We start from the raw sequence: 51,086 nt of genomic DNA on the forward strand, positions 1-51,086 counted from the left end.
TTGCGATCCGCGAAGGCGGCCGCACCGTCGGCGCTGGCGTCGTTTCCAAAATCACCGAGTAAGACGCGCTCGCGCGTCTGGTGGTGACAGGTGATCTTCCCCACCGGGGAAAATCACCGAGAACCACACAGGTGAGAATATAAAAAGGGCGCCCAAAGGGGCGCCCTTTTTCTGTTTCAGTGACCCTCTAACAGGTCTGTCCGGGAGAAATGGTTCGCTCAGTTGGGTTCTAACAGCCAAAATGAGGAAGTAAGGTCTCTCTGATGGAGTGTTCTGTGAGGGCCGGGCTTTGAAATTTACGCTGGATACCAATTGTATTATTGACTTAGATCTTTGCCGTCCAAGCGCGACGAATGTCCAGAGTTTGATATCGGCTCACAGAGCTGGAAAAGCGGAGGTCGCTTTTGTGGCGGTTTCTGCATCTGAACGTCAACCAGGAGACAGATATCTGGATAGTTTTCGCGAATTTGAAGCGCGCTTGAAGGAATTGGACATAGATGACATTCCCTTGCTTCTGGGAATGGCCTACATCGACATCAGTTACTTGGATCACGCAGTGTTTGCGGACGAAGAGTGTGACCTCGAAGAGCGCATTCACAATGTTTTGTTTCCAAGCGTAGCTTTCAGTTACTCGGACTTCAAAAGGCTGGCCCCCGAAGCTACCGGTGATATTTTGACTGACAAAAAATGGCGGAACCGTTGGTGCGACCGGCAGATGATGTGGGCCCACGTTTCCAATAGTAGGGATGTCTTTGTAACCAGCGACAATAACTTCAAAAAAATTGAGCGCACGGAAAGTTTTGAGGGGGTCAAAGTTCGAACGCCGGAAGAAGCTGTGGCGCTACTCTAACCCTGTTTCCTCCTCGGGTCGGAAGGCCACACAAACCCCAAACCCGCCGCACGCCCCAAAGGCAACTGTTTCGCGCGCGAAACGTCTTGCCACGTTGGCGTATCAGGCGTATAGGGCGCAGGTTCCCTAGTGGAACAGCTAGGCGGGGTGATTCCCGCCTTTTGGGTTCGACGAGGGTAAGCGATGGTCGCTGCCCCTCCTCTCAACCTTCACGCCTAGATAAAGGCTGACTAATGCAAAGCCAAAATATCCGTATTCGGCTGAAGGCATTTGACTATCGTGTACTGGACGCCAGCACACAAGAGATCGTCAACACTGCCAAGCGGACCGGCGCGACTGTTCGCGGCCCGATCCCACTGCCAAACAAGATCGAGAAATTCACCGTTCTGCGTGGTCCCCACGTTGACAAGAAATCTCGTGACCAGTTCGAGATCCGTACGCACAAGCGTATGCTCGACATCGTTGATCCGACCCCCCAGACCGTGGACGCGCTGATGAAGCTCGACCTCGCCGCTGGTGTGGACGTCGAGATCAAACTGCAATCTTAAGAACGGAGGGTATAAATAATGCGCTCTGGTATTATTGCAAAAAAAGTTGGCATGACCCGTCTGTTCCTTGAAGATGGTCAGCAGATCCCTGTGACCGTTCTTCACCTGGATGGCCTGCAGGTTGTGTCTCAGCGTACCGAAGACAAAGACGGCTACACAGCTGTTCAGCTCGGTGCAGGTTCCGCCAAGGTAAAGCGCGTCTCCAAGGCCATGCGTGGTCACTTTGCTGCTGCGAAAGTCGAGCCCAAGCGTAAGATCGTGGAATTCCGCGTTCCTGCCGAAGCTCTGATCGAAGTTGGTGCTGAAATCTCTGCCGAACACTTCCTGCAAGGTCAGAAAGTGGACGTCACTGGTACATCGATCGGTAAAGGTTTTGCCGGTGCGATGAAGCGTCACAACTTTGGTGGTCTGCGTGCCTCGCACGGTGTTTCGATCTCTCACCGTTCGCATGGCTCCACTGGCCAGTGTCAGGATCCCGGCAAGGTTTTCAAAGGCAAGAAGATGGCTGGTCACATGGGTGCTGCCCGCGTAACCACACAGAACCTGGAAGTCGTCAAAACTGACGCCGACCGTGGTCTGGTCTTCATCAAAGGCGCCGTTCCCGGTTCCAAAGGTGGCTGGGTCACTGTCAAGGATGCCGTGAAGAAGAAAGCTCCTGAAGGTCTTCCGTTCCCAGCTGGTGTCAAAGCCGCTGCAACCGAAGCCCCTGCAGAAGGTGGTGAAGCATGAAACTTGATGTGATGAATCTCGACGGCAGCAAAGCTGGCGACATCGAGCTGAACGCCGACCTCTTTGGTCTGGAGCCACGTGCGGACATTCTGCACCGTGTGGTTCGCTGGCAGCGTAACAACGCGCAGGCCGGTACCCACAAGGTAAAGACCCGTTCGGAAGTCAAATACTCGACCAAGAAGATCTATCGCCAAAAAGGCACCGGTGGCGCACGCCACGGCGCTCGCTCGGCACCGATCTTCCGCGGTGGTGGTATCTACAAAGGCCCCGTTGTGCGTTCGCACGGCCACGAGCTGACCAAAAAGTTCCGCAAGCTGGGTCTGCGTCACGCACTCTCCGCGAAGGCAAAAGCCGGCGAACTGGTTGTGATCTCTGACGCCGCTGCCGAAGGCAAGACCGGTGCTCTGGCCAAACAGGTTGCAAACCTGGGTTGGAAGCGCGCGCTGGTCATCGATGGTGCCTCGGTAAACGAAGGCTTCCTGAAAGCGTCGCGCAACATTGAAGGTCTGGATATCCTGCCAACAATGGGTGCGAACGTCTATGACATCCTGAAGCGTGACACCCTGGTGATCACCAAAGCAGGTCTCGAAGCACTGGAGGCTCGCCTGAAATGAACGCTAAAGCAGAACACTACGATGTGATCCGCAAGCCGATCATCACCGAGAAAACCACCATGGCATCCGAAAACGGTGCGGTTGTTTTTGAAGTTGCGATCGACAGCAACAAACCCCAGATCAAAGAAGCTGTTGAAAGCCTCTTTGGTGTGAAAGTGAAGGCGGTCAACACCACCATCACCAAGGGTAAGCAAAAGCGGTTCCGCGGCCAGATCGGCCGTCGCAAAGACGTGAAAAAAGCCTATGTGACGCTCGAAGAGGGCAACACAATCGACGTGTCCACCGGACTCTGAGATTTTGGTTTTGACCTGATTGGAAAGGCCCTCGCTGCGAAGCGGGGGCCTTTTTGCTATTGGCCTAAGTTGAAGGGTTAACTCCCTATAAACTTGACAAAATAGGTGGGTGGGTATAGGTTGCTACTTGGCTCCCGGTTGTCGAATACGTTGGTAGAGATCAGCCGTTTCCGTTATTCGGAATAGACTTCGGGAGCCAAATACCTGTCTTCCTTTCATTTCTTCCAGTGCCAAACTGTAAAGTTGGCATCCCGACTAGTTGTTTCGCTCCAGTCGGCTAGAGGCGATCTTTCAAGAATGTAGTTTCCTAATTCGTTTTTGTTCTTGTTTAGCTTCCGGTTCTCGCGCAGTGCGGCTATGCCACCTAGTATTACGTCGGGAAGCTGAAGAGGTAGCATCTTTGATGAGGGGTAGGGTTGTATTCTCATTAGGCTTCCGAAGTTTGCGCCATGGCTGAAATACGCCGCCTTGCAAACGTTTTCTCGAAAGCTGACAATTTCTGCCGAGTCGTTCCCATGGTCGGGGTACATGGCGATTTTGCCTTTCTTCCCGTACCTACGACAAATCTGATGTACAAGAAGCTGATAGTAGAGTTTGTTGACGCTTCGGAACATGTTTTTCGAACCATTGAGTTCGTCGTGTTTGTGATCAAAATCATTGAAGTCGCATATCAAGCAGTGAAAGTGCAGATGGTTCTTTTCGATCATGCTATAGAATAAATCGACGAGCTCAAAATATGCCTTTTTCCTTTGGCCGTTCTTGTATCCCGACCACTTGAACTCGCTTGCGGGGCCCATCTTGGCTTGATCCTTTAAGGCCAGCATTGCGGAGTTGAGCTCCCTTGCACGATTTGGGGTGAGGAGAATTCCACCAACTACCATAAACTGGTGTCCCCGATGGCTGCTACTGTCGCTAAAAAATTGAAAGTCTTCTTTTGCCAAACGTTGACTACCTCAGTTTATTTGGGGGTTAGAAACTCTTTGGTTGGTGATTTAAACTCCCCAGAGGAGAAAGTACAGCATAGCACTCTCCTAAAGAGGTGATCCACCAACTCGACTTTCTCATATGGACGTCTGATGTATAGTCAGTGCGGGGTTGTGATGAAGGTACGATCCTGAAAGAGGGCCATTGCCACCCCCCCCCATCCCTGCTACATCCGCCCAATCCTGCTGGCCTCAGATTCGTTCTGGGGCCGTTATCTTTGTGGGATATATTGAGCTGGGGACCTTTGGGGCCCTAAAGACTGGCCACCTTAGTAGCGCGCTCCACATGGGGCAAACGGACGGGGGGCTTACACATAGCGGATCTACTGGGGCACGCCCCCGATGATCTGCAACGGCGGGGCAACCCGTCGTAGCTAAACGGAAGACAGAAAGCATGGCACTCAAGTCGTATAAGCCGACGACGCCGGGCCAGCGTGGGCTGGTTCTGATCGACCGTTCGGAGCTTTGGAAAGGACGTCCCGTCAAGTCTCTCACTGAGGGTTTGACGAAATCGGGCGGCCGGAACAACACCGGACGAATTACTTCTCGCCGTCGCGGCGGTGGCGCAAAGCGTCTTTACCGTATCGTTGACTTCAAGCGGAACAAACTGGATGTTGCGGCAACCGTTGAACGGATCGAATATGACCCGAACCGGACCGCATTCATCGCCCTGATCAAATACGAAGACGGTGAGCAGGCCTATATCCTGGCAGCACAGCGTCTGGCGGTTGGTGATAAAGTTGTTGCTTCGGCAAAAGCTGACATCAAGCCCGGTAACGCAATGCCCTTCTCCGGCATGCCGATCGGTACCATCATCCACAACATCGAGATGAAGCCAGGCAAAGGCGGCCAGATCGCCCGTGCTGCTGGTACTTATGCTCAGTTTGTTGGTCGTGATGGTGGCTACGCTCAGATTCGCCTGTCGTCGGGTGAACTGCGTATGGTTCGTCAGGAATGCATGGCCACCGTTGGTGCCGTGTCGAACCCTGACAACTCGAACCAGAACTACGGTAAAGCCGGCCGCATGCGCCACAAAGGCAAGCGTCCTTCGGTTCGTGGTGTTGTCATGAACCCGATCGATCACCCACACGGTGGTGGTGAAGGTCGTACCTCTGGTGGTCGTCACCCGGTAACCCCATGGGGCAAGCCGACCAAAGGTAAGCGCACCCGCAACAAAAACAAAGCGTCGCAAAAGCTGATCATCCGCTCGCGTCACGCCAAGAAGAAGGGGCGTTAATTTATGTCTCGCTCTGTATGGAAAGGCCCATTTGTCGACAGCTACGTGCTTAAGAAAGCCGAAGCTGCGCGCGAATCCGGCCGCAACGAAGTCATCAAAATCTGGTCGCGTCGTTCCACCATTCTGCCCCAGTTCGTGGGTCTGACATTTGGTGTGTACAACGGCCAGAAGCACATCCCAGTCAACGTCTCGGAAGACATGATCGGTCAGAAGTTCGGTGAGTATTCGCCAACTCGTACCTATTATGGTCACGCCGCTGACAAAAAAGCGAAGCGGAAGTAAGTCATGGGTAAGGTACAAAATCCCCGCCGCGTGGCAGACAACGAAGCAATGGCGAAAACCCGCATGCTCCGTACTTCCCCGCAGAAGCTGAACCTGGTTGCGCAGATGATCCGTGGCAAGAAAGTTGACAAGGCTCTGACCGACCTGACTTTCTCGAACAAGCGTGTCGCGCAGGACGTGAAGAAATGCCTTCAGTCTGCCATCGCCAATGCTGAAAACAACCATAACCTGGACGTTGACGAGCTGATCGTTGCCGAAGCCTGGGTTGGTAAGAACATGACCCTGAAGCGTGGCCGTCCTCGTGCCCGTGGTCGTTTCGGCAAGATCTTGAAACCGTTCGCTGAGATCACCATCAAGGTGCGTCAAGTTGAGGAGCAAGCCTAATGGGACATAAAGTCAATCCGGTTGGCATGCGCCTGCAGATCAACCGTACCTGGGACAGCCGTTGGTACGCCGACACCAAAGATTTTGGTGATCTGCTGCTCGAAGACCTGAAACTGCGCGAATTCATCAAGGATGAGTGCAAACAGGCCGGTATCGCCCGTGTGATCATCGAACGTCCACACAAGAAGTGCCGCGTGACCATTCACACCGCACGTCCTGGTGTGATCATCGGTAAAAAAGGCGCTGACATCGAAGTGCTTCGCAAGAAGCTCGCCTCGATGACTGCTTCGGAACTGCACCTCAACATCGTTGAAGTTCGCAAGCCCGAGCTCGACGCAGCCCTGGTTGGTGAGTCCATCGCTCAGCAGCTGGAACGTCGTGTGTCTTTCCGTCGTGCGATGAAGCGCGCCGTACAGAACGCCATGCGTATGGGCGCCCTGGGTATCCGGGTGAACGTTGCTGGTCGTCTGGGTGGCGCTGAAATCGCCCGTACCGAATGGTACCGCGAAGGTCGTGTGCCTCTGCACACACTGCGCGCCGACATCGATTACGCACATGCCGAAGCGATGACTCCCTATGGGATCATCGGGATCAAAACCTGGATCTTCAAAGGTGAGATCATGGAACACGATCCACAGGCACGTGACCGTAAAGCACAGGAACTCCAGGACGGCCCTGCACCTCGTGGTGCTGGTGGCGGTCGTCGCTAAGGAGAGAACGAAATGCTTCAGCCAAAGCGTACTAAATTCCGCAAGATGCACAAAGGCCGGATCAAGGGCGACGCCAAAGGTGGCTCCGATCTGAACTTTGGCACCTACGGCCTCAAGGCAACCACTCCTGAGCGCGTCACTGCGCGTCAGATCGAGGCTGCCCGTCGTGCCATGACCCGTCACATGAAGCGTCAGGGCCGTGTCTGGATCCGTATCTTCCCGGACACTCCTGTGACCTCCAAGCCCGTCGAAGTTCGTATGGGTAAAGGTAAAGGTTCCGTGGATTATTGGGCATGCAAGGTCAAACCTGGCCGCGTGATGTTTGAAATCGACGGCGTCAACGACGACATCGCCCGTGAGGCCCTGCGTCTGGCCGCGATGAAACTGCCGGTGAAAACCCGCGTCGTGGTTCGCGAAGACTGGTAAGATCTGCCGGTTCTGATAATCAAAAAAGCCCCCGCTGAGAATTCAGCGGGGGCTTTTTCATTTCTGTGGCCCGCATTCACGCGATGTGGGGCGCCAAGAAAAGGGGCGGCAAAAGAAAAACCGCCGAACAAAGCGCGGCGGTTTTCGATGACGCGACTTATTCGTGGGGTTTGCGCCACCAGACACCTGTCCAGTCGATGCCGAAGATCTGCGCGGTAATGTTGTTGGCCGCGCGATAGTCCTCGATGGCTTGTTTGCAGCCGGGGACGGCACCATAGTCATCCACAATCAGGAAACCGCCCGGGCTGAGCCGCGGATAGAGCGCTTCGATGGCCTGGATGGTGGATTCATACATATCGCCATCAAGGCGCACTACGGCAAAGGTGCGATCCAGACCGGGCAGGGTGTCCTTGAACCAGCCTTTCAGGAATTTCACCTGATCATCCAGCAAGCCATAAGAGGCAAAGTTGGCGCTGACCTGCTCCTGTGACACCGCGAGCTCTTCGTAGGTGTCGTGGACATCGCCGGTGTCGGCGGGGAAATTGGTCGGGTCAGCAGGTGGTAGACCTTCAAAACTGTCGGCAACATAGACTTGGCGGCTGGTGTCGCCATAGGCTTTGCAGACCGCGCGCATCATGATGCTTGCGCCACCGCGCCAGACGCCGGTTTCGATGAAGTCGCCGGGAATGCCTTCTTTGATCGCGGCCTCGGCCATCTCGCGAGTGTTGCGCAGCCGTTTTGCGCCAATCATCGTATGGGCCTTGCTCGGCCAGTCCTTGCCGTTCTCACGCAAAGCTACGTGATATTTTTTGCCGGTCCATGGATCGGTTGGATCGTCACCATAGATGGTATTGGCAAGGCATTTCTCCATCAGGTCCAGATAGAGGCTGTTCGCCTGAGGCGAGGTATCTAGCATCACTTTAATTCCTTCAAAGCCATTTGGAGAAAAATTAGCGCGAAGGCACTTAAAATACGGTTTAGACCGAGCCAAAATTTCTGCGGCGGCGGTTCTGAGAGGGAAATGAGGCTTGCGGGGCCGCATTGCCGCATTGCCGCAGATCCCTTATTGGGGAGGCAACTGGTTTATGGAGTCTGCCATGTCACAGATTGAATCGCTGTTTGCGACCCGCCTCTATCGCGCTGCCCTGTCGGAGTTTGATCCGAAGATCAATGCCGAAGAGCTGGAAAAGTCTTGCCTGGTCATCGCCGAGGATGACGAGGCGGGGCAGGACTGGTGCGAGGAAAACGGCTATCCCGGCTATACCTCCTATGCATCGCTGACGGATCTGCCCTGGCGGTTCCCGATCTTTGCCGATCTGGTCAAGGTTCTGGATGCCCATGTCGCTAGTTTCGCCAAGGATCTTGAGTTTGATCTGGATGGCCGTGCGCTGAAGCTCGAGGATCTTTGGATCAACATCCTGCCCGAAGGCGGCATGCATGCCTCGCATATCCATCCACATTCGGTGATTTCTGGCACCACCTATGTGGCAATGCCCGAAGACACCAGCGCGCTGAAGCTGGAAGATCCGCGCTCCGCCATGATGATGGCCGCGCCGGTCCGGGTGAAAGACGCGCGTCGCGAGCTGAAGCCCTTTATCTACATGAAGCCCGATGTGGGCGATGTGCTGCTCTGGGAAAGCTGGCTGCGCCACGAGGTACCGATGAACATGTCCGAAGACGACCGGATTTCAGTCAGTTTTAACTATCGGTGGGAGTAAGATCCGACCCGCGCAGCGGCAATCGTTCCGGGGGAACGATTGGGGGCCGACCGGTCGGAGGCCTCGCGCGGTACGGCGATTAACGTAGGCATTTTTAGTGCGACCGAGCCGAGCGGCAAAGTTTAGGGTGAAGCGCGTGGGGAGCGTCTGAACATAGTCAATCGCTTCCAAGGTTATTCTCCTACTGGGAATTCTGGATTGTCGCGTTTTAGTTGTGCTAGTGTCTCTACATGCACAAGATATTTTCCGAAATCCCTGAGCGCATCATTTGGAATGCCAAGGCTGCAGTTAGCCAGGCCAATACGCACGCAGTATATCTTGATCCAGGCAGAGAGTACTGGGGAAACACTTCTGTCTTAAACGCGGCACATGCTGGCGAACTCGTCCTGAAGGCATTGATAGCCCGCTCGCACCCACTCCTAATTTTCAAAAACATCTCTGATTTGTATGAGGGCTCAACTAACGAACTCCAGTTGAAAAGGATGCTTGAAAAGGGGAGGACGCATGACTTCCAGCACCTTCCTAATATCCTTTGGGCGGTAACCGGTATATCGTTACCTGACCGCGACAGCTTTGATCGGATACTCAAACTGCGAAACGCAGTTCAACATTTTTACCATCCTGATGGCATTGAGAACTTTGGTGTAGTAGCGAGCGAGACAAGCTTGGAGTTCTTATACAAAAATGTGGACCCTCTTCTGAAGAAGTACTTTCATTGTTGTGCTATCGAATTCCACGAAGACCCAAGTGTAGGTTACGATTATGTTGTTGAACGGTTAGTTCGCCTAGAGCAGAAGTTTTCAATGCCAGACGACTTTGATCTAAGTGAAATTGGTTTGGATGAGGCGTCGGCAGAAGTGTCTCTTGAGTATCGAACGTGGCTAAGAAGCAGCTTGTCTTCAATCGATCGTCTTGACTTATTGGAGTAGAGTGACTGCTGCCAACCTTTCCCTTGCCCCCCCCGCCCATCTCCCCTATAGGAGCACATCGCTTGGCTTAAATCTGTCACGGATCTGGGCCTGGTGATTCTTTTTCCATGCCTTCGGGTATGGGGTTTTACATAACCCACCAGATAACAAGGTGACCCTCACGGGGCCTTCTGGTGCTTAGGACAAGGAACAAAGGCGATGAACGCCAATGATCTGCGCGATAAGACCGTGGACGAGCTCCGCGATCTGCTTGCATCCATGAAAAAAGAGAGCTTCAATCTCCGTTTTCAACAAGCTACCGGTCAAATGGAAAACACTTCGGGTATCAAAACGGCTCGCCGTAACGCTGCCCGCGTGAAGACCATTCTGAACGAAAAAGCTGCAGCCGCAGCTGCAGAATAAGGAGCCTGACAGATGCCCAAACGTATTCTCACAGGCACCGTGACCAGCGACGCCAACGCCCAGACCGTAACTGTCTCGGTTGAACGCCGCTTCACGCATCCTGTTCTGAAGAAAACCATTCGTAAGTCCAAAAAGTATCGGGCGCACGATGAACAGAACGCTTTCAAGGTCGGCGATCAAGTTCGCATCATCGAATGCGCGCCGAAATCGAAAACGAAACGCTGGGAAGTTCTGACCGCTTAAGAGACCGTAAGGTCCCATAAGCGGCAGACTGACCAGTTTGTCGAAACCCTGGGGGCATAATTTGGCACGCATCGCCAGTCCCCACAGGTCGGGAGAAACCACATGATCCAGATGCAAACAAACCTGGATGTTGCTGACAACTCCGGCGCTCGCCGAGTTCAGTGCATCAAGGTTCTGGGTGGTTCCAAGCGTAAGTACGCATCCGTAGGCGACGTCATTGTTGTCTCGGTTAAGGAAGCCATCCCCCGCGGTCGCGTTAAGAAAGGTGATGTCCGTAAGGCCGTCGTCGTTCGCACCGCCAAAGAAGTCCGTCGTGCCGATGGTACCGCGATCCGTTTCGATCGCAACGCCGCCGTCATCCTCAACAACAACAATGAGCCCGTAGGTACACGTATCTTTGGCCCAGTTGTTCGCGAGCTGCGCGCCAAAAACTTCATGAAAATCATCTCGCTTGCTCCGGAGGTGCTGTAACAATGGCTGCTAAACTCCGCAAAGGCGATAAGGTTATCGTGCTGGCCGGTAAGGATAAGGGCAAAGAAGGCACCATCGCCTCTGTTGACCCCCAAGCCGGTAAAGCGATTGTTGACGGCGTGAACATGGCGATCCGCCACACACGTCAGACACAAAGCGACCAGGGCGGCCGCCTGCCCAAAGCACTGCCAATCGAGCTTTCGAACCTGGCACTGCTGGACTCCAATGGTAAAGCAACTCGCGTTGGCTTCCGCATGGAAGACGACAAGAAAGTGCGCTTCGCCAAAACGACCGGGGAGACTGTCTGATGCTTGATAACGCAACCTACACCCCGCGTCTGAAGACTCTGTACAAGGAAACCATCACTGGTGCCCTGACCGAAGAGTTCGGCTACAAGAACGTTATGCAGCTGCCTAAGCTGGAAAAAATCGTTCTGAACATCGGGTGCGGCCGCGCTGCTGTCAAAGACAGCAAGAAAGCCAAATCCGCCCAGGCTGATCTCTCCACCATCGCTGGCCAGAATGCTCTGACCACTGTGGCGAAGAACTCCATCGCTGGCTTCCGGGTTCGTGAAGGCATGCCGATGGGCGCAAAGGTAACTCTGCGCGGCGACCGGATGTTTGAATTCCTGGATCGTCTGATCACCGTTGCGATGCCTCGTATCCGCGATTTTCGCGGCGTATCGGGTACCTCTTTTGACGGTCGTGGCAACTATGCCATGGGCCTGAAAGAGCATCTCGTGTTCCCAGAAATCGATTTTGATAAAATCGACGAAAACTGGGGCATGGATATCGTGATTGCCACCACCGCGAAAACCGACGCGGAAGCAAAGGCGCTGTTGAAAGCTTTCAACATGCCCTTCAATAGCTGAGCGCGGGAAGGACAGAGACATGGCTAAGAAAAGCATGATCGAACGCGAGAAAAAGCGCGAGCGTCTGGTGGCAAAATATGCCGCGAAACGCGCCGAGCTTAAAGAAATCGCGAATGACGAATCCAAGCCAATGGAAGAGCGTTTCAAAGCGCGTCTGACACTGGCAAAACTGCCGCGGAATTCTTCGGCAACTCGTCTTCACAACCGTTGTCAGCTGACCGGTCGTCCTCACGCTTACTATCGTAAGCTGAAGGTCAGCCGGATCGCGCTGCGGGAACTGGGCTCGAATGGCCAGATCCCCGGTATGGTGAAATCGAGCTGGTAAGGGAGAGACAGATATGAACGATCCTATCGGCGATATGCTCACCCGTATTCGTAACTCTCAGATGCGCGGCAAATCCACCGTATCATCCCCTGCGTCGAAGTTGCGCGCTTGGGTGTTGGATGTGCTGGCTGACGAAGGTTACATCCGCGGCTATGAGAAAACGACTGACGAACGCGGCCATCCGGCGCTGGAAATCAGCCTCAAGTACTACGATGGCGATCCTGTCATTCGCGAAGTGAAGCGGGTTTCCAAACCTGGCCGTCGCGTTTACATGGGCGTCAATGACATCCCGTCGGTCCGTCAGGGCCTGGGTGTGTCGATTGTCTCCACCCCCAAGGGTGTGATGTCGGATGCAAGCGCACGGGCAGCCAATGTTGGCGGCGAAGTGCTCTGCACCGTATTCTAAGGAGGTCTATCGATGTCCCGTATTGGTAAAAAAGCAGTCGCACTGCCCAGCGGTGTCACCGCTAGCGTGTCCGGCCAGAGCATCGAAGTTAAGGGCCCCAAAGGGACCCGCAGCTTCACAGCTACCGACGACGTCACTCTCCTGGTTGAAGAGAACGCAGTAAAGGTCGAGCCTCGCGGCAAGTCCAAGCGCGCTCGTCAGCAGTGGGGCATGTCCCGCACCATGGTTGCAAACCTGGTTGCTGGCGTGACCACCGGCTTTAAGAAAGAGCTGGAGATCCAGGGTGTTGGTTACCGGGCTCAGATGCAGGGAAATACCCTGAAGCTGAACCTGGGCTATAGCCATGATGTCGATTTTGTTGCTCCGGAAGGTGTTACCATCACCGCGCCGAAGCAGACCGAAATCGTTGTGGAAGGTATCGACCAGCAGCAGGTGGGCGAAGTCGCGGCTAAGATCCGTGAATGGCGCCGTCCCGAGCCCTATAAGGGCAAAGGCATCCGCTACAAGGGCGAGTTCATCTTCCGCAAAGAAGGCAAGAAGAAGTAAGGACCAGCACAATGGCAAACAGCAAACGTACCCTGTTTCTGAAGCGTCGCCTGCGCGTCCGGAACAAACTTCGCAAGGTCAACGCCGGCCGTCTGCGTCTTTCAGTTCATCGTTCCAACAAGAACCTCTCGGTTCAGTTGATCGACGATCTGGCAGGCAAGACACTGGCGTCAGCCTCGACACTGGAAAAAGATCTCGGCTTTGTTGGCAAGAACAACATCGAAGCGGCGACCAAAGTGGGTTCGGTTATCGCCGAGCGCGCCAAGGCGGCTGGTGTTTCCGAGGCCTATTTCGATCGTGGCGGCTTCCTGTTCCACGGCAAAGTGAAGGCCCTGGCCGACGCTGCGCGTGAAGGCGGTCTGAAGATCTAAGACTTGCGGGTGGCAGTTCTGCCACCCCGATGATCCGGGAGGCGCTCCGCAAGGGGCGCCTCACCTGGATTGGAATAAAAGGCGCCAAGCGCCATCCTGAAAGGAATGCCTAATGGCAGAACGTGAAAATCGCCGTGGCCGTGGCCGTCGCGAAGAAGAAACACCTGAATTCGCAGATCGCCTGGTCGCGATCAACCGTGTCTCCAAAACTGTAAAAGGCGGTAAGCGCTTTGGTTTTGCAGCCCTGGTTGTTGTTGGTGACCAAAAAGGCCGCGTTGGCTTTGGCAAAGGTAAAGCGAAAGAAGTACCCGAGGCCATCCGCAAGGCGACTGAGCAAGCCAAGCGCCAGATGGTTCGTGTACCTCTGAAAGAGGGTCGTACCCTGCACCACGACATCGACGGTCGCCACGGCGCCGGCAAGGTTGTGATGCGTACCGCACCTGAAGGTACCGGTATCATCGCCGGTGGTCCCATGCGTGCAGTATTCGAGATGCTCGGCGTCAAAGACGTTGTCTCGAAGTCGATCGGCTCGCAGAACCCCTACAACATGATCCGCGCAACCCTGAACGGTCTGACCAAAGAGCAGAGCCCCCGTTCGGTTGCACAGCGTCGTGGTAAAAAGGTCGCCGACATCCTGCCCAAGCGGGACGAAGCACCTGTTGCCGAAACCGCTGAAGCGTAAGGAGACGGACACATGGCTAAAACTATCGTTGTTAAGCAGATTGGTTCTCCAATCCGCCGTCCCGCCGACCAGCGCGCAACGCTGATCGGTCTGGGTCTGAACAAGATGCACAAAACCCGTGAACTCGAAGATACGCCTTCGGTTCGTGGCATGGTTCGCAAGATCTCTCACATGGTAGAGATCATCGAAGAGCGCGATTAAGCCTCTTTCGTGAGACCTGATGAAAGCGCCTCCGGGAAACCGGGGGCGTTTTTTCTTTGGTACGCTGTCCGGTACGGATGGCTTGCTGATGTCAGACCCTGTTGCACGCGGTGCGATGCGGTTTGGCCTATGCATTCAGCGCATGACGGGTAGACCTGCCCATCTGTTGTTTGCCGTAAAATAAATCCTTTATTTCAAAGGTACCTAAAAAGGCACCGAACAAGAGCTGGGGAATACGCTCCGGCTATGAATGAAGGACACTCCTATGGCACACGCCTATACACACACATCTGATTTTGGCCTCATCGCGCGCCTGCGCGCTTTTGCGGCCCAGGCGACAGCCAACTGGGCCATGAGCCGGGAATACAAACGCACCTATGCGCAGCTGTCGCGCCTCACCAACCGAGAGTTGGCTGACATTGGTGTGCGTCGCTGCGATATCGCCGATATCGCCCGTAAGCATGTCTACCATCTGTGATCTGATGAGTTAACCAGCCAGAGCCCTCCTCCCTCGGTTTTGGTTCTGAAAGCGCCTCTGCACTCTGCGGGGGCGTTTTTTGTCTTGCGGGGGCGATTAGGTTTGGCCGGGCTTGGCTTGGCTTGGTCGGGCTTGGCTTGGGTTTGAGTGGGTGGCACGTCAATGTGAGGGGCGCAGTCCTGCTAGGGCTTGATCCGGTTCGGCTGGGGGGCTATACGCCAGCGGTGGCTCCTTTGGGGCCATGGAATCATTTGTACACAAGCCGTGGTTGACCCTCTCTACGCTTCAGGGGTCACATCCGGCACAGGAGAAGCGACATGAAACTTCACGAACTCAGCGACAATCCAGGCGCAACCAAAAAACGCATGCGCGTTGCCCGTGGTCCCGGCTCCGGCAAGGGTAAAATGGGTGGCCGTGGTATCAAAGGTCAGAAATCCCGTTCGGGTGTTTCGATCAACGGCTATGAGGGCGGTCAGATGCCTTTGTACCAACGTCTGCCTAAGCGCGGCTTCAACAAGCCAAACCGCAAGGCATTCGCCGTTGTGAACCTGGGCCTGATCCAGAAATTCATCGACCTGGGTCGTTTGGACGCCGCGTCGATCACCGAAGATACTCTGGTGTCTTCCGGCCTGATCCGTCGCAAAAAGGACGGTATCCGCGTCCTGGCCAAAGGCGAATTCACTGCAAAAGCGACCATCTCGGTTACTGGCGCATCTGCCGCAGCTGTTGAAGCAGTTGCAAAGGCCGGTGGCGCATTGACCGTGGCAACTGCAGCCGCCGCCGAGTAACGGCTTGTGAGCGGCCTTGATGCCGCTTACATAGGTCACAGTTTTCCAATACGCCGTCCGAGCCGGAAAACGGTTCCGGGCGGCGTTTTCGCAAGAAGAGACCCATTTCATGGTATCAGCAGCAGAACAAATGGCAGCGAACACCAGCTGGTCCGCACTTGGCAAAGCCACGGATCTGCGCAATCGCATCCTGTTTACGCTTGGCCTTCTGATCGTATATCGCCTCGGCACCTTTATTCCGGTTCCAGGCATCGATTCAGGCGCCCTGCGAGAGTTTATGGAAGCGGCGGGGCAGGGCATCGGCGGCATGGTGTCGATGTTCACCGGTGGCGCGCTTGGCCGTATGGGCATCTTTGCCCTGGGCATCATGCCCTATATTTCGGCCTCGATCATTGTCCAGTTGCTGACCTCGATGGTTCCGGCACTTGAACAGCTCAAAAAAGAGGGCGATCAGGGCCGCAAGAAAATCAACCAATACACCCGTTACGGCACCGTCGCGCTAGCGACCGCGCAGGCCTATGGTCTGGCCGTGTCACTGGAGGCCGGTGATCTGGCCACCGATCCGGGCATGTATTTCCGCATGGCTTGCATGATCACGCTGGTGGGCGGCACCATGTTCCTGATGTGGCTGGGCGAGCAGATCACCCAGCGTGGCATCGGCAACGGTATTTCGCTGATCATCTTCGTTGGCATCATCGCCGAGGTTCCTGCTTCGATCGCGCAGTTCTTTGCTTCTGGCCGCTCCGGCGCCATCAGCCCTGCTGTGATCATCGGTGTTATCCTGATGGTCATCGCCGTAATCATGTTCGTGGTCTTCATGGAACGTGCGCTGCGCAAGATCCACATCCAGTACCCACGTCGTCAGGTTGGCATGAAAGTCTATGACGGTGGCTCCAGCCACTTGCCGGTCAAGGTGAACCCAGCAGGCGTAATCCCGGCGATCTTTGCCAGCTCGCTTTTGCTGCTGCCGACAACCATTTCGACCTTTTCATCTGGTGCCACCAGCGGTCCGGTGATGTCTTGGCTTTTGGCCAACTTTGGCCCCGGCCAACCGCTGTATCTGCTGTTCTTCGTGTCGATGATCGTGTTCTTTGCTTATTTCTACACCTTCAACGTGGCCTTCAAGCCCGAGGAAGTTGCAAATAACCTGAAGAACCAGAACGGTTTTGTACCGGGTATTCGCCCCGGTAAGAAAACCGCTGAATATATTGAATATGTTGTGAACCGTGTCTTGGTTCTGGGCTCGTTCTATCTGGCTTTGGTCTGTGTCCTGCCTGAAGTTTTGCGCGGTCAGTTTGCCTTCCCGGTTTACTTTGGTGGCACCTCGGTCCTGATCGTCGTGTCGGTGACCATGGATACCATTCAGCAGGCCCAGAGCCATCTGCTTGCGCATCAGTATGAAGGCCTCATCGAGAAGAGCCAGCTGCGCGGGCGTAACAAAAAACGTGCAAAACGGGGGCCATCTCGCCGATGACCAATATCATTCTCTTGGGCCCGCCCGGTGCGGGCAAGGGGACGCAGGCGCGTCACCTGGTTGAAAATCGCGGCATGGTGCAGCTGTCTACCGGTGACATGCTGCGCGAAGCCCAGGCGAATGGCTCTGAAATGGGCAAAAAGGTCGCGGACGTCATCGCCCGTGGTGAGCTGGTCACGGATGAGATCGTCATTGGTTTGATCCGTGAAAAAATCGCCGAAGGTGCTGAGGGTGGTTTCATCTTTGATGGCTTCCCGCGCACGTTGGGACAGGCCGATGCACTCGGTGACTTGCTGGCCGAAATGGGGCTTAAGCTGGATGCAGTGATCGAGATGGCTGTCGATGACAGCGCCTTGGTCGCGCGCATCACCGGTCGCTCCACCTGCGGTGGCTGCGGAGAGGTCTATCACGACCAGACCAAACCCTGGCCCGCCGATGGCAAATGCAGCAATTGTGGCAGTACAGATGTGAAGCGCCGTGCAGACGACAATGAGGACAGCCTCAAGACTCGTCTGATGGAGTATTACAAAAAGACGTCACCATTGCTGGGATACTATTACGCCAAGGGTCAGCTGCAGTCCGTTGACGGCCTGCAATCGATGGAAGCGGTCGCGGCAGACATTGCGGCTGCACTGGACTAAAACGCTCTGCCTGATAGTCAGAAATTAAGAAGGGGAGCCTTGTGGCTTCCCTTTTTTGTTTGTGCGGATTTTAGTTTTTGCAAGCCGCAGAAGGCTTCCCATGGGCGAAGGTATTTGTGCAGTATAGGAGAGTATTCTGCCTGATTGGGAAAGTGATTTATGAAAACTCTACTTGGTTCAATTTGCGCCGGTTCGCTGGCTCTGGTTCTGACGGGGCCGGTTGCGGCACAGGGTCTGTTTGTCGACAGCCCCGAAGGGTGTGATATTGTGTTGGGTAGCCCTGATGGCGATCTGGACTACGCCGGCGAAGGCGGGCTGCTTCTGGGCGCAGATGGCTATAGCTCGTTGGAATATTTTTGTTCTTTCAGCCCCAATATTGATTTCCAATGGAACAGCTATCAGGTGCGCACGCATGTGGGCCAATGCGAAATGCCGGGACCAGAGTATCAGCCGCAACTGTTTACGGTCGTTACGGATCCAGATCAGCCTGATCTTGTCTCGATCTTTACCGGGGATGCGGATCCGCTGCGTTTCTACCGCTGCCGATCTTAAATGAGGCATCCAGGCGGTTCCTGCCGGGCAATCCGTGACGAAACTCTGTCGCCGAGCTGGAAAAGCTCCGCGTTAACCAGATCACGGGTTGACGCTTCCCGGAAATCCTCATACGCAAGCCCATCCCTTCACGGGATGATTCCACGTGGGCAAGTTCTTTGCCTGCATGATCACCTCAAAATGCTGGGCTTACGGCGACACTGCCAAGGTCAAGCGTTGTGAAAAAAGGTTCTGGTACTACGGAACCGCAACGAAAAGGAAAGTGAAACGTGGCACGTATTGCCGGCGTAAACATCCCCACTGCAAAGCGGGTACCTATCGCCCTCACCTATATCACCGGAATCGGTAACACCTCGGCGGCCGCAATCTGCGAAGCCGTTGGCATTGATGCGTCGCGTCGCGTCAATGAGCTGTCTGATGCCGAAGTTCTGGCCATCCGCGAGCACATCGATGCTACCTTCACCGTCGAAGGTGACCTGCGTCGTGAAACCCAGATGAACATCAAACGCCTGATGGATCTTGGTTGCTATCGCGGCCTGCGCCATCGTCGTAACCTGCCCGTTCGCGGTCAGCGTACCCACACCAACGCTCGCACCCGCAAAGGCCCCGCAAAGGCCATTGCTGGCAAGAAGAAGTAAGGGAGGGTTTGATCAATGGCACGCGATAAGACTCGTACTAAGCGTAAAGAGCGCAAGAACATCGCCACCGGCGTTGCTCACGTGAACTCTTCGTTCAACAACACCAAAATCCTGATCTCCGACGTTCAGGGTAATGCTATTTCCTGGTCCTCCGCAGGTTCCATGGGCTTCAAAGGGTCGCGTAAATCGACTCCTTATGCGGCTCAGATGGCTGCAGAAGACGCAGGCAAAAAAGCGCAGGAACACGGTGTTAAAACCCTTGAAGTTGAAGTCCAGGGTCCTGGCGGCGGTCGTGAATCGGCTCTGCGCGCTCTGGCTGCGGCTGGGTTCAACATCACCTCGATCCGTGACGTGACACCGATCGCGCACAACGGCTGCCGTCCGCCAAAGCGCCGTCGCGTCTAATATTCGAGACTTACGCTGGGGCCCCGCTTGATTCGCCGGGCCCCAGTCCGTCATTTTAACCTCGGGCGTCTGCACCTTCGGACATGAGGTACAGACAGGAATGGAGGGACTGCATGATCCATAAAAATTGGGCAGAGCTGATCAAGCCAACACAGCTTGAAGCAAAGCCGGGCAACGATCCCGCACGTCAGGCAACCATTATTGCCGAACCACTAGAGCGTGGCTTTGGTCTGACACTGGGTAACGCACTGCGTCGCGTGCTGATGAGCTCGCTGCAGGGTGCTGCGATCACCAGCGTACAGATCGACAACGTTCTGCACGAATTTTCCAGCGTTGCCGGTGTGCGTGAAGACGTCACCGATATCATCCTGAACCTCAAGGGCGTCAGCCTGCGCATGGAAGTCGAAGGCCCCAAGCGCCTGTCGATCAATGCCAAGGGTCCAGCTGTTGTTACCGCTGGTGACATCTCTGAAAGCGCAGGTATCGAGGTTCTGAACCGCGATCACGTCATCTGCCACCTGGATGATGGCGCTGACCTGTTCATGGAACTCACCGTGAATACCGGCAAGGGCTATGTCTCTGCCGAGAAGAACAAGCCGGAAGACGCGCCTATCGGTCTGATCCCGATCGATGCGATCTACTCGCCGGTCAAAAAGGTTTCTTATGACGTTCAGCCCACCCGTGAGGGCCAGGTGCTGGATTATGATAAGCTGACCCTGAAGATCGAAACCGATGGGTCCGTGACTCCTGATGACGCGCTGGCCTATGCCGCACGCATCCTGCAGGATCAGCTGTCGATCTTCGTCAACTTTGAAGAGCCCGAGTCGGCGAACCGTCAGGACGAAGACGATGGTCTCGAGTTCAACCCGCTTCTGCTGAAGAAGGTGGACGAGCTGGAACTGTCTGTGCGTTCGGCAAACTGCCTGAAGAACGACAACATTGTCTACATCGGCGATCTGATCCAGAAAACCGAAGCAGAAATGCTGCGCACGCCAAACTTTGGCCGCAAGTCGCTCAACGAGATCAAAGAAGTGCTTTCGGGCATGGGTCTGCACCTCGGCATGGATGTCGAGGACTGGCCACCGGACAACATCGAAGATCTGGCCAAGAAGTTCGAAGACACGTTCTAAGAACCACTGGGCTACACGATTTTAAGGGCAGGCTGCGGTCTGCCCTTAAGCAATGCCCGCGCTGGCGGGGAAAAGATGGGCACATGCCCCAAGGAGAGCAGCTGACACGCATCGGCTGACAGACAAAGCAAAAACGCGAAAGAAGGAATTTAACAATGCGTCACGCACGTGGTTACCGCCGCCTGAACCGTACTCATGAGCACCGTAAAGCCCTGTTTGCTAACATGGCTGGCTCGCTGATCGAGCACGAGCAGATCAAAACGACTCTGCCAAAGGCCAAAGAATTGCGCCCCATCATCGAAAAGATGATCACCCTGGCAAAACGTGGCGATCTGCACGCCCGTCGTCAGGCCAACGCGCGCCTGAAAGAAGACCAGTATGTCGCCAAACTCTTTGACATCCTGGGCCCCCGTTACAAAGACCGTCAGGGCGGCTATGTTCGCATCCTGAAAGCTGGTTTCCGGTATGGCGACATGGCGCCTATGGCGATCATCGAATTCGTCGACCGTGACGTTTCCGCCAAAGGCGCCGCCGACAAGGCACGTCTGGCTGCTGAAGTCGCAGCTGACGAAGAATAAGACCATAAGCCCAACCGGGTTTTGCAGTTTGCCCCCGCTTGTTTTTCAAGCGGGGGTTTTCTTTTGCCTAGAAGGTCGAATTCGAGGTGCTTTGAACGGTGGCCGCTGACACCGGCGGCGTGGCAGCACGGGCCGAACGCTTGCAATCTGTGACTTGCCTCCGCATATCCTGTCGGTACCCATACTTGCGGCATCCATCCTTCGGAGTTCCAATGATACGCGCAGTTCTTTTTGCCCCACTGGCTTTGGCTCTGGCCATCAATCTTGTTTTGCCCTCCAAAGGCCAGGCCGAAACACGCATTCCACAGTCGCAGGCCGAAATTTCGCTCGGCTTTGCGCCTTTGGTCAAACAGGCAGCGCCAGCGGTGGTGAATATCTATGCCAAGATCGTGCGCCAGACGCAGCAGCGGTCTTCCTTTATGAATGACCCCTTCTTTGATGACTTCTTTCGCAGCTTTGCAGCGCCGCGCCCGCGGGTTGAAAGCTCGCTCGGCTCCGGGGTGATCCTTTCGGAGGATGGCATTGTCGTGTCCAATTACCATGTGGTGGGCATGGCGACCGAGATCCGTGTGGTGACCACCGACAAGCGCGAATATGACGCGCAGGTTGTTTTGGCCGACAAGGCGAGCGATCTGGCTATCCTCCAGCTGGAAGAGGCAGCGGATCTGCCCTATCTCGATCTGCGCGATAGCGATAAGGTCGAAGTCGGTGAGCTTACTCTGGCCATCGGCAATCCCTTTGGCGTCGGCCAGACGGTCAGCAGTGGTATCGTTTCTGGTCTGGCGCGAAGCGGCACGGCCCGCGGCGAGGGATTTGGCTACTATATTCAGACAGACGCGCCGATCAATCCAGGGAACTCGGGTGGTGCTTTGATCGATGTGAATGGCCACTTGATTGGCATCAACACCCGTATCCTCAGCCGGTCCGGGGGCTCCAACGGGATTGGGTTTGCCATCCCGGCCAATCTTGTTCGGGAATTTGTCAAACAGGCGCAGGCAGGGGCCGAGGGGTTCCAGCGGCCCTGGGCCGGGATGAGCGGACAGCCCGTGGATGCGGATCTGGCGGCCTCACTTGGTATGGGGTTGCCCGAAGGCATGGTGATTTCCGAGCTGCACGACAAAAGCCCCTTTGCCATGGCTGGCTTTGAGGTGGGGGACGTTATCACCGAAGTCGACGGTCAGGTGGTGAATTCCCCTTCTGAGATGGTGTTTCGCATATCTGTTGTTGGCCCCGGCGGCACCTCTGAGGTGACCCGCCTGCGCGGCGAGGAGCGCAAAACCTTGACGGTCGCGATGTTTACGGCGCCGAATGATCCACCAGCGCAATCACTTGTGCTGAATGAAAATAGTGCTTTGCCGGGTCTGACGGTTGGCCTGATCAATCCGGTTGCCATCGTGCGGTTGCAATTGCCGCTGTCTGCTACCGGAGTTGCGGTGCTTGATCCCGGCCCACATGCAGGGCGTGCTGGCGTCAAGCCCGGTGACATCCTGCTGGCGATCAATGGAGAAGAGGTGGCCGAGGCCGAAGATGTGCCGCGATTGCTGCAAGAGGCGGGGCGGCGCCTGCAATTGGATCTGAGCCGACGTGGACAGCGGGTCAGCCTGCGGATGCGGCGCTGACCGATGGCGGATCTATTCGACAGTGGCGAGATATCAGAGGTCGCGAAAGGCAAGGATGTAAACCGCCCGTTGGCGGACCGCTTGCGGCCGCAGCTCTTGTCAGAAGTCATCGGTCAGCAACAGGTCCTGGGACCGGATGCGCCTTTGGGAGTCATGCTGGCGTCGGGGTCTTTGTCCTCGCTGGTGTTCTGGGGGCCGCCCGGCGTTGGCAAAACCACTATTGCGCGGCTTTTGGCGCGGGAAACCGATCTGCATTTTGTTCAGATCTCGGCGATCTTCACGGGCGTCCCTGATCTGCGCAAGGTGTTTGAGGCCGCCAAGATTCGACGTCAGAACGGGCAGGGCACATTGCTGTTCGTCGATGAGATCCATCGCTTCAACAAAGCACAGCAGGATGGGTTTCTGCCCTATATGGAGGATGGAACCATCCTTTTGGTGGGGGCGACCACAGAAAACCCCTCGTTTGAGCTGAATGCCGCTGTGCTGTCACGCGCGCAGGTTCTGGTGCTGGAGCGCCTGTCGCTGGCCGATCTTGAACACCTGACGCAACGCGCCGAGCAAGAGTTGGGGCGTGCGCTGCCGCTGACGGCAGAGGCGCGTGATGCGCTGCAGGAAATGGCTGATGGTGATGGTCGGGCACTGCTTAACCTGATCGAACAGGTTGCGGCCTGGAAAGTCAGCGCGCCGCTGGGGCGCGAGGCGCTGGCGACACGTTTGATGCGCCGCGCCACGAAATACGACAAATCCGGTGACGAACACTACAACCTGATTTCGGCCCTGCACAAATCCATCCGGGGCTCTGATCCGGATGCCGCACTGTACTGGTTGGGACGGATGTTGGAGGGCGGCGAGGATCCGCGCTATCTGGCGCGACGTCTGACCATGATGGCGACCGAAGACATCGGTCTGGCGGACCCTCAGGCCAACACTGTCTGTCTGAATGCCTGGCAGACCTTTGAACGTCTTGGCAGCCCCGAAGGTGAGCTGGCGCTGGCCAATGCCGCCGTCTATCTGGCGCTGGCGCCAAAATCGAATGCGGTCTACGTCGGCATCAAGGCGGCCCGCCGTCTGGCCAAGGAAACCGGTTCTGCACCGCCGCCCAAGCATATCATGAATGCACCGACCAAACTGATGGCCGAGCAGGGATACGGCGACGGCTATGCCTATGATCATGACGCCGAAGACGGCTTTTCCGGCCAGAACTATTTCCCGGATGGGGTCAAACGGCCGATGCTGTATCAGCCGGTTGAACGCGGTTTTGAGCGGGAGTTGAAACGGCGCAGTGAATATTTCGCCAAGCTCCGCCTGCAGCGCAACAGCTGACGCCTGCCTGCCCCAAGGCGGGAGGGCAAGATGCATGGGCAAGGCGCGTGGGACTGTAGCTCTGCAATCGAGCCGGGTCGGCTCTGCGCTGCGCGCAACGGGGAAAACTTGACATCCCAGCTCACTCACGCCAGAGACCCTTGATGATTTCGACGGTATCTCTGGTCGCCCTGGGCGGCGCGTGCGGGGCAGCGCTCCGCTATCTGACGGGCCTGGGTGTTTTGCGCCTCATAGGCCATCAGGAGTTCCCGCTGGCCATCATCACTGTGAACGTGATCGGCTCCTTTCTGATGGGGGCTTTTGTGGTGGCGGCGGCACACAAGGGGCTGACGCATCTCAGCCCGCTGGTGATGACCGGGGTGCTTGGTGGGTTCACCACCTTTTCGGCCTTCTCGCTGGAGACGGCCAATCTGATCGAGCGCGGTGCCCTGGGGCAGGCCGCGCTATATGTTTTTCTGTCTGTTGGCCTGTCGGTTGGTGGATTGTTTCTGGGCCTGATGGCCGCAAGAGGAGTGTTCGCATGAGCGGCGTACAGATGATCACCGTTACCGACGAGGATGATGACCAGCGGATCGACCGCTGGCTGCGCCGTCTGTTCCCGCATGTAAATCAGGGCCGCATCGAAAAGATGTGCCGCAAAGGCGAGTTGCGACTGGATGGCGGCCGGGTCAAGGCCAGCTCGCGGGTCGCTGCCGGTCAGGTGGTGCGGGTGCCGCCGCTGGCGGATTCGGATCTTAAACCAGCCGCACCGCGTCTGGCGCGGATATCGGAAGCGGATGCCAAGATGATCCGCAGCTGCGTGATCTACAAGGACGACGATGTCATCGTGCTGAACAAACCGGCGGGTCTGGCGGTTCAGGGCGGTAGCGGCACGACAAAACACGTGGATGGCCTGTCAGATGCGCTGCGCTTTGATGCCGAAGAAAAGCCCCGGCTGGTGCACCGTCTGGACAAAGATACATCCGGTGTTTTGGTGCTGGCGCGAAACCGTCTGGCAGCCAAGGCGCTGACAGCGGCCTTCCGCCATCGCAACACCCGCAAGATCTACTGGGCTCTGGTCGCCGGTGTGCCGACGCCCTATCTCGGTGAGATCAAGGCCGGGCTGGTCAAAGCTGGTGGTCATGGTGCGAGCGGTGAAGGCGAAAAGATGATTGCCGTGCACCCGTCTGAAATCGACCGCACGCCGGGTGCGAAGCGGGCGCATACCTATTATGCCACGCTATACCGGGTTGCCGGGCGGGCCTCCTGGGTGGCGATGGAGCCCGTCACCGGGCGGACCCACCAGCTGCGTGCACATATGGCCGAAATTGGCCATCCGATCATTGGCGATGGCAAATACGGTGGCTCGGGTCAGGAAAACCTCGGTGATGGCTGGGGCGCACAGCTTGGTGGTGTGATCAGTAAAAAGCTGCATCTGCATGCGCGGCGCATGGTGTTTGAACACCCGACCACCAAAAAGGACATCGTGGTGACGGCGGAGCTGCCGGACCACATGAAAGACAGCTGGGACACCTTTGGCTGGACCGAAGATCTGGCAGCAGATGATCCTTTTGAGGGGCTGCTGTGAGCGCACCGCTGCGACTGATCCTGTTTGATGTCGATGGCACGCTTGCGGATAGTCAAAGCGCCATTGCTTCAGCAATGACGCTGGCCTTTGACGGGGTTGGCCTGCCGGTTCCGGCGCACCAGCAGATCCTGTCGATTGTTGGCCTTTCGTTGCCACTGGCGATGGCCGAACTGGCACCTGAGGCAGACCATGCAACACAGGCGGCCTTGGTCGAAGGTTACAAACAGGCCTATATGTCTGAACGTCTGGCTGCGGGAGCAGGGCATTCGCCGCTGTTTGCTGGCGCGCGGGAAACCTTGGCGGCGCTGCATGCGGTGCCGGAGTACCTGTTGGGTGTGGCCACCGGCAAATCACAGCGCGGCTTGGATGCACTGATCGCAGCGCATGGGTTGGATTGTTTTGTGACCCGGCAGGTGGCGGATCATCACCCGTCAAAACCGCATCCGTCAATGGTGCTGACGGCGCTGGCAGAAACCGGCGTCGAGCCCGCGCATGCGGTGATGATTGGCGACACAAGTTTCGACATTGATATGGGGCGTGCAGCGGGGGTTGTGACCATTGCCGTGGACTGGGGGTATCACCCGGCCGCTGAGCTGGGCGCTGACTATATCATCAGCAGTTTTGCCGAACTGGCACCGCTGCTCGGACAGATCTGGAAGGCATAGACGATGAGTGACTGGAAGCAGAAACGGTTCTGGAAAGAGGCCAAGGCCTGTGAAGCTGAGGCTGGGTTCACGGTGGAGCTGGACGGGCGGCGCGTTAAAACGCCGGCCAAAGCCGCATTGGTTGTACCCAGTGCCGCCATGGCCGAGGCTATTGCGGCGGAATGGGATGCCCAGATCGAAGGCATCAATCCAGAGACCATGCCGTTCACGAAATCCGCCAACGCCGCCATCGATAAAGTCGCGAATCAGCACGAGGAAGTCGCGGACATGCTGGCGGACTACGGGGATTCGGATCTTTTGTGCTACCGCGCCGACTCTCCTCAAGAATTGGTGATGCGTCAGGAACAGGGTTGGAATCCGGCCCTGGATTGGGCGGATCAGACACTGGGTGTGCGGCTTGATACACGGACTGGCCTGCTACATCAGAGACAGGATGAGAGAGCGCTCGCGATCCTGCGCCAGAGCGTTCATGCGCTGAACAACTTTCAGCTGGCAGCCTTCCATGACCTGGTTTCGATGTCCGGATCGCTGGTTCTGGGCTTTGCAGCAGCCCAAGATTGGCGCAGTGCGGACGAAATTTGGCGCATTTCGCGTCTGGACGAGACCTGGCAGGAAGAACAGTGGGGCGTCGATGATGAAGCCAAAGCCACAGAAAACCTGAAACGCACTGCCTTTTTGCATGCCAAAAGTTTCTATGACTTTTCCTAAAAAGACAGCAAATTGCCGAGCTGATCCCCGTTAGGGAAATTTTGTATCGAATAGTGAAAAGTACGCTATCCGGACATCGAATTTCATGATCATACACTTGACGTTTGTTGATGAATGCGCCCAAACTCCTGAACGAATTGAGGCTCAGCCTCAGTTCACACCATCTTAGGCACCTTGTGTGCCGGGTAAAAAAAACCGCCGCAACAGGCGGAACATCAGGAAGAGGTAAATATGAAAAATACCGTGATTTTGGGCGCGATGACCATTGCCGGTCTGGCAGCTGGTGCTGCTGCTGCCGGTACTCTGGACGACGTGAAAGCCCGCGGCAAACTGAACTGCGGCGTGACCACCGGTCTGGTTGGCTTTGCGGCTCCGGATGCGAATGGGGAATGGAAAGGTTTTGACGTTGCCGTCTGTCGCGCTGTTGCTGCGGCTGTTCTGGGCGACTCGACCGCTGTTGAATTTGTCCCAACCACCGGCAAGACCCGCTTCACCGCGCTGGCTTCTGGCGAAATCGACATGCTGGCCCGTAACACCACGTGGACCTTCTCGCGCGATGTCGACCTGAAGTTCGAATTCACCGGCGTCAACTACTACGACGGTCAGGGCTTCATGGTTCCAAAAGAGCTGGGTGTTTCCTCGGCGAAAGAACTCGATGGCGCGACTGTCTGCATTCAGACCGGCACCACCACCGAGCTGAACCTGGCGGACTTCTTCCGTTCCAACAACATCTCTTATGAGCCTGTTCCGATCGAAACCAACGCCGAAGCTCAGCAGCAGTATCTGGCTGGTGCCTGTGACGTCTACACCACCGATGCGTCCGGCCTTGCGGCAACCCGCGCCACCTTTGACGCGCCAGACGCTCACGTTCTGCTGCCCGAAATCATCTCCAAAGAGCCCCTGGGCCCGCTGGTTCGCCATGGCGACCACGAGTGGGGCGACGTTGTGCGCTGGACTTTGAACGCACTGGTTACGGCTGAAGAGCTGGGTGTAACTTCGGCCAATCTGTCCGAGATGGCTGCCGGTACCAACAACCCGGAAATCAACCGTCTTCTGGGCACCGAAGGTACCCTGGGCGAAATGCTGGGCCTGTCCGCTGACTGGGGCAAAAACGCGCTTGCCGCTGGCGGCAACTACGGCGAAGTCTTTGCCAAGAACATTGGTGAAGATACCCCAATCGGTCTGGCACGTGGCTTGAACGCACAGTGGACCCAGGGCGGCCTGCTGTACTCGCCTCCCTTCCGCTAAGACTTCTTAGGAAAGGGCGCAGGACATCCTGCGCCCTTTTTCCTTTCTCTGACTATCCAACCAAAAACGCTTGAGATCCGACGCGAGCAGGGACCCAACCCTGCCGATCAGTCGATCTGTAAGCCACGGGGATCTCTCATTCATGTCAACTCTCACTGACCCTCCAAAGGAACAGTTCCGGTTGTCTATGTTGGTTAACGATACACGCTATCGTTCGTTGACCTTCCAGGCGATTGCGGCGCTGGTTCTGGCCTTGGCCATTTGGTATCTCGGGAACAATCTTCTGCAGAACCTGCGCGCTGCGGGCCTGAATATCTCGTATGACTTTCTGGGCAATTCGGCAGGTTACGATATTAACCAACGCCTGATCGAATATGACAACCAGGATAGCCATGGGCGCGCTGCGCTTGTTGGTATTCTAAACACCCTGCTGGTGGCCTTTCTGGCCTGCATCACGGCAACCATATTTGGTGTGATCGCGGGTGTCTTGCGCCTGTCGAACAACTGGCTCGTGTCCAAACTGATGGCCGTATATGTCGAGGTGTTTCGCAACATCCCGGTGCTGATCTGGATCATCATCATCTTTACGATCATGACAGCTGTGATGCCTGGCCCGCGCGAATTCCGCGGTGCAGAGCCAACGGCAAGCATGCTGTTTGATCTTTTTGCCTTTACCAACCGTGGCGTCTACACACCGATGCCGGTGTTTGGAAACGGATTTTTTGCCTCCACAGCCTTGAACTGGCTGGTCGTTCTTGCGGTTTTGGCCGGATCATTCTTTGTGATGCGCCGGGTGGAAGCCAAGGCAACTGCGACGCAGGAAGAAACCGGCGAGCGGCCCAAAACCCTGCTGATTGCACTGGCTGTCTGGATCATTCCATTTGCACTGCTGATGCTGGCCATGGGGCTGACCTGGGAAGTTCCAGAGCTGAAGGGCTTTAACTTTAAGGGCGGTATCAAAATTGGCGGACCGCTGATCGCGCTGTGGTTTGCGCTGTCGATCTATACCGGTGCCTTTATTGCTGAGAACGTGCGGGCAGGTATTCAGGCGATCTCCAAGGGGCAGTCCGAAGCTGCGGCTGCACTGGGGCTGCGCCCGAGCCGGACTATGAACCTTGTGGTCTTGCCACAGGCGTTGCGTGTGATCATTCCACCGCTGATCTCCAACTTCCTCAACATCACCAAGAACTCTTCGCTGGCTATTGCCGTCGGCTACGCCGACATCACCGCGACTTTGGGCGGGATTACCCTCAACCAGACCGGCCGCGCGATTGAATGCGTTTTGCTGCTGATGCTGTTCTATCTCACCGCGTCGTTGATCATCTCGATGGTGATGAACGTCTATAACTCCTCCGTGAAGCTGAAGGAGCGCTGAGCCATGAGTGACAAAACAACACAACAGATTGCCTTTGTTGCGGAGGGCATGATTCCGGAATCACCGCCGCCTGCGCGTGAGGCCGGCGCCTACAAGTGGGTGCGTGAGAACCTGTTCTCAAGCATTCCCAACTCGATCTTGACGCTGGCCGCGCTGGCGCTGATCTATTCGCTGCTTAGCAATGTTCTGCCCTGGCTTTTGAATGGGGTCTGGACGACCTCGTCGCTGGCTGAATGCCGTGAGGTCCTCGAAGGCAAAGCTGGCGCCTGTTTCTCGGTTCTGACGGAACGCTGGCATCAGCTGCTGTATGGCTTCAAATACCCCACCGATCAGTACTGGCGCCCCAACCTGGCATTGCTACTGCTGTTGATTGCACTGGCACCGGTCCTGTTCTTTGACCTGCCACGTAGGCTGCTGGCATTCACCGCAGTCTATCCCTTCCTAGCCTTTTGGCTGATCTGGGGGGGCTCTATTCTGGTGCCAATCGTGGCGTTGCTTGGGTTTGTCGCTGCGGGAGTGGTTTTCCAGAAGTACGGCAAGAGCAGTTTTGCTGCGGGGTTCTTTGGAGCGATCGTAGCGGCCCTGGTCATTTGGAAACTTGGGGGGCTTTTGATCCCTGATGCGGCCTCTGACAATGCCATGCTGAGCTCTGTCCCAAGCCGTGATCTGGGTGGGTTCATGCTGAACATGATGCTGGGCGTGACCTGCGTGTCGCTGTCGGTGCCTCTGGGCATTGCCCTGGCGCTGGGACGTCAGTCGAGCATGCCTTTCATCAAATGGATATGCGTAGTCTTCATCGAGTTCGTGCGCGGCGTGCCGCTGATCACGCTGCTCTTTGTGGCTTCCGTGATGCTGTCCTACTTCTTCCCACCTGATGCGACCGTGGATTTGTTTCTGCGTGTGGTTATCATGATCACCCTGTTTTCGGCGGCCTATATCGCTGAGGTGATCCGTGGCGGGCTGGCAGCGCTTCCGACCGGGCAGTATGAGGCGGCAGACAGTCTGGGGTTGGATTACCCACAGGCCATGCGTTTGATCATCTTGCCGCAGGCTTTGAAGATTTCCATTCCGGGCATCGTGAACGTGGCTGTTGGCCTGTTCAAGGATACCACGCTTGTGTCGGTCATTTCGATGTTCGACATGGTTGGGATGATCCGTGGTCCCATTCTTGCCTCGACCGAGTGGAACGGCGTCTACTGGGAGCTCCTGGGCTTTGCAGCCGCTTTGTTCTTCGTCGTTTGCTACGGCATTTCTCAATACTCTCAGTGGCTCGAGCGTCGTCTCGCCACTGGTCACCGATAAGGAGGCCGGACAATGGCTGACACTTCTCAAATGCAAGTCTCTGACGAAATCGCAATCACCATTGACAACATGAACAAATGGTATGGCTCGTTCCATGTGCTGCGTGACATCAACCTGACCGTCAATCAGGGCGAACGGATCGTGATTTGTGGGCCTTCGGGCTCGGGCAAATCGACCCTGATCCGCTGTATCAATGCTCTGGAAGAGCACCAGCAAGGTTCGATTGTTGTGGATGGCACGCTGCTGTCCAATGACCTGAAGAACATCGACAAGATCCGCTCGGAAGTGGGCATGTGCTTTCAGCACTTCAACCTGTTTCCGCATCTGACCATTCTGGAAAACTGCACGCTGGCGCCGATCTGGGTTCGCAAGACCCCGAAAAAAGAAGCCGAAGAGCGGGCGATGCATTTCCTCGAAAAGGTGAAGATCCCGGAGCAGGCGGATAAGTACCCCGGCCAGCTTTCCGGTGGTCAGCAGCAGCGTGTGGCGATTGCCCGCTCGCTCTGCATGATGCCCCGTATCATGTTGTTTGATGAGCCGACCTCGGCGCTTGACCCGGAGATGATCAAAGAGGTGCTCGACACCATGATCGAGTTGGCGGAAGAGGGCATGACCATGCTCTGTGTGACCCACGAGATGGGCTTTGCCCGCCAGGTGGCGAACCGGGTGATCTTTATGGATGCGGGCCAGATTGTTGAACAGAATGAACCCGAAGAGTTCTTCAACAACCCGCAAAGCGAACGCACCCAGCTGTTCCTGAGCCAGATTCTCGGCCACTGATCAGCTCGAAAATGCAATGTAAAAGGGCTCCTCGGATTTTCCAGGGAGCCCTTTTTCTTGTCATCCGCTACGGATGGTTGGTGTGGTCACGCCTCTACATCTTCGCCGAGGAGCTCACGCGGGACGACAAAATCTTTTACCTTGCCAGTGCTCCAATTCAGATCGGCCCAGGTGTCGATATCGAATTCCACCACCAGTGTGGCGCCGGTTGGGTAGTCGTCAAACCGGCTGTGGTCAGGCGGGCTGGCTACAATGGCATGGGCAAAGGCTGCAATGCCGGGGTTATGGCTGACAATCATCACTCGGTTTTGTTCGGCCTCGCGCAGGGCCTGAAAAATGATCTCGGAGCTGGCATGATAGAGACGTTCGATAAAAACGGTGGGGACGTCAAACCCCATCAGCGCCTGGGTTTCACGGGTGCGTTGGGATGACGACGAAAGAATTTGCTCGGGAACCTGATCTATTTCGCGCAGCCAATGGCCAAGCGCCACTGCGGATTTGCGGCCCCGCTTGTTCAGAGGGCGGGCATGATCGCTGGGCGAATTGGTGTCCCAGGCGGATTTGGCATGGCGGGTCAGAATCAGAGTTCGGGTCATGATGGGTGAAAATACCTCATGTGATGTGCAGTTTGGTCGAAAGTCCGTCCAGCCCCATCACTGAGAGGGCAGGCCCGTCGTGCCAGACAGCCCTGCGACATGCAGGGCGTTCCGGCAGGGGTATCCAGGTGATGGTGACAGGCTGCCAAATCATATGGCCATCCGTCAACCAGGGCGTGCGCCGGGCATGCGTTCAAACACGGCTGAGCTGCACAAGTCGCGCAAGGGGAGTGTGCCAAAACTGGGGGGGGGATGTCAAAGCTTTGATCGAAGTGGAGCGCCCCGCGATAGGAAATCAACATGCCGACCTCATCATGCACCATCATCTGTGACGGTGATGTGAAGGCACGACCTGAGGCCAGCGCCCAATTGATAAAGGGCGTGTAGGGCGGGCCGCCAAAGGGGTAATATGCTGTTGCACCGAGATCCTTCGCCAACTGACCAATGGTGCGGCTGGACCAGCGATCAACGGGGTCAGTGTGCCCGTCCAGGTATTCGGGGCTTTGGGTGAACGCAGACCAGAACGTATCGCCTGTTCCGAGCAGGACCAATGTGCCCTGTGAAAGCGCAGAAACCTGTTGAACAGCAGGATGAAGCGCGCCGTAGATCTGCAGGCCCTGGGCCTGAGCCGCAGTCTCGATCTCTGTGTAAGCACCACTGGTCTGGCCGTTGGAAAGACCGGATGATCTGGTCCCTATCATCTGATCCCCCGCAATTGGTGTTTCAGAGATCCTATCAGGCATCGGGGCAGGGCGGGGGGCAAAAACGGCTCTCGCCGTCCAGTTACGCCCCTTCTGGGTAGATTGGGGCGTGTCAGGCGCGGATCATCGAGCCCGCACCGTGATCGGTAAACAGCTCCAGCAGGACCGCGTTCTGCACCCGGCCATCCACGATGGTACAGGCGCGTACGCCAGACCGAACAGCCAACAGGGCGGTTTCGGTCTTTGGGATCATGCCGCCGGCGATGATGCCCTCTTTGGTCATGCGCTCCACGTCTGCGGCTTTCAGCTCGGTGACGACCTCGCCGCTGCCATCCTTGACGCCGGAAACATCTGTGAGCAGTAGCAAACGATCAGCGTTCAGCGCCGTGGCGATGGCGCCGGCTGCCGTGTCGCCATTGATGTTAAAGGTTTCACCAGCGCGGCCTGCACCAATAGGGGCAATGACCGGAATGATGTCTTTTTCAAACAGATCATACAGCACCTGTGGGTCCATCTCAGCGGGGGCGCCGACAAAGCCGAGATCGGCATTGGCCTGATCGCAGGTGATCAGGTTGGCATCCTTGCCCGACAGGCCTACGGCCCGCCCACCCTGTGCGTTGATCGCCTGAACGATTCGCTTGTTGACGACGCCAGACAGCACCATTTCCACCACTTCCATGGTGGCCTGATCGGTGACACGCTTGCCATCAACAAATTCGGACTGGATCTGCAGCTTGTTCAGCATGGCATTGATCATCGGGCCACCACCATGGACGATCACCGGATTCACCCCGACCTGGCGCATCAACACGATGTCGCGGGCAAAGGTTTCCATCGCCTCATCGCTGCCCATGGCATGGCCGCCCAGCTTGATGACGACAATGGCCCCGTCATAGCGCTGCAAATAGGGCAGCGCACTCGACAGGGTTTCGGCTGTGGCAATCCAATCGCGGTTCATATCTTGTTTCTTCATGGCTCAGGGTCCCTTTGGCATGTGGTGTTACGCGGTTCCGGCACCGCTGCCAAGTGCGACATCAAGCACGACATAGAGATTGCAGCCCGGCCAGCGCCTGATAGGGTCGCGCCAAAGCCCTCAAACAGATGGATCCTGCGATATGCGCCAAAAGACTCTGCTTCTGACAGGTGCCAGCCGCGGTATTGGCCATGCCACCGTGCGCCGCTTCAATGCCGAAGGCTGGCGGGTGATCACATGTTCGCGCCAACCTTTCCCAGAGGAGTGCCCGTGGGGCGGTGGCAAGGAGAATCACGTGCAGCTGGACCTGTCTGACCCCAGCGATACCATCAATGCTGTCGGCGTCATCCAGGAACGGCTGGGTGGCAAGCTCGACGCGCTGGTGAACAACGCCGGCATTTCTCCAAAGGGCCCCGATGGGGAGCGGCTGAGCACGCTGGACACTGATCTGATGACCTGGGGCAAGGTCTTTCACGTCAATTTCTTTGCCTCGGTTGTCCTGGCGCGGGGGCTGAAGGATGAGCTGGCGGCGGCCAAAGGGTCAGTCGTCAATGTGACTTCGATCGCGGGCAGCCGGGTGCATCCCTTTGCCGGCGCGGCCTATGCCACGTCCAAGGCAGCGCTGGCGGCGCTGACGCGCGAAATGGCGCATGACTTTGGCCCCTTGGGCGTGCGGGTCAATGCCATCGCACCAGGTGAGGTGGAAACGGCGATTCTGTCACCGGGGACCGACAAGATTGTCGAAAAGCTGCCGATGCAGCGACTGGGCCAGCCCGAAGAGGTCGCGGCGGCGATCTACTTCCTGTGCTCATCAGACAGCTCGTACATTTCCGGTTCAGAGATCGAAGTGAATGGCGCGCAGCACGTTTGACCGTAATTCCCGCTGAAACAAAAGTTGGCCCTGCAAAGTCGTCTACTCTTTGCAGGGCCTTTTGGTTGGCCGGGCCTCAAGGGACGCAAAGGGCCCCGCCAACCTAGGCTCCACCCTCGGTGAGGGATGAGTGAGGAGCCAATCAGGATTAGCTGAGCAGGGCTAGCTAAAGGCGCGTTTCATCGCCGGGATGTTACTGAGGATCAGCAGATCAAAGGCAAGCACGACCAAGAGCGTCAGCCCGACCAGTGGAAAAGCCATCGCGGTAAAGAGACCAATCAGTACCGCACCTTTCCAGAAAGGTAGATCAGCAGGGAGAGGGGGGGCAGCCAGACGACCGGCACCTGACGGGCGGCGCCTCACCCACATCACTACCCCAGAGATCGACACAAAGATCACCGACAGGCAGAACACCACGTTGAGGATAAAGTTCCAGGTGCCCATCAGCCCCATGTGAAACGGAATGCCCACAGCCATGGCTTTGCCGGCCCAGGAGTAGTCATCATATTTCACGTCCGCGAGGATCTTGCCGGTATACTGATCAACATGGATGGTGCGATCCACAAAGGGGTCGTCCGAATCGCTGCTCATGCTGTCGCGGTTGATGGTCCAGACACCGCCTTCGCCACCGGGGTAGGCGACCCGAAAGCGCCCGTCCATTCCCAGCATCCGGCCAAGAATGACAAGGCTGTGGATATTGACGGCTGTGCCTTCTGGAATGCCGGTGATCCCGGCTTCAGAACCGGACGCGGGCATCGGGGTTTGCTCCAGCGCCCAGGGCACATCATTTGTGGCACCGTGGTTCATGTCCGCATGGATCGAATCAGACAGCGGGACATTGTCCCATTTGGCGGCGGGAAAGGTGCTCCAAGCCTGCATCATCTTGCCGCCCCAAATCCCGGTCCAGGACATCCCGGAAATCAGGAAGATGACCAGCAACACCGAAATCCAAAAGCCGGTGACCGCGTGCAGGCTTTTCCATAGCGCCCGTCCCCGAGCCCGCAGATCGGGCACAAAGGCGGCCATGGCATTGCCACGGGGCCACCAGAGGTAAAGCCCGGTCAGAACCAGCACGAGGCCCAGTCCGGCGGCGATTTCAATCAGGCGGTCGCCAATGGTGCCAATCAGCAGATCGGAATGCAGGTTGTCGGCAAAATCATACCATCCCGCGCGGCGGTCCCAGATCTCAAGCACGTCGCCAGTATACTGGTTCAGCGCCACCAGACGCTGGCCGTCGTCGGTTTTGATGCGAAAGACCGTTGCAAGATCCGGGGCCTTGGGGCCGATCCATTCGGTCAGGGTGCCGGGCTGCGCGGCTAGGGCCGCCGCGGATTGCTGTTCGAGGTTCAGAACTGTTTCGCCCTGGGTGATCTGAATGGTTTCGCCATCGCGACCGTCAAACTGGGTGATGAACATCATCATCAACCCGGTGGTGGCAAGCACCAGAAAAAACGGAACCACGTAGAGGGCTGCGTAAAAATGCCAGCGCCAGGCGGCAAAATAGAATTTGTCGGTCAGCGAGCGTGATTGGCCCGCTTCATGCGGTTGGCTTGTTGCCATGGTGATCTCTCCAAATCAGAACTGGGCCTGCTGCCTTGGTGTCAGGACAGCGCGGCTTCAAAGCATGCGGTTTTGAATGTTCAGGAGAGTGCGGGCGGCCCGCGCGCATCATAGCGCCAGTGAAAACCGGCCGTATGATGGGTGAAGCTCTGATCAGCCCAGCGGGCTGTCAGAGGTGTATTCAGCGCCAGCTCTGGCCCGGTATCAGGCAGGGTGGCGCTGGCGGATAGCGCCGAGAATGGACAACTACGGTCGTCCATTTGTTCCGTTGGATGTGGGGTCGGACTATCTTCACCCAGATCGACCCACTGTTCCTGCACCCCATCGGTGGTGCAGATCACCAAGAGCACCCGCCCGTCTCCATCATGTGTAGGCATCCAGCCTGCCGGAACCAGTCCGGCAGCGCTGATTGTGAACAGCATGAGATATGAGAACAGGCGGCGCAGCACTTGTTTATTCGAGGCCGCAGATGATGGAGCGCAGCGTGGCGATACCATCGCCTTTTTCAGACGAGGTCAGCACGATTTCAGGATAAGCGGCGGGGTGGCGAGCCAGGGCAGTACGCACCTGTTCCATCACGCGCTCACGGTCTTTGAGCTTTACCTTGTCGGCCTTGGTCATGACGCATTGGAAGGTCACGGCGGAACTATCCAGCAGGCTCATGATCTCTTCGTCGACGTCTTTGACGCCGTGGCGGCTGTCAATCAGCACAAAGGCGCGGCGCAGGGTCTGTCGCCCGCTGAGATAGCGTTTGAGCAGCTTTTGCCATTTCTCCACCACGGCCAGCGGCGCGTTAGCATAGCCATAGCCGGGCAGGTCGACGAGATAGAGATCGGGGCCTTGGGTGAAATAGTTGATTTCCTGCGTGCGCCCTGGTGTGTTTGACGCCCGCGCCAGACCTTTGGTACCGGTGAGGGCATTGATCAGGCTGGATTTGCCGACGTTTGAACGCCCGGCAAAACAGACCTCCATCCGGTCGGCATCGGGCAGGCCGGACATGGCGACGACGCCTTTGACAAAAAGGGACTCGCCCGCAAACAGTTTGCGGCCCTTTTCGGCGGTGATTTGGTCAGGCTCTTCGGCCAAAGAAAACGGGATCTGCATCACAGTACCTTTACGCTATCGCCCAGTCGGATGTCACCACCGGTGATGACTTCGGCGTAGACAGAGAAATCCTGATGCCCCCAGGTCTCCTTGAGGGTCTTCAGGGTATCGGCGTCGCGCACGCCGGTCTCGGGATTGGCGGTGGTGGCCAGGCAACGCGTTACGCGTTCGCGAATGAGGAATGTTACTTCGCCGATCTGGATCTGGCTGCCCATCAGGTCGTTCTCAGCCCAGGGGGCGCCCAGATCGAACCAGATATTGCCGCGCCAGCGTTTCGGCGACAGGTCGTGCCCGATAGCGGCCTCGACCGCGCGATGAGAGTCCCAGTTACACAGGGAAACAGATGGGAAATCAGTGTCGGTCATGCCGCGACCGGGCACCCGAATAATGCGGGCAGAGGCGGCGCGATCAGCTGGTGTCAGCGGCTTTTCCCAATCGAGAAACCGCTGCAGGTCTGCGGCGGCGTCGGGATCAAAGCTGAGATCGGGGCGATCGGGATGGGAGAGGGTCAGCTGACCCGTGACATCCTCCAGCTGGGCGTTGATCGCCATCAGCTGCGGCGCTTTGGCACCCCGGGTGAAATTGGCGCAGGGGGCCCATTGGGACCCATCCGCCTTGGAGGCATCATGGGCTACGGCCCAGACGCGATCGCCGGGCATGGTTTGCCCGGCGATCATGGTTACGCTGTCCAGTGCTTCGCGCCCGTGTGATTTGAGCGGGTGGCGCCAGATATCTGTAACGCTGTGGATCATTTCTGATCCGTTTTTGGCTTCTTCTTGAAGCTCGACTTGATATTGCCAAACACATCCGGCTTGTAGCCGTGGCTGCGCATGATCAGATACTGCTGGCTGAATGTAATGGTGTTGTTGGCAATCCAGTACACCACCAGGCCAGAGGCAAAACCGCCCAGCATGAACATGAAGACCCAGGGCATCCAAGCAAAGATCATCTGCTGGGTGGGATCCGTGGGCGCAGGGTTCAGCTTTTGCTGCAGCCACATCGAAATACCCAGCAGGATGGGCAGGATACCGATAAAGACCAGCGCCAGGATGCTGTCGGGTGCAGGGCCTTCAAAGGGCAGCAGACCAAAGAGATTGATCAGCGAGGTTGGGTCAGGCGCGCTCAGATCCTGGAACGGACCAAAGAAGGGCGCATGACGCAGCTCCAGTGTGACAAAGATCACCTTATAGAGCGAGAAGAAGATCGGGATCTGGATCAGAATTGGCAAACAGCCGGCAGCGGGGTTCACTTTTTCCCGCTTATACAGCTCCATGATCTCTTTCTGCTGCTTTTGACGGTCGTCACCAACCCGTTCTTTCAGCTTCTCCATCTCCGGCTGCAGCTCTTTCATCTTTGCCATCGAGGCATAGGATTTATAGGCCAGCGGGAAGACGATGATCTTGATCAGAATGGTGAGGCCGATGATGGCCCAGCCCATGTTGCCGATCAGCGCATTCAGCCAATGCAGAACCGCAAACATCGGTTTGGTCAGGAAGAAGAACCAGCCCCAGTCGATGCTGTCGAGGAAACCGGCAATGCCGCCCTTTTCATAGGCGCGGATGGTTGCCCATTCCTTGGCGCCGGAAAACAGCTGGGTGGTGACTTCGGTTGATTCACCATCGGCAAGGGTCACGGTCGGCAGGACCACATCTGTCTGATAGATCTCGCGGCGTTCGTCGTATTTGGCGATCGAGCGGAAGGCCTGACCGGGGGCAGGAATCAGGGTCGACATCCAGTAGTGATCGGTGAAGCCGATCCAGCCATTGGCTTCGACCTGCTTGATCTCGGATCGTGATCCATCACGTGGATCGATCTCAAAGTCGGCAACATCCGAATAGTCCAGCTCTGCCAGTTCGCCGTCGGTCATGCCGACAACACCTTCGTGCAGGATGAAGAAGTTCTTCAGATCCGCAGGCTCACCATGGCGTGCCAGAGTACCATAGGGGGCCAGTGCAACGGTCTCGCCAGAGGCGTTGCTGACCGACTGGGAGATCGAGAACATATAGTCCTGGTCCACCGCGATGGTGCGGCTGAACGTCAGGCCCTTGCCGTTGTCCCAAGAGAGGGTCACCGGGCTGTCAGGGGTCAGCGTCGCATCGCTGGCAGCGGTCCAGATCGTGTTGGCATTGGGGACGTCCTCAAACCCGAGGCCACTGCCTGCAGCCCAGCCGTAGAGGGCGTAATAGGCACCTGGTTCGCCGACGGGCGACAGGAACTGGACGATTTCAGGATTGTCGATGGTGACGCGGTAATCTTTCAGCGCCAGATCGTCGATGCGACCGCCCTGCAGCGAGATGCTGCCGGATAGCCGGTCGGTTTCGATGCTGAGACGCGGCGCATCAGAGGCGTTGGCCTCTTCGCTGCTTTGGCTGGCCACAGCTTCGGCTGCAGCGGCACTTGGCGTGCTGGCGGTATCACCTGCTGGTGCCGTTTCAGCAGCCAGGGCTTCCGGTGCCGGCTCCGGCTCTGGGGGTGGGAAAAAACTATACCACCCGAGAATTACCAGGAAGCTGAGTGCGGTCGCGAGAATGAGATTCTTGTTCTGGTCGTCCATTTGGGACTGCCACCTCGTGTAGGGAATGACAGGGTGTGGTTCAACAGAGATGCCCCCCAAAGGTCAAGCAGAATCGCGGAAAACCGGGGCAGCAATGCGCCCCGGCGGCCGAAAACAGCAGATCAGGAGGGGATCAGCGGGTGTGACGCCCGATTTCCGGTGCATCTTGCAGCTTTGCCTCATGCGCCGTGATCCAGTCCAGTGTCTGGTCAAAAGGCATTGGACGGCCAATGCCGAAACCCTGAACGTGGTCACAGCCTAGCTGAGCCAGAAGCGCGTGCTCACCAACGGTCTCTACCCCTTCGGCCAGAGTTTCCAGGTCGAGACGCTCGGCCATGGTCAGGATGGCAGCAATGAGTTTCTGCTGGTCAGGGTCACGGTCTGCACGCAGCACGAAAGACCGGTCAATCTTGATTCGTGAGATATTGAACCGGCGCACAGCAGAGATGGATGCATGGCCAGTGCCAAAATCGTCCAGTTCAATATGGCAGCCCAGCTCGCTGAGGGCGGCGATATTACGGGTGACGACATCGTCAGGCTGGTCGGTCATCACGGTTTCCAGGATTTCCACCGAAAGACGGGTCGGCGGCAGGCCAAAACGCTCCAGCTCCCATTTGATGTTTTCCGACAGATTCGGATTGCGCAGTTCCTGGGTGGCGAAATTCACTCCAACTGCCGGGACTTTCACACCGGCGGCATCCCAGGCATTCAGTGCGGTCAGGGAATGATAGAGCATGACCTGGCTGAGGCGTTCCATCAAGCCGGCGTCCTCAAGGACAGGGAGGAATTTTGCCGGGGGAACCAGCCCGCGTACGGGATGCATCCAGCGCGCCAGCGCCTCAAAGCCGGAGACGCGACCGGTGTCGGTGCAGATTTGCGGCTGGAACCATGGCAGGATCTGGCCTGCCTCCAGGGCTTCTGCTGCCTCTTCGCGCAGGCTGCCACGGGCCATGCTGCGCTGTTGCATGTCTGCCGAAAACACCCGAATGCCCGAGGGGCCATTTTGTTGGGCCTCGCTGAGGGCCGCTGCGGCTGCAGTGGTCCATTCGGCGGGGGTCTCTCCGGGGGCGCGGCTGTGCAGGCAAAAGCCAATGGAACAGGAAACGTAAACGGTGCTGCCGTCCAGCGAAATGGGTTCTTCTACGGCGGCCTGGATGCGGCCTGCCAGCTGCACACAGGATTCGAGATCCAGCTGCAACACAGGGGTAAGGCAAATGGCGAACTTGCTGTCGCCAATGCGGGCCACGGTATCGCCGTTGCGCAAAGTGCTGGCGATTCTCTCGCCACAGTTCAGCATGACCCGATCACCGGCTTCTTGCCCGTCACGATGCACGAGGTCCTTGAAATCATCCACTTCGATCACATAAAGCGCCGAGCGCAGACCTGATTTGGCACAGTCGTGAAAGACCCGGTCCAGTTCCAGCTCAAAGCCTTCGCGCAGCATCAAGCCAGTGACATTGTCGCGTGGGACTGCATTGCGGCCACGACCGGAAAAACCACCCATGGCGGCAAAGACCAGGGGAAGCCCGAGAGCGACCCACAACAGAGCAGCTTCGCCGCCCAACCAGAAAGTCGCGAGAGTGAGGGCAGGCAAGAACGCCAGAATGGGCGGCGCGAACAGCGCCGGGGCCAATCTTGTCCGAATTCGGTTCAGGAGACCTGAATTCGCTTTTGTCATGTTCAGACCTTTCGCCTAAAGCAAGTATGCTCTGGCAGATTAAGGGACTGCTTCTGACTCTGAAGTTAACGCAGCAGAGGAATTTCCTCGGAATCCGGCGTTTCTGACGTTGATTTGCGTGCAAGTCCCATAAAATCAAAGAGTTTGGGGTCCAGCAGATGGGAAGGTCGGGCATTCATCAGCGAACGGAACATGACCTGTCGGCGACCGGGGCTGTTGCGCTCCCATTGGTCGAGAATCTGCTTGACCTGCTGGCGCTGTAGCCCGTCCTGACTGCCACAAAGATCACAGGGAATGATCGGGTAGTCCATTGCTTTTGCGAATTTTTCACAATCTTCCTCGGCCACATGAGCGAGGGGGCGATAGACAAAGAGATCACCTTCTTCATTGACCAGTTTGGGCGGCATGGTGGCCAGGCGCCCGCCGTGGAACAGGTTCATGAAGAAGGTTTCGAGGATATCATCGCGGTGATGGCCGAGAATCACTGCCGAGCAGCCTTCTTCGCGCGCAACCCGGTACAGGTTGCCGCGGCGCAGCCGCGAGCAGAGCGCGCAAAACGTGCGCCCAGCGGGTACCTTGTCGACTACGATACTGTAGGTGTCCTGATATTCGATTCGATGCGGCACACCCATCTTTTCCAGAAAGGCAGGCAGCACGGTTGCCGGAAAACCCGGTTGCCCCTGATCCAGATTGCAGGCCAGAAGATCAACTGGCAGCAAGCCGCGCCACTTCAGCTCATGCAGGACCGCCAGCAGGGTGTAGCTATCCTTGCCACCGGACAGGCAGACCAGCCAGCGCGGCGTGCTGCCATCTGCCGGGCGTTCCACCATGCCGTATTGTTCGATGGCTTCACGGGCATATCGCACGATGCGTTTGCGCAGTTTCTTGAACTCGGTGGTCGAGGGGGCACCGGCAAAGAGCGGGTGAATGTCGTCGCGGTCATTATCAAGCATTGCCGGGCTCCTAAATCCTGGCGCGAGGCATAGGCCAGGACAGCCCGGAAAGTCAAAACCCTAGTTGCGCAGCCTTGGGTTGTGCTACGCTCGCCGCAGGATTTGAACGGGTATTTTGAAAGGGTTTTTGGTATGGATTATTTCTTTTCCGTGCGCGGCCGATCTGGTGATGGCTATTCTGACAGTCTGGGCCGCGCGAAATATCTGGCGGTTCCGGGATCAGTGAACAAGGTGAGCCGCGCCCATGAAATAAAAAAGACCAGTTGGTTCAAGAAAGTTCAGGAAAAGGCTGGGGCAAAGCCACCGCTGAAAGGGCATATCGTGGTCTTTGTACATGGCTTCAATACAGAACAATATGACATGCTGGAACGCCACCGTAAGATCCGCAAAGGTCTGGAGGCACAGGGTTTCAAGGGAACTCTTGTCAGTTTTGACTGGCCCAGTGATGGATCCGCGCTGGGCTATTCATCGGACCGGCGCGATGCGCGTCTGTCGGCGGACCGTCTGTTTCAGGACGGCATAACCCGGTTGTCGGCCATGCAAACCGAGAATTGCGACTTCAATGTCCACGTTCTGGCGCATTCCATGGGCTGCTTTTTGCTGCGCGAGGCCTTTGACTATGCGGATGATGATCACAAAACCGCACAGAAAAGCTGGACCGTCAGTCAAATTGCCCTGGTGGCCGCGGATATTTCGCAGAAGTCGATGATTGATGGCAGCTCGAAATCATCGTCGTTGCTGCGCCACAGCACGCGGGTGACAAGCTACTACAGTCCTTTTGACGATATTCTCTCGATCTCCGAGGTCAAACGGATCGGCGTCAGCCGGCGCCTGGGCCGGGTCGGTCTGCCGGATGCGCATTCGGAAAAAGCGGTGAACCTTTATTGTGGCGCGTATTTCAAACAGAACCGTGAGACCTTTGGCGATGCGGTTGGCATGTCTCACCGCTGGTATTTTGAATCACAGCGTTTCTACGAGGATCTCTACCATACGTTCATGGGCAAACTGGATCGCGACGTCATTCCGACTCGTGGCCGCAGCGACCAGGGCAATCTTGCTTTGACGTGACCGAAGGCGCGTCTGGGGCGGTTTCAGGGGAGATTGCTGCGGGCTTATGGCTTGCTTTCGTGTGCGCTGTGCCTGTGCCTGTTCTTGGGCCTGTGTCCGTATCCATATCCGTGCCCGGAACTGGGTCATAGCCATCTCCACCCAGGGGATGGCAACGACCGATACGGCGCGCCGTCAGCCAGGCCCCCTTGAGGCCCCCGTGTTTTTCAAAGGCTTCCAGCGCATAGGCAGAGCAGGTGGGCTGATACCGACAGTTGAATCCAACCCAGGGCGAAAAGAACAGCCGGTAGGCACGCACTGGCAGGGCCAGGAGATGGGCAAGCGGGGTCATTGTCATAAGGCCTAGATAGGCTTTGCTGCAGGCGTGATAAAGGGCTGGAGAAGAGAATTGCTCAGATTTGCCGAAATGGCTCTTTGGCGCCCACCGTCAGCCGTGGATCTTTTTCACCGCATAGGCCAGGTCACGTTTGAGATCTTCGAAGTCGCGCGCGGCAGTTGCTTCAGCCCGCCCGATGAGAACATAATCCCAACCCAAATGGCCGATCTGTGGCAAGACCATGCGTGCAGCTTCGCGCAATCGACGCTTTGCGCGGTTGCGGGCCACGGCGTTGCCAACTTTTTTGGAACAGGTGAACCCGACCCGAATCCCTTCGGCTTCTCCCTCTTTGCGTTTTCGGCCCTGCACCATCATGCTTTTTGTGCCCTGACGGCGGGCGCGGGCGGCAGCAAGAAATTCACTGCGCTTGGAAAGAACCAGAAGCGGAGCCGGTTGCGGGACCGGTCTGGCCTGGGGGGCAGGGGGCTCTGCGCAAACAGAAACCGCCGAAGGCTGGTTCCCATGGTCAGCTGTGCTGTCCTCAGGGGCCTTCGGCGGTGTCATATCTGTCAATCCTTGAAGCTGTGCGCTTATGCGCTCAGCTCCTTGCGGCCACGTGCGCGGCGTGCGTTGAGGATCTTGCGGCCTGCCTTGGTGGCCATGCGCGCACGGAAACCGTGGCGACGTTTACGAACCAGGTTCGAAGGCTGATAGGTGCGTTTCATCGCTCCGGTCTCCAATTTCTACATCGGGCAAGCGGAATCGCCACCCGGGGGGTCTATCTCGAAGCCCGGTCATTAGAAGGGATTCTCTGCCAAGTCAAACCCTGCGGCCTGTCTTTTGGCATTCGGGCGCAACATTTTTGTCAAAAACCGCAGGAAATGGCCCAACTAGCCTGCCATGCACGTCCTGAAATGTTGCAGATTTCGCCGTAAACCATCGAAACCTCACAAAATGGAGGCTATCAGATCAAGGCCCCGTGATGAAACCCTGCAATGGCTCGCACAGGGGCTCATTTCAGCGTAGCACGCTATGGGCGCTTTTAGGTGCCAGGAGATTGGCAGCAAACTGGCAGCCCTACACACCACCAAAGCCTACAGAAAGGCCCACAGATGAGTAAGACGACAGAGACATCTAAATCGGGCCTAAGCCGACACCTGCCTTTGATTGCTGTTGTGAGTGTTGCGCTGATTGGGGCGATAACCCTGAAAGACCACCTGACTTTCGACACCCTGCGCGACAATCGCGAGGCGCTGATGGCGTTTCGGGATCAGAACTATCTGGGGCTCGCTGCCATTTTTGCCGGAGTTTACATTCTCATTGTGGTGTTTTCCCTGCCGGGTGCTGCGGTGGCATCGGTCACTGGCGGATTTCTGTTCGGGCTGTTCTCCGGGACAGCGCTGAATGTCGTTTCGGCCACAATTGGCGCGTCAGGGATCTTTCTGGCGGCGCGCTGGGGGCTGGGCGAAATGCTGACGGCCAAGCTCGAATCGGCGGAAGGCCGTATTCAGATGCTGAAAAACGCCCTGCGCCAGAACGAGGTCGAAGTGCTGCTGTTGCTGCGGCTGGTGCCTGCGGTGCCATTCTTTGTGGCCAACCTGCTGCCGGCCCTGGTGGGGGTGCGCTTTGGCAATTTCCTTTGGACGACGGCGCTGGGCATCATTCCAGGTGCGATTGTCTTTACCTGGATCGGCGTTGGCGTCGGCGAGGTCTTTGATCGCGGCGAGGATCCCGATCTGTCGCTGCTGTGGGAGCCGCATGTGATTGGCCCGATCCTTGGGCTCTGCGTGCTGGCAACCATGCCGATCATTGTCAAAACCCTGCGCCCAAAGAAAGAGAGCTGAGTCATGAGCCCTATCAAATGTGACCTTCTGGTGATCGGTGCCGGATCGGGTGGCCTGTCTGTTGCCGCCGGGGCCAGTCAGATGGGGGCCGATGTTGTCCTGCTTGAGGGCCACAAGATGGGGGGCGACTGTCTGAACTACGGCTGCGTCCCCTCCAAAGCGCTGCTGGCCAGTGCCAAGGCGGCCTATGGTCAGGCGCATGCCGCATCTTTTGGTGTCGCTGATCAGGTACCGCAGGCGGATTACGCAGCTGCCAAGGACCATGTGCAAAATACTATTGATGCCATCACGCCGATGGACAGCCAGGAGCGGTTCGAAGGTTTTGGCGTGCGGGTCATTCGCGCATTTGGCAGCTTTATTTCCCCAACAGAGGTGCAGGCCGGTGATCATGTGATCCAGGCGCGCCGCGTGGTGATTGCCACCGGGTCGTCGCCGTTTGTGCCGCCGGTGCCGGGGCTGGAGACTGTCCCCTATGAGACCAATGAAACTCTGTTTGATCTGCGCGAGCGCCCCGACCATCTGCTGATCATCGGCGGTGGCCCCATTGGCATGGAGATGGCGCAGGCGCATATCCGGCTGGGGTGCAAGGTCACGGTCATCGAGGGCGCCAAGGCGCTGGGCCGGGATGATCCGGAAGCCGCAGCTGTGGTGCTGGATGCGCTGCGCGGCGAGGGCGTCGAAATCGCCGAAGACGCGCTGGCGGCCGAAATCAGCGGCGAAGCCGGGGCGATCGAGGTGAAAACCAAAGACGGTCGCAGCTTCACGGGCAGCCATCTGTTGATGGCGGTCGGCCGAAAGGCCAATGTGGATCGCCTGAATCTGGCCGCAGGCGGGATTGAACCCAGCCGCGCTGGCATCAAGGTTGACGCCGGGCTGCGCACCAGCAACCGGCGGGTTTATGCCATAGGTGATGTCGCGGGCGGGCTGCAGTTCACCCATGTGGCGGGCTATCATGCCGGGGTTATCATCCGCTCAGTCCTGTTTGGCCTGCCGTCAAAGGCGCAAGACTTCCATATTCCGCGCGCCACCTACACTGATCCTGAACTGGCACAGGTCGGGCTGGCCGAGGCCGAAGCCCGTTCAAAATATGGTGCAGCGCTGGAACTGGCGCGGTTTGACTATCATCATAATGACCGCGCTCTGGCCGAGTTGAAAACCAAGGGGTTTATCAAGGTCATGGTGGTCAAGGGACGTCCCGTTGGGGCGACGATTGTCGGTCATCAGGCGGGGGAGTTGATTTCATTGTGGTCTTTGGCATTGGCGAATAAGCTGAAGATGAGTCAGGTTGCTGCGATGGTGGCACCCTACCCGTCGATTGGGGAGATCAACAAACGTGTCGCTGGGGCTTATTTTTCGCCAAGGCTATTTGATAGCCCCTTCGTCAAACGTGCTGTGCGCTTTGTTCAGCGCTGGATCCCATAGACGGGAAGGGCCTGTATGCTGAATTCGCTTTCGGGTCGGTTTCTGGTTCTGACCACGGTCTTTGTGATGCTGGCTGAAGTGCTGATCTTTGTGCCGTCGATCTCGCGCTTCCGACTCGACTATCTCTCTGAACGGCTGGAACGGGCGCAGATTGCCTCGCTGGCGCTTCTGGCTGACGATATGCTGGAAACAGAGCTCGAAGCAGAACTGCTGGAAAACGCCGGTGTTTACAACGTGGTGTTGCGCCGCGACGAGATCCGGCAGTTGATGCTGTCTTCCCCTATCCCGCAGGCGATTGCCGGGACTTATGATTTGCGCATGGCCAATGCCTTTACCCTGATCGGGGATGCGTTCCAGCAACTGGCCAGTCCGGAAAACCGGATCATCCGTGTCATTGGCGCTCCGGTGCGCGATGCCGGACTGCTGATAGAAATCACCATCGAGACCGCGCCATTGCGGATGGCGATGATCGATTACGGCGTCCGTATCCTGTTGCTCTCGGCGGTGATTTCGATCTTCACGGCCCTGTTGCTGTTTGCGGCGGTGCGAGTGTTTCTGGTGCGCCCGATCAAGGGCGTTGTCGGCTATATGCAGCGCTATGCTGCCGCGCCTGAGGATGCGCGCGGGATTATCCAGCCCAATGCTGGCGTCAGTGAGCTGCGCGAGGCCGAAGAGGCGTTGTTGCAGCTGCAAACCGAACTGACCCATGCGCTGCGGCAGCGTGAACGTCTTGCCCAGCTTGGCGGTGCGGTGGCGAAGATCAGCCATGATCTACGAAATATTCTGACATCCGCGCAGCTGTTTACCGACCGTATCGAGATGAGCGAAGACCCTCTGGTGCGGCGTCTGGCCCCTAAGCTGGTGAACTCCATCACCCGTGCAGTGTCGCTGTGCGAAGGCACCCTGGCCTTTGGTCGCGCCGAAGAACCGGCTCCGACCTTTGCGCATGTGCCGCTGTGTGAGCTGGTCAATGATATTGTCGAAAGCGAATCTCTGGCTGCCACCGACACGGAAGTGTCGATTGTAAACGCTGTGCCCAAGGGGTTGATGCTGCGTGGTGATGCGGAACAGTTGTTCCGCGTGGTGATGAACCTGGTGCGCAATGCCCGGCAGGCCATCGTTTCAACCGGGCAGTCGGGACAGGTGACAATATCTGCCCGTGATGAGGATGATGCCTGGTGGATAACGGTTCAGGACACTGGCCCCGGATTGCCCAAAAAAGCCCAAGACAATCTGTTCACACCTTTTCAGGGTGGCACCCGCAAGGGCGGCAGTGGCCTGGGGCTGGCGATCGCGGCAGAACTCATTCGCGGTCATGGCGGGGTGGTTGCTCTTGGTGAAACGGGACCAGCGGGGACGATTTTTGAGATCCGATTGCCCAAAGGGGATGGCGCGATCTGAGCGCGCAACGACTTGTTGACGGGCTGATGTGACAGAAAGGTGAAACTAATCTGTTTTTGGGGTTGCGCCATTCGTTCCCTGAGACTAAACCCCGCCGCAGTGGACCGATAGCTCAGCTGGATAGAGTACCTGACTACGAATCAGGGGGTCGGGGGTTCGAATCCTCCTCGGTCCGCCACTTCCCCTCTTCAGATTTCACGATCCGCTGCTTCGAAAACAGGCATTTCGCAAAACAGGCTGCAGCAGTTGGGCTATTCGAACTTGTCGCTGATTTGGCAGTTTTTCCGGTCCGTCGAAACTGTTTTCACGCCTTGTTTTTCTGTCGACGCGCCTTGAAAGCTGCGCCAAAGCGAAGGGCGCGGTCTTCTTGATTTCGATCCCGCAAGTGCTGCTGCATCGTCTGCTTATAGAGGTAGATCTCTTTGCGACCACGAATGAGCTGGGCAAAACTCGTGGGGGTCAAGTGGTCCGTGATTGCAGCGGTCATGATGTCTTTCAGGCTGTCCATACGGCGCAGGGCAAAGGCGGATTTATGACCGCAGCCCGGGGCATGCAGGCGCATCACAGTGTCTGCCGATAACCGTTCTGCATGCAGAGCATCCTGGGTGACAAAGGGGTCGTAAATCACATAGGCCTTTTGCGCAGTCTCCAAACCCTTGGCGGCGTCCGAATAGGGCAGCGTCCAGTCTTGCACCTGGCCTTTTCGGAACCTAGTTTCCCAGGGCACGATTGCGGTGTCGAGGCTGCTTTGAGGACTAAAGGCGATGACCACGGCGCCGGGAACCAGTTGGGAAAAGGTCAGGGCTGCAAAGCCGCCCATGGAGGTGCCGCAAAAAACCACACGTTTGAAGCGCGTAAACAACCCGGTGTCACGCAGGGCTTCCAGCCGGGAAATGAGCTGCGCATCCCGGTACCACAGGGGCCCCTTTGAAAACACGCTGAAATGGCTCCAACCCTTGTCGGCGACGAATTTGCCAGCCCAGGGTTCGCGTGCAAGGTGCCGCCCTCCCGCATCCGAGAGGTTGTCGAAGGTGACGACCAGTATATCGGGGTCGCGTTCCACAAAAAGCAGTGCGTGATCTGTTAGTTTCTCGTAAAAACCGTTGCGCTCCCCCCCGGGGAAAATCTCCTGATACCATCGCGGTGGTCCGTCGACGTCGGTCTCGTTGCCTGACATGATGTGCTCCTCATGCGGCACTGCGCACAGCCATATTTTTTTCGAATATGCGTGATTTGAAAAATGTTCTCAAGAGGGCGACAGGCAACTGCCGACTGAACGTGGCTGCGGCTTGAAGTGCCGGAAGCAGGTCGGATATTTGGTGCTTTCCAAATGCATCATTTTTGGGCGCCGGACCGTAAAATTAAGAGAAAAATAGACTTTGGTGACTAACTATCCGGTCAGATCTTATGAAGTTGAGCGCGGAGTACGGCATTGTTTTTCAAGAAGAAGTCTCAGGATGATATTTCAGGGCACGGGATGGACAAGGTGATCGCGGATATGATCGATCGCACTCAGGCCACCATCCAATTTGATCCAAAAGGCACTATTTTGACGGCCAATGGCAATTTTCTGGCTGCGATGGGCTACGCATTGGAAGAGATCAAAGGCCAGCATCATTCCATTTTTGTTGAAACTGACATTCCCCAAGTAGAACGTCCTCCCGCCCACCTTGCCGCTGTTCTGCGCTCCTATCAAGCCTCTTGCACCCATGGTGCCGTTGTTCGGGCATCTGACGCGCGAACTGCGCCCGATTTCCGGTCTCGGGGGCGAGGTTGATCCGGATATTGGTCTGACCGACCCCCGTATGGATAGACCGGTTGAGCCGCTTTTGTTCAGGTTTTATGATTAACGATGTTGTCATTAGGGAACCGGCGGTGCGCGCAGCCGATGTATGGCCGCAAGGATGCGGTTGAACAGATCGCCGCTGACAGCCACCTCGGCCAGTTGGAAGGTGATTGCACGGGCGTGACGCACAACCCTCGCACCAATCTTGATCAATCGCGTCTGCAGGCTTGTCAGTGACCAGTCGGCTATCTCATCAGGTAGATCAGTGCCCTGTAGGAAGGCACCGATATTGTAAGCCAGTGCATGGAGTTGCAGCCGCACCTCGTTCTGCGCCATGCCTTTGCAGGACAAACGGGTCCAGTTGATCGCCTGCTTGCCTTCCTTGATGTATTGCTCGGCGGTGCCGCGTTGGTTGTAGAAGCGGATGATCCAGTCGGGTTCCATCGGCATGTTGGTGACCACGAAGCCCACGCGCGGGAACAACTCGCTGGGATGCCATTCCACCTTGGCGATGACACGACGAGGTTTGTCCCAAGATGCCGCCTGATATTGGAAGTCGCCGTAGATGCGCTTCACGCCTTTTGGCGGACGACCCACAGGGCGCTTGAGCAGATGCGCAATCTTGCCCTGAAGAACGCGATTGGCCCGAAGGCGGATGGCGTAGAAATAGTTTTCCAGTTCCAGAGTTTTGTATAGCTCCGGGATGGCGAACGCAGCATCCCCCCGGAAGAACCGCATCAGGTGACGATCCGCATATCGCGCGATGA

At 57.0% G+C, this 51,086-nt stretch carries 65 protein-coding genes, 1 tRNA gene and 1 pseudogene; 50 read left to right on the forward strand and 17 right to left on the reverse strand.

The genetic code is table 11. The features are described 5' to 3' along the window. Window positions 1-289 precede the first annotated feature (289 nt). The 5 genes from PH5382_RS17490 to PH5382_RS17510 all read left to right on the forward strand — a co-directional run bounded on the left by PH5382_RS17490 (window position 290) and on the right by PH5382_RS17510 (window position 3,034). A complete protein-coding gene (locus tag PH5382_RS17490; protein ID WP_156414957.1) occupies window positions 290-850 on the forward strand; it encodes a hypothetical protein in 561 nt (186 codons plus the stop codon). Window positions 851-1,083: 233 nt separating this feature from the next. Further along, window positions 1,084-1,398, forward strand: a complete 315-nt coding sequence (gene rpsJ / locus PH5382_RS17495; protein ID WP_008207555.1) for a 30S ribosomal protein S10 — start codon at window positions 1,084-1,086, stop codon at window positions 1,396-1,398. A gap of 18 nt (window positions 1,399-1,416) precedes the next feature. After that, the gene (gene rplC, locus PH5382_RS17500; protein WP_058335689.1) at window positions 1,417-2,127 is read left to right on the forward strand and encodes a 50S ribosomal protein L3; all 711 of its coding nucleotides are present in this window, start codon (window positions 1,417-1,419) and stop codon (window positions 2,125-2,127) included. After that, window positions 2,124-2,741 carry a 50S ribosomal protein L4 gene (gene rplD / locus PH5382_RS17505; protein WP_058335690.1) on the forward strand — a complete coding sequence of 206 codons (618 nt, stop codon included), beginning with the start codon at window positions 2,124-2,126 and terminating at the stop codon, window positions 2,739-2,741. The genes rplC and rplD overlap by 4 nt, the downstream gene beginning before the upstream one ends. After that, entirely contained in the window at window positions 2,738-3,034 is a 297-nt protein-coding gene (locus tag PH5382_RS17510) for a 50S ribosomal protein L23 (RefSeq protein ID WP_009810816.1), read from the forward strand. The genes rplD and PH5382_RS17510 overlap by 4 nt, the downstream gene beginning before the upstream one ends. A 215-nt stretch (window positions 3,035-3,249) precedes the next feature. Here the strand turns inward: PH5382_RS17510 and PH5382_RS17515 are convergent, their stop codons facing one another. Beyond that, window positions 3,250-3,915, reverse strand: coding sequence for a DUF3800 domain-containing protein (locus tag PH5382_RS17515; RefSeq protein ID WP_058335691.1), 666 nt, complete (start codon window positions 3,913-3,915; stop codon window positions 3,250-3,252). 496 nt (window positions 3,916-4,411) lie between these two features. Between PH5382_RS17515 and rplB the strand changes: the two genes are divergently transcribed. From rplB to rplP, 5 genes are read left to right on the forward strand one after another with little or no spacing between them, the layout of a single operon-like run. Then, complete coding sequence (gene rplB / locus PH5382_RS17520) at window positions 4,412-5,254, forward strand: 50S ribosomal protein L2 (protein ID WP_058335692.1); 843 nt, start codon at window positions 4,412-4,414, stop codon at window positions 5,252-5,254. 3 nt (window positions 5,255-5,257) lie between these two features. Continuing rightward, window positions 5,258-5,536, forward strand: a complete 279-nt coding sequence (rpsS, locus tag PH5382_RS17525) for a 30S ribosomal protein S19 (RefSeq protein ID WP_058335693.1) — start codon at window positions 5,258-5,260, stop codon at window positions 5,534-5,536. A 3-nt stretch (window positions 5,537-5,539) separates the two neighbouring features. Then, on the forward strand, window positions 5,540-5,920 hold the full coding sequence (gene rplV, locus PH5382_RS17530) for a 50S ribosomal protein L22 (protein ID WP_009810820.1): 381 nt from the start codon (window positions 5,540-5,542) through the stop codon (window positions 5,918-5,920). Next, on the forward strand, window positions 5,920-6,630 hold the full coding sequence (gene rpsC, locus PH5382_RS17535; protein ID WP_058335694.1) for a 30S ribosomal protein S3: 711 nt from the start codon (window positions 5,920-5,922) through the stop codon (window positions 6,628-6,630). Before rplV ends, rpsC begins: the two co-directional genes overlap by 1 nt. Window positions 6,631-6,642: 12 nt before the next feature. Next, a complete protein-coding gene (rplP, locus tag PH5382_RS17540; RefSeq protein ID WP_058335695.1) occupies window positions 6,643-7,056 on the forward strand; it encodes a 50S ribosomal protein L16 in 414 nt (137 codons plus the stop codon). 157 nt (window positions 7,057-7,213) lie between these two features. Here the strand turns inward: rplP and PH5382_RS17545 are convergent, their stop codons facing one another. After that, a complete protein-coding gene (locus PH5382_RS17545; protein WP_058335696.1) occupies window positions 7,214-7,972 on the reverse strand; it encodes a TylF/MycF family methyltransferase in 759 nt (252 codons plus the stop codon). A 181-nt stretch (window positions 7,973-8,153) separates the two neighbouring features. On the opposite strand from PH5382_RS17545, the gene PH5382_RS17550 reads away from it, so the two are divergent. From PH5382_RS17550 to PH5382_RS17705, 32 genes are all read left to right on the forward strand, one after another. Next, window positions 8,154-8,774, forward strand: a complete 621-nt coding sequence (locus tag PH5382_RS17550) for a 2OG-Fe(II) oxygenase family protein (RefSeq protein ID WP_058335741.1) — start codon at window positions 8,154-8,156, stop codon at window positions 8,772-8,774. A gap of 230 nt (window positions 8,775-9,004) precedes the next feature. Next, window positions 9,005-9,703 carry a hypothetical protein gene (locus PH5382_RS17555; protein ID WP_197410073.1) on the forward strand — a complete coding sequence of 233 codons (699 nt, stop codon included), beginning with the start codon at window positions 9,005-9,007 and terminating at the stop codon, window positions 9,701-9,703. Window positions 9,704-9,901: 198 nt separating this feature from the next. Further along, the gene (gene rpmC, locus PH5382_RS17560) at window positions 9,902-10,105 is read left to right on the forward strand and encodes a 50S ribosomal protein L29 (RefSeq protein ID WP_058335697.1); all 204 of its coding nucleotides are present in this window, start codon (window positions 9,902-9,904) and stop codon (window positions 10,103-10,105) included. 12 nt (window positions 10,106-10,117) lie between these two features. After that, window positions 10,118-10,348: a 30S ribosomal protein S17 gene (rpsQ, locus tag PH5382_RS17565; RefSeq protein ID WP_009810826.1), complete on the forward strand. Its 231-nt coding sequence runs from the start codon at window positions 10,118-10,120 to the stop codon at window positions 10,346-10,348. 102 nt (window positions 10,349-10,450) lie between these two features. Next, entirely contained in the window at window positions 10,451-10,819 is a 369-nt protein-coding gene (gene rplN, locus PH5382_RS17570) for a 50S ribosomal protein L14 (protein WP_058335698.1), read from the forward strand. Between the two features lie 2 nt (window positions 10,820-10,821). After that, window positions 10,822-11,127, forward strand: a complete 306-nt coding sequence (gene rplX, locus PH5382_RS17575; RefSeq protein ID WP_058335699.1) for a 50S ribosomal protein L24 — start codon at window positions 10,822-10,824, stop codon at window positions 11,125-11,127. Then, window positions 11,127-11,690 carry a 50S ribosomal protein L5 gene (rplE, locus tag PH5382_RS17580; protein ID WP_058335700.1) on the forward strand — a complete coding sequence of 188 codons (564 nt, stop codon included), beginning with the start codon at window positions 11,127-11,129 and terminating at the stop codon, window positions 11,688-11,690. Before rplX ends, rplE begins: the two co-directional genes overlap by 1 nt. Window positions 11,691-11,709: 19 nt before the next feature. Beyond that, the gene (gene rpsN / locus PH5382_RS17585) at window positions 11,710-12,015 is read left to right on the forward strand and encodes a 30S ribosomal protein S14 (RefSeq protein WP_009810831.1); all 306 of its coding nucleotides are present in this window, start codon (window positions 11,710-11,712) and stop codon (window positions 12,013-12,015) included. 13 nt (window positions 12,016-12,028) lie between these two features. After that, window positions 12,029-12,421, forward strand: a complete 393-nt coding sequence (rpsH, locus tag PH5382_RS17590) for a 30S ribosomal protein S8 (protein WP_058335701.1) — start codon at window positions 12,029-12,031, stop codon at window positions 12,419-12,421. 12 nt (window positions 12,422-12,433) lie between these two features. Further along, window positions 12,434-12,967: a 50S ribosomal protein L6 gene (gene rplF, locus PH5382_RS17595; protein WP_058335702.1), complete on the forward strand. Its 534-nt coding sequence runs from the start codon at window positions 12,434-12,436 to the stop codon at window positions 12,965-12,967. 11 nt (window positions 12,968-12,978) lie between these two features. Beyond that, entirely contained in the window at window positions 12,979-13,338 is a 360-nt protein-coding gene (rplR, locus tag PH5382_RS17600) for a 50S ribosomal protein L18 (RefSeq protein WP_058335703.1), read from the forward strand. 112 nt (window positions 13,339-13,450) lie between these two features. Further along, window positions 13,451-14,020, forward strand: coding sequence for a 30S ribosomal protein S5 (gene rpsE / locus PH5382_RS17605; RefSeq protein ID WP_058335704.1), 570 nt, complete (start codon window positions 13,451-13,453; stop codon window positions 14,018-14,020). Window positions 14,021-14,032: 12 nt separating this feature from the next. After that, window positions 14,033-14,221 carry a 50S ribosomal protein L30 gene (gene rpmD, locus PH5382_RS17610; RefSeq protein ID WP_054463225.1) on the forward strand — a complete coding sequence of 63 codons (189 nt, stop codon included), beginning with the start codon at window positions 14,033-14,035 and terminating at the stop codon, window positions 14,219-14,221. Between the two features lie 265 nt (window positions 14,222-14,486). Next, complete coding sequence (locus tag PH5382_RS17615) at window positions 14,487-14,699, forward strand: DUF1127 domain-containing protein (RefSeq protein WP_058335705.1); 213 nt, start codon at window positions 14,487-14,489, stop codon at window positions 14,697-14,699. Between the two features lie 317 nt (window positions 14,700-15,016). Then, a complete protein-coding gene (gene rplO, locus PH5382_RS17620) occupies window positions 15,017-15,487 on the forward strand; it encodes a 50S ribosomal protein L15 (RefSeq protein WP_058335706.1) in 471 nt (156 codons plus the stop codon). Between the two features lie 109 nt (window positions 15,488-15,596). Next, window positions 15,597-16,961, forward strand: coding sequence for a preprotein translocase subunit SecY (gene secY, locus PH5382_RS17625; RefSeq protein WP_058335707.1), 1,365 nt, complete (start codon window positions 15,597-15,599; stop codon window positions 16,959-16,961). Then, a complete protein-coding gene (locus PH5382_RS17630; RefSeq protein WP_058335708.1) occupies window positions 16,958-17,602 on the forward strand; it encodes an adenylate kinase in 645 nt (214 codons plus the stop codon). Before secY ends, PH5382_RS17630 begins: the two co-directional genes overlap by 4 nt. 159 nt (window positions 17,603-17,761) lie before the next feature. Next, on the forward strand, window positions 17,762-18,154 hold the full coding sequence (locus PH5382_RS17635; RefSeq protein ID WP_058335709.1) for a hypothetical protein: 393 nt from the start codon (window positions 17,762-17,764) through the stop codon (window positions 18,152-18,154). 269 nt (window positions 18,155-18,423) lie between these two features. Beyond that, window positions 18,424-18,792: a 30S ribosomal protein S13 gene (rpsM, locus tag PH5382_RS17640; protein WP_058335710.1), complete on the forward strand. Its 369-nt coding sequence runs from the start codon at window positions 18,424-18,426 to the stop codon at window positions 18,790-18,792. A 15-nt stretch (window positions 18,793-18,807) separates the two neighbouring features. After that, window positions 18,808-19,197 carry a 30S ribosomal protein S11 gene (rpsK, locus tag PH5382_RS17645; protein WP_058335711.1) on the forward strand — a complete coding sequence of 130 codons (390 nt, stop codon included), beginning with the start codon at window positions 18,808-18,810 and terminating at the stop codon, window positions 19,195-19,197. A gap of 113 nt (window positions 19,198-19,310) precedes the next feature. Next, window positions 19,311-20,327 (forward strand): DNA-directed RNA polymerase subunit alpha, encoded by a 1,017-nt coding sequence (locus tag PH5382_RS17650; protein ID WP_058335712.1) that lies wholly within the window; start codon window positions 19,311-19,313, stop codon window positions 20,325-20,327. A gap of 155 nt (window positions 20,328-20,482) precedes the next feature. Then, window positions 20,483-20,905, forward strand: a complete 423-nt coding sequence (rplQ, locus tag PH5382_RS17655; RefSeq protein ID WP_058335713.1) for a 50S ribosomal protein L17 — start codon at window positions 20,483-20,485, stop codon at window positions 20,903-20,905. Window positions 20,906-21,117: 212 nt separating this feature from the next. Next, window positions 21,118-22,524 (forward strand): trypsin-like peptidase domain-containing protein, encoded by a 1,407-nt coding sequence (locus tag PH5382_RS17660; protein ID WP_058335714.1) that lies wholly within the window; start codon window positions 21,118-21,120, stop codon window positions 22,522-22,524. 3 nt (window positions 22,525-22,527) lie between these two features. Next, window positions 22,528-23,847, forward strand: a complete 1,320-nt coding sequence (locus PH5382_RS17665; RefSeq protein ID WP_058335715.1) for a replication-associated recombination protein A — start codon at window positions 22,528-22,530, stop codon at window positions 23,845-23,847. Window positions 23,848-23,990: 143 nt separating this feature from the next. Further along, window positions 23,991-24,371 carry a fluoride efflux transporter CrcB gene (gene crcB, locus PH5382_RS17670; protein WP_058335716.1) on the forward strand — a complete coding sequence of 127 codons (381 nt, stop codon included), beginning with the start codon at window positions 23,991-23,993 and terminating at the stop codon, window positions 24,369-24,371. Next, window positions 24,368-25,414: an RluA family pseudouridine synthase gene (locus PH5382_RS17675; protein WP_058335717.1), complete on the forward strand. Its 1,047-nt coding sequence runs from the start codon at window positions 24,368-24,370 to the stop codon at window positions 25,412-25,414. Before crcB ends, PH5382_RS17675 begins: the two co-directional genes overlap by 4 nt. After that, the gene (locus tag PH5382_RS17680; RefSeq protein ID WP_058335718.1) at window positions 25,411-26,079 is read left to right on the forward strand and encodes an HAD-IA family hydrolase; all 669 of its coding nucleotides are present in this window, start codon (window positions 25,411-25,413) and stop codon (window positions 26,077-26,079) included. The genes PH5382_RS17675 and PH5382_RS17680 overlap by 4 nt, the downstream gene beginning before the upstream one ends. Window positions 26,080-26,082: 3 nt before the next feature. After that, a complete protein-coding gene (locus tag PH5382_RS17685) occupies window positions 26,083-26,787 on the forward strand; it encodes an ATP12 family chaperone protein (RefSeq protein WP_058335719.1) in 705 nt (234 codons plus the stop codon). A gap of 231 nt (window positions 26,788-27,018) precedes the next feature. Further along, window positions 27,019-28,035: an amino acid ABC transporter substrate-binding protein gene (locus tag PH5382_RS17690; protein WP_058335720.1), complete on the forward strand. Its 1,017-nt coding sequence runs from the start codon at window positions 27,019-27,021 to the stop codon at window positions 28,033-28,035. 142 nt (window positions 28,036-28,177) lie between these two features. Beyond that, entirely contained in the window at window positions 28,178-29,410 is a 1,233-nt protein-coding gene (locus tag PH5382_RS17695; RefSeq protein WP_058335721.1) for an amino acid ABC transporter permease, read from the forward strand. 3 nt (window positions 29,411-29,413) lie between these two features. After that, window positions 29,414-30,712, forward strand: a complete 1,299-nt coding sequence (locus tag PH5382_RS17700) for an amino acid ABC transporter permease (RefSeq protein WP_058335722.1) — start codon at window positions 29,414-29,416, stop codon at window positions 30,710-30,712. A gap of 12 nt (window positions 30,713-30,724) precedes the next feature. Continuing rightward, entirely contained in the window at window positions 30,725-31,492 is a 768-nt protein-coding gene (locus tag PH5382_RS17705; RefSeq protein WP_058335723.1) for an amino acid ABC transporter ATP-binding protein, read from the forward strand. 86 nt (window positions 31,493-31,578) lie between these two features. Here PH5382_RS17705 and PH5382_RS17710 read toward each other — a convergent pair whose 3' ends face one another. The 3 genes from PH5382_RS17710 to argB form a co-directional block, all read right to left on the reverse strand. Next, window positions 31,579-32,088 (reverse strand): SixA phosphatase family protein, encoded by a 510-nt coding sequence (locus PH5382_RS17710; RefSeq protein ID WP_058335724.1) that lies wholly within the window; start codon window positions 32,086-32,088, stop codon window positions 31,579-31,581. Further along, entirely contained in the window at window positions 32,085-32,831 is a 747-nt protein-coding gene (locus PH5382_RS17715) for a ferredoxin (protein ID WP_231751928.1), read from the reverse strand. The genes PH5382_RS17710 and PH5382_RS17715 overlap by 4 nt, the downstream gene beginning before the upstream one ends. A gap of 70 nt (window positions 32,832-32,901) precedes the next feature. After that, entirely contained in the window at window positions 32,902-33,762 is an 861-nt protein-coding gene (argB, locus tag PH5382_RS17720; protein WP_058335725.1) for an acetylglutamate kinase, read from the reverse strand. 142 nt (window positions 33,763-33,904) lie between these two features. On the opposite strand from argB, the gene PH5382_RS17725 reads away from it, so the two are divergent. Continuing rightward, window positions 33,905-34,633: an SDR family NAD(P)-dependent oxidoreductase gene (locus PH5382_RS17725; protein WP_058335726.1), complete on the forward strand. Its 729-nt coding sequence runs from the start codon at window positions 33,905-33,907 to the stop codon at window positions 34,631-34,633. Between the two features lie 162 nt (window positions 34,634-34,795). Here PH5382_RS17725 and PH5382_RS17730 read toward each other — a convergent pair whose 3' ends face one another. The 7 genes from PH5382_RS17730 to ttcA form a co-directional block, all read right to left on the reverse strand. Further along, window positions 34,796-36,193: a PepSY-associated TM helix domain-containing protein gene (locus tag PH5382_RS17730; RefSeq protein WP_058335727.1), complete on the reverse strand. Its 1,398-nt coding sequence runs from the start codon at window positions 36,191-36,193 to the stop codon at window positions 34,796-34,798. Between the two features lie 80 nt (window positions 36,194-36,273). Next, window positions 36,274-36,615 (reverse strand): DUF2946 family protein, encoded by a 342-nt coding sequence (locus PH5382_RS17735; RefSeq protein WP_058335743.1) that lies wholly within the window; start codon window positions 36,613-36,615, stop codon window positions 36,274-36,276. A 31-nt stretch (window positions 36,616-36,646) separates the two neighbouring features. Continuing rightward, window positions 36,647-37,297 carry a ribosome biogenesis GTP-binding protein YihA/YsxC gene (gene yihA, locus PH5382_RS17740; RefSeq protein ID WP_058335728.1) on the reverse strand — a complete coding sequence of 217 codons (651 nt, stop codon included), beginning with the start codon at window positions 37,295-37,297 and terminating at the stop codon, window positions 36,647-36,649. Then, window positions 37,297-38,049 (reverse strand): MOSC domain-containing protein, encoded by a 753-nt coding sequence (locus tag PH5382_RS17745; RefSeq protein WP_058335729.1) that lies wholly within the window; start codon window positions 38,047-38,049, stop codon window positions 37,297-37,299. Before PH5382_RS17745 ends, yihA begins: the two co-directional genes overlap by 1 nt. Then, window positions 38,046-39,851 carry a membrane protein insertase YidC gene (gene yidC / locus PH5382_RS17750; protein WP_058335730.1) on the reverse strand — a complete coding sequence of 602 codons (1,806 nt, stop codon included), beginning with the start codon at window positions 39,849-39,851 and terminating at the stop codon, window positions 38,046-38,048. The genes PH5382_RS17745 and yidC overlap by 4 nt, the downstream gene beginning before the upstream one ends. Before the next feature lie 133 nt (window positions 39,852-39,984). Then, a complete protein-coding gene (locus PH5382_RS17755) occupies window positions 39,985-41,529 on the reverse strand; it encodes a putative bifunctional diguanylate cyclase/phosphodiesterase (protein WP_058335731.1) in 1,545 nt (514 codons plus the stop codon). 65 nt (window positions 41,530-41,594) lie between these two features. After that, window positions 41,595-42,482: a tRNA 2-thiocytidine(32) synthetase TtcA gene (gene ttcA / locus PH5382_RS17760; RefSeq protein WP_058335732.1), complete on the reverse strand. Its 888-nt coding sequence runs from the start codon at window positions 42,480-42,482 to the stop codon at window positions 41,595-41,597. A 132-nt stretch (window positions 42,483-42,614) separates the two neighbouring features. On the opposite strand from ttcA, the gene PH5382_RS17765 reads away from it, so the two are divergent. After that, window positions 42,615-43,550: an alpha/beta fold hydrolase gene (locus tag PH5382_RS17765; protein ID WP_058335733.1), complete on the forward strand. Its 936-nt coding sequence runs from the start codon at window positions 42,615-42,617 to the stop codon at window positions 43,548-43,550. A gap of 115 nt (window positions 43,551-43,665) precedes the next feature. Here PH5382_RS17765 and yidD read toward each other — a convergent pair. The 3 genes and pseudogenes from yidD to rpmH form a co-directional block, all read right to left on the reverse strand. Further along, window positions 43,666-43,881 (reverse strand): annotated as a pseudogene (yidD, locus tag PH5382_RS19560) (membrane protein insertion efficiency factor YidD); the annotation flags it as partial. A 96-nt stretch (window positions 43,882-43,977) separates the two neighbouring features. Beyond that, window positions 43,978-44,430 carry a ribonuclease P protein component gene (gene rnpA, locus PH5382_RS17775; protein WP_058335735.1) on the reverse strand — a complete coding sequence of 151 codons (453 nt, stop codon included), beginning with the start codon at window positions 44,428-44,430 and terminating at the stop codon, window positions 43,978-43,980. Between the two features lie 26 nt (window positions 44,431-44,456). Further along, entirely contained in the window at window positions 44,457-44,591 is a 135-nt protein-coding gene (gene rpmH / locus PH5382_RS17780) for a 50S ribosomal protein L34 (RefSeq protein ID WP_008554144.1), read from the reverse strand. Between the two features lie 387 nt (window positions 44,592-44,978). Between rpmH and PH5382_RS17785 the strand changes: the two genes are divergently transcribed. The 4 genes from PH5382_RS17785 (at window position 44,979) to PH5382_RS17800 (ending at window position 48,711) form a co-directional block, all read left to right on the forward strand. Beyond that, window positions 44,979-45,710, forward strand: a complete 732-nt coding sequence (locus PH5382_RS17785) for a TVP38/TMEM64 family protein (RefSeq protein WP_058335736.1) — start codon at window positions 44,979-44,981, stop codon at window positions 45,708-45,710. Window positions 45,711-45,713: 3 nt separating this feature from the next. Next, window positions 45,714-47,132, forward strand: a complete 1,419-nt coding sequence (locus PH5382_RS17790; RefSeq protein ID WP_058335737.1) for a dihydrolipoyl dehydrogenase family protein — start codon at window positions 45,714-45,716, stop codon at window positions 47,130-47,132. A 15-nt stretch (window positions 47,133-47,147) separates the two neighbouring features. After that, window positions 47,148-48,533, forward strand: coding sequence for a sensor histidine kinase (locus tag PH5382_RS17795; protein WP_058335738.1), 1,386 nt, complete (start codon window positions 47,148-47,150; stop codon window positions 48,531-48,533). Window positions 48,534-48,634: 101 nt separating this feature from the next. Next, a tRNA-Arg gene (locus tag PH5382_RS17800) sits at window positions 48,635-48,711 on the forward strand. 126 nt (window positions 48,712-48,837) lie between these two features. On the opposite strand, the gene PH5382_RS17805 is transcribed toward PH5382_RS17800, so the two are convergent. Then, complete coding sequence (locus PH5382_RS17805) at window positions 48,838-49,710, reverse strand: hypothetical protein (RefSeq protein ID WP_058335739.1); 873 nt, start codon at window positions 49,708-49,710, stop codon at window positions 48,838-48,840. Window positions 49,711-50,031: 321 nt separating this feature from the next. Here PH5382_RS17805 and PH5382_RS20345 point away from each other — a divergent pair, with 321 nt between their 5' ends. Next, a complete protein-coding gene (locus PH5382_RS20345) occupies window positions 50,032-50,310 on the forward strand; it encodes a PAS domain-containing protein (RefSeq protein ID WP_156414959.1) in 279 nt (92 codons plus the stop codon). After that, complete coding sequence (locus PH5382_RS20055; protein ID WP_156414924.1) at window positions 50,243-50,383, forward strand: hypothetical protein; 141 nt, start codon at window positions 50,243-50,245, stop codon at window positions 50,381-50,383. Before PH5382_RS20345 ends, PH5382_RS20055 begins: the two co-directional genes overlap by 68 nt. 11 nt (window positions 50,384-50,394) lie before the next feature. On the opposite strand, the gene PH5382_RS17815 is transcribed toward PH5382_RS20055, so the two are convergent. Next, the coding region (locus PH5382_RS17815) for an IS1380 family transposase (RefSeq protein ID WP_156414925.1) at window positions 50,395-51,086 on the reverse strand (692 nt) is incomplete at its 5' end.

This window comes from Phaeobacter sp. CECT 5382, assembly GCF_001457775.1.
Classification (GTDB): domain Bacteria; phylum Pseudomonadota; class Alphaproteobacteria; order Rhodobacterales; family Rhodobacteraceae; genus Pseudophaeobacter.

Excerpts from the sequence above, each read along its gene's own strand:
- rpsJ (WP_008207555.1), top strand. The coding sequence starts at position 1,084 with ATGCAAAGCCAAAATATCCGTATTCGGCTGAAGGCATTTGACTATCGT.
- rplC (WP_058335689.1), top strand. The coding sequence starts at position 1,417 with ATGCGCTCTGGTATTATTGCAAAAAAAGTTGGCATGACCCGTCTGTTC.
- rplD (WP_058335690.1), top strand. The coding sequence starts at position 2,124 with ATGAAACTTGATGTGATGAATCTCGACGGCAGCAAAGCTGGCGACATC.
- PH5382_RS17510 (WP_009810816.1), top strand. The coding sequence starts at position 2,738 with ATGAACGCTAAAGCAGAACACTACGATGTGATCCGCAAGCCGATCATC.
- PH5382_RS17515 (WP_058335691.1), bottom strand. The coding sequence starts at position 3,915 with ATGGTAGTTGGTGGAATTCTCCTCACCCCAAATCGTGCAAGGGAGCTC.
- rplB (WP_058335692.1), top strand. The coding sequence starts at position 4,412 with ATGGCACTCAAGTCGTATAAGCCGACGACGCCGGGCCAGCGTGGGCTG.
- rpsS (WP_058335693.1), top strand. The coding sequence starts at position 5,258 with ATGTCTCGCTCTGTATGGAAAGGCCCATTTGTCGACAGCTACGTGCTT.
- rplV (WP_009810820.1), top strand. The coding sequence starts at position 5,540 with ATGGGTAAGGTACAAAATCCCCGCCGCGTGGCAGACAACGAAGCAATG.
- rpsC (WP_058335694.1), top strand. The coding sequence starts at position 5,920 with ATGGGACATAAAGTCAATCCGGTTGGCATGCGCCTGCAGATCAACCGT.
- rplP (WP_058335695.1), top strand. The coding sequence starts at position 6,643 with ATGCTTCAGCCAAAGCGTACTAAATTCCGCAAGATGCACAAAGGCCGG.
- PH5382_RS17545 (WP_058335696.1), bottom strand. The coding sequence starts at position 7,972 with ATGCTAGATACCTCGCCTCAGGCGAACAGCCTCTATCTGGACCTGATG.
- PH5382_RS17550 (WP_058335741.1), top strand. The coding sequence starts at position 8,154 with ATGTCACAGATTGAATCGCTGTTTGCGACCCGCCTCTATCGCGCTGCC.
- PH5382_RS17555 (WP_197410073.1), top strand. The coding sequence starts at position 9,005 with ATGCACAAGATATTTTCCGAAATCCCTGAGCGCATCATTTGGAATGCC.
- rpmC (WP_058335697.1), top strand. The coding sequence starts at position 9,902 with ATGAACGCCAATGATCTGCGCGATAAGACCGTGGACGAGCTCCGCGAT.
- rpsQ (WP_009810826.1), top strand. The coding sequence starts at position 10,118 with ATGCCCAAACGTATTCTCACAGGCACCGTGACCAGCGACGCCAACGCC.
- rplN (WP_058335698.1), top strand. The coding sequence starts at position 10,451 with ATGATCCAGATGCAAACAAACCTGGATGTTGCTGACAACTCCGGCGCT.
- rplX (WP_058335699.1), top strand. The coding sequence starts at position 10,822 with ATGGCTGCTAAACTCCGCAAAGGCGATAAGGTTATCGTGCTGGCCGGT.
- rplE (WP_058335700.1), top strand. The coding sequence starts at position 11,127 with ATGCTTGATAACGCAACCTACACCCCGCGTCTGAAGACTCTGTACAAG.
- rpsN (WP_009810831.1), top strand. The coding sequence starts at position 11,710 with ATGGCTAAGAAAAGCATGATCGAACGCGAGAAAAAGCGCGAGCGTCTG.
- rpsH (WP_058335701.1), top strand. The coding sequence starts at position 12,029 with ATGAACGATCCTATCGGCGATATGCTCACCCGTATTCGTAACTCTCAG.
- rplF (WP_058335702.1), top strand. The coding sequence starts at position 12,434 with ATGTCCCGTATTGGTAAAAAAGCAGTCGCACTGCCCAGCGGTGTCACC.
- rplR (WP_058335703.1), top strand. The coding sequence starts at position 12,979 with ATGGCAAACAGCAAACGTACCCTGTTTCTGAAGCGTCGCCTGCGCGTC.
- rpsE (WP_058335704.1), top strand. The coding sequence starts at position 13,451 with ATGGCAGAACGTGAAAATCGCCGTGGCCGTGGCCGTCGCGAAGAAGAA.
- rpmD (WP_054463225.1), top strand. The coding sequence starts at position 14,033 with ATGGCTAAAACTATCGTTGTTAAGCAGATTGGTTCTCCAATCCGCCGT.
- PH5382_RS17615 (WP_058335705.1), top strand. The coding sequence starts at position 14,487 with ATGGCACACGCCTATACACACACATCTGATTTTGGCCTCATCGCGCGC.
- rplO (WP_058335706.1), top strand. The coding sequence starts at position 15,017 with ATGAAACTTCACGAACTCAGCGACAATCCAGGCGCAACCAAAAAACGC.
- secY (WP_058335707.1), top strand. The coding sequence starts at position 15,597 with ATGGTATCAGCAGCAGAACAAATGGCAGCGAACACCAGCTGGTCCGCA.
- PH5382_RS17630 (WP_058335708.1), top strand. The coding sequence starts at position 16,958 with ATGACCAATATCATTCTCTTGGGCCCGCCCGGTGCGGGCAAGGGGACG.
- PH5382_RS17635 (WP_058335709.1), top strand. The coding sequence starts at position 17,762 with ATGAAAACTCTACTTGGTTCAATTTGCGCCGGTTCGCTGGCTCTGGTT.
- rpsK (WP_058335711.1), top strand. The coding sequence starts at position 18,808 with ATGGCACGCGATAAGACTCGTACTAAGCGTAAAGAGCGCAAGAACATC.
- PH5382_RS17650 (WP_058335712.1), top strand. The coding sequence starts at position 19,311 with ATGATCCATAAAAATTGGGCAGAGCTGATCAAGCCAACACAGCTTGAA.
- rplQ (WP_058335713.1), top strand. The coding sequence starts at position 20,483 with ATGCGTCACGCACGTGGTTACCGCCGCCTGAACCGTACTCATGAGCAC.
- PH5382_RS17660 (WP_058335714.1), top strand. The coding sequence starts at position 21,118 with ATGATACGCGCAGTTCTTTTTGCCCCACTGGCTTTGGCTCTGGCCATC.
- PH5382_RS17665 (WP_058335715.1), top strand. The coding sequence starts at position 22,528 with ATGGCGGATCTATTCGACAGTGGCGAGATATCAGAGGTCGCGAAAGGC.
- crcB (WP_058335716.1), top strand. The coding sequence starts at position 23,991 with ATGATTTCGACGGTATCTCTGGTCGCCCTGGGCGGCGCGTGCGGGGCA.
- PH5382_RS17675 (WP_058335717.1), top strand. The coding sequence starts at position 24,368 with ATGAGCGGCGTACAGATGATCACCGTTACCGACGAGGATGATGACCAG.
- PH5382_RS17685 (WP_058335719.1), top strand. The coding sequence starts at position 26,083 with ATGAGTGACTGGAAGCAGAAACGGTTCTGGAAAGAGGCCAAGGCCTGT.
- PH5382_RS17690 (WP_058335720.1), top strand. The coding sequence starts at position 27,019 with ATGAAAAATACCGTGATTTTGGGCGCGATGACCATTGCCGGTCTGGCA.
- PH5382_RS17695 (WP_058335721.1), top strand. The coding sequence starts at position 28,178 with ATGTCAACTCTCACTGACCCTCCAAAGGAACAGTTCCGGTTGTCTATG.
- PH5382_RS17700 (WP_058335722.1), top strand. The coding sequence starts at position 29,414 with ATGAGTGACAAAACAACACAACAGATTGCCTTTGTTGCGGAGGGCATG.
- PH5382_RS17705 (WP_058335723.1), top strand. The coding sequence starts at position 30,725 with ATGGCTGACACTTCTCAAATGCAAGTCTCTGACGAAATCGCAATCACC.
- PH5382_RS17710 (WP_058335724.1), bottom strand. The coding sequence starts at position 32,088 with ATGACCCGAACTCTGATTCTGACCCGCCATGCCAAATCCGCCTGGGAC.
- PH5382_RS17715 (WP_231751928.1), bottom strand. The coding sequence starts at position 32,831 with ATGCCTGATAGGATCTCTGAAACACCAATTGCGGGGGATCAGATGATA.
- argB (WP_058335725.1), bottom strand. The coding sequence starts at position 33,762 with ATGAAGAAACAAGATATGAACCGCGATTGGATTGCCACAGCCGAAACC.
- PH5382_RS17725 (WP_058335726.1), top strand. The coding sequence starts at position 33,905 with ATGCGCCAAAAGACTCTGCTTCTGACAGGTGCCAGCCGCGGTATTGGC.
- PH5382_RS17730 (WP_058335727.1), bottom strand. The coding sequence starts at position 36,193 with ATGGCAACAAGCCAACCGCATGAAGCGGGCCAATCACGCTCGCTGACC.
- PH5382_RS17735 (WP_058335743.1), bottom strand. The coding sequence starts at position 36,615 with ATGCTGTTCACAATCAGCGCTGCCGGACTGGTTCCGGCAGGCTGGATG.
- yihA (WP_058335728.1), bottom strand. The coding sequence starts at position 37,297 with ATGCAGATCCCGTTTTCTTTGGCCGAAGAGCCTGACCAAATCACCGCC.
- PH5382_RS17745 (WP_058335729.1), bottom strand. The coding sequence starts at position 38,049 with ATGATCCACAGCGTTACAGATATCTGGCGCCACCCGCTCAAATCACAC.
- yidC (WP_058335730.1), bottom strand. The coding sequence starts at position 39,851 with ATGGACGACCAGAACAAGAATCTCATTCTCGCGACCGCACTCAGCTTC.
- PH5382_RS17755 (WP_058335731.1), bottom strand. The coding sequence starts at position 41,529 with ATGACAAAAGCGAATTCAGGTCTCCTGAACCGAATTCGGACAAGATTG.
- ttcA (WP_058335732.1), bottom strand. The coding sequence starts at position 42,482 with ATGCTTGATAATGACCGCGACGACATTCACCCGCTCTTTGCCGGTGCC.
- PH5382_RS17765 (WP_058335733.1), top strand. The coding sequence starts at position 42,615 with ATGGATTATTTCTTTTCCGTGCGCGGCCGATCTGGTGATGGCTATTCT.
- rnpA (WP_058335735.1), bottom strand. The coding sequence starts at position 44,430 with ATGACACCGCCGAAGGCCCCTGAGGACAGCACAGCTGACCATGGGAAC.
- rpmH (WP_008554144.1), bottom strand. The coding sequence starts at position 44,591 with ATGAAACGCACCTATCAGCCTTCGAACCTGGTTCGTAAACGTCGCCAC.
- PH5382_RS17785 (WP_058335736.1), top strand. The coding sequence starts at position 44,979 with ATGAGTAAGACGACAGAGACATCTAAATCGGGCCTAAGCCGACACCTG.
- PH5382_RS17790 (WP_058335737.1), top strand. The coding sequence starts at position 45,714 with ATGAGCCCTATCAAATGTGACCTTCTGGTGATCGGTGCCGGATCGGGT.
- PH5382_RS17795 (WP_058335738.1), top strand. The coding sequence starts at position 47,148 with ATGCTGAATTCGCTTTCGGGTCGGTTTCTGGTTCTGACCACGGTCTTT.
- PH5382_RS17805 (WP_058335739.1), bottom strand. The coding sequence starts at position 49,710 with ATGTCAGGCAACGAGACCGACGTCGACGGACCACCGCGATGGTATCAG.
- PH5382_RS20345 (WP_156414959.1), top strand. The coding sequence starts at position 50,032 with ATGATCGATCGCACTCAGGCCACCATCCAATTTGATCCAAAAGGCACT.
- PH5382_RS20055 (WP_156414924.1), top strand. The coding sequence starts at position 50,243 with ATGGTGCCGTTGTTCGGGCATCTGACGCGCGAACTGCGCCCGATTTCC.